At 72.7% G+C, this 57,671-nt stretch carries 45 protein-coding genes, 1 tRNA gene and 1 riboswitch (1 of these 47 running past the window's edge); of the genes, 15 read left to right on the top strand and 31 right to left on the bottom strand.

The genetic code is table 11. The features are described from left to right. The 12 genes from ACWCRA_RS25170 to ACWCRA_RS25115 form a co-directional block, all read right to left on the bottom strand. A protein-coding gene (locus ACWCRA_RS25170) for a DUF501 domain-containing protein (RefSeq protein WP_351554478.1) crosses the window boundary here: on the bottom strand, positions 1-287 show its 5' portion. The gene continues 244 nt to the left of window position 1, outside the view; the window shows 287 of its 531 coding nt (coding positions 1-287); it begins with the start codon at positions 285-287; its stop codon lies off the left edge, out of view. 104 nt (positions 288-391) lie between these two features. Then, entirely contained in the window at positions 392-862 is a 471-nt protein-coding gene (locus ACWCRA_RS25165) for an FtsB family cell division protein (RefSeq protein ID WP_351554481.1), read from the bottom strand. Positions 863-1,008: 146 nt separating this feature from the next. Next, complete coding sequence (gene eno, locus ACWCRA_RS25160) at positions 1,009-2,295, bottom strand: phosphopyruvate hydratase (protein ID WP_351554484.1); 1,287 nt, start codon at positions 2,293-2,295, stop codon at positions 1,009-1,011. 331 nt (positions 2,296-2,626) lie between these two features. Further along, entirely contained in the window at positions 2,627-3,370 is a 744-nt protein-coding gene (locus tag ACWCRA_RS25155) for a transglycosylase family protein (RefSeq protein WP_351554487.1), read from the bottom strand. A gap of 3 nt (positions 3,371-3,373) precedes the next feature. Beyond that, positions 3,374-3,548, bottom strand: a riboswitch (cyclic di-AMP (ydaO/yuaA leader). Between the two features lie 258 nt (positions 3,549-3,806). After that, entirely contained in the window at positions 3,807-4,838 is a 1,032-nt protein-coding gene (locus ACWCRA_RS25150) for a transglycosylase family protein (RefSeq protein ID WP_451068663.1), read from the bottom strand. A 162-nt stretch (positions 4,839-5,000) separates the two neighbouring features. After that, positions 5,001-6,272, bottom strand: coding sequence for a cytochrome P450 family protein (locus ACWCRA_RS25145; RefSeq protein WP_351554493.1), 1,272 nt, complete (start codon positions 6,270-6,272; stop codon positions 5,001-5,003). A gap of 142 nt (positions 6,273-6,414) precedes the next feature. Further along, positions 6,415-7,392, bottom strand: a complete 978-nt coding sequence (locus ACWCRA_RS25140; RefSeq protein WP_351554496.1) for a nucleoside triphosphate pyrophosphohydrolase — start codon at positions 7,390-7,392, stop codon at positions 6,415-6,417. 30 nt (positions 7,393-7,422) lie between these two features. Beyond that, the gene (locus ACWCRA_RS25135; RefSeq protein WP_351554499.1) at positions 7,423-8,073 is read right to left on the bottom strand and encodes a SurA N-terminal domain-containing protein; all 651 of its coding nucleotides are present in this window, start codon (positions 8,071-8,073) and stop codon (positions 7,423-7,425) included. A gap of 79 nt (positions 8,074-8,152) precedes the next feature. After that, on the bottom strand, positions 8,153-8,581 hold the full coding sequence (locus ACWCRA_RS25130; protein WP_351554502.1) for a GtrA family protein: 429 nt from the start codon (positions 8,579-8,581) through the stop codon (positions 8,153-8,155). An 88-nt stretch (positions 8,582-8,669) separates the two neighbouring features. After that, positions 8,670-10,178: a serine/threonine-protein kinase gene (locus tag ACWCRA_RS25125; protein WP_351554504.1), complete on the bottom strand. Its 1,509-nt coding sequence runs from the start codon at positions 10,176-10,178 to the stop codon at positions 8,670-8,672. Next, positions 10,175-10,864, bottom strand: a complete 690-nt coding sequence (locus ACWCRA_RS25120; protein WP_451068662.1) for a hypothetical protein — start codon at positions 10,862-10,864, stop codon at positions 10,175-10,177. The genes ACWCRA_RS25125 and ACWCRA_RS25120 overlap by 4 nt, the downstream gene beginning before the upstream one ends. A gap of 183 nt (positions 10,865-11,047) precedes the next feature. Continuing rightward, a complete protein-coding gene (locus ACWCRA_RS25115; protein ID WP_351554510.1) occupies positions 11,048-13,165 on the bottom strand; it encodes an N-6 DNA methylase in 2,118 nt (705 codons plus the stop codon). A gap of 196 nt (positions 13,166-13,361) precedes the next feature. On the opposite strand from ACWCRA_RS25115, the gene ACWCRA_RS25110 reads away from it, so the two are divergent. Together ACWCRA_RS25110 and ACWCRA_RS25105 are read left to right on the top strand one after the other, a co-directional pair. Beyond that, positions 13,362-14,306 (top strand): DUF4190 domain-containing protein, encoded by a 945-nt coding sequence (locus tag ACWCRA_RS25110; RefSeq protein WP_451068661.1) that lies wholly within the window; start codon positions 13,362-13,364, stop codon positions 14,304-14,306. Positions 14,307-14,346: 40 nt separating this feature from the next. Beyond that, positions 14,347-15,240, top strand: coding sequence for a hypothetical protein (locus ACWCRA_RS25105; RefSeq protein WP_451068660.1), 894 nt, complete (start codon positions 14,347-14,349; stop codon positions 15,238-15,240). A gap of 5 nt (positions 15,241-15,245) precedes the next feature. Here ACWCRA_RS25105 and ACWCRA_RS25100 read toward each other — a convergent pair whose 3' ends face one another. The 4 genes from ACWCRA_RS25100 to ACWCRA_RS25085 form a co-directional block, all read right to left on the bottom strand. Then, positions 15,246-16,013 (bottom strand): HNH endonuclease family protein, encoded by a 768-nt coding sequence (locus ACWCRA_RS25100; protein WP_451068659.1) that lies wholly within the window; start codon positions 16,011-16,013, stop codon positions 15,246-15,248. Positions 16,014-16,146: 133 nt separating this feature from the next. Beyond that, positions 16,147-19,677, bottom strand: coding sequence for a transcription-repair coupling factor (mfd, locus tag ACWCRA_RS25095; protein ID WP_351554521.1), 3,531 nt, complete (start codon positions 19,675-19,677; stop codon positions 16,147-16,149). 614 nt (positions 19,678-20,291) lie between these two features. Further along, positions 20,292-22,862 carry an ABC transporter permease gene (locus ACWCRA_RS25090; protein WP_451068658.1) on the bottom strand — a complete coding sequence of 857 codons (2,571 nt, stop codon included), beginning with the start codon at positions 22,860-22,862 and terminating at the stop codon, positions 20,292-20,294. Then, complete coding sequence (locus ACWCRA_RS25085; RefSeq protein ID WP_351554527.1) at positions 22,859-23,647, bottom strand: ABC transporter ATP-binding protein; 789 nt, start codon at positions 23,645-23,647, stop codon at positions 22,859-22,861. The genes ACWCRA_RS25090 and ACWCRA_RS25085 overlap by 4 nt, the downstream gene beginning before the upstream one ends. A 344-nt stretch (positions 23,648-23,991) precedes the next feature. Between ACWCRA_RS25085 and ACWCRA_RS25080 the strand changes: the two genes are divergently transcribed. Beyond that, positions 23,992-25,554, top strand: a complete 1,563-nt coding sequence (locus tag ACWCRA_RS25080; protein ID WP_451068657.1) for an MFS transporter — start codon at positions 23,992-23,994, stop codon at positions 25,552-25,554. A 132-nt stretch (positions 25,555-25,686) separates the two neighbouring features. Here ACWCRA_RS25080 and ACWCRA_RS25075 read toward each other — a convergent pair whose 3' ends face one another. The 3 genes from ACWCRA_RS25075 to ACWCRA_RS25065 form a co-directional block, all read right to left on the bottom strand. Next, a complete protein-coding gene (locus tag ACWCRA_RS25075) occupies positions 25,687-26,574 on the bottom strand; it encodes a cellulose-binding protein (protein WP_351554533.1) in 888 nt (295 codons plus the stop codon). Positions 26,575-26,766: 192 nt separating this feature from the next. Beyond that, positions 26,767-29,328, bottom strand: coding sequence for an SUKH-4 family immunity protein (locus ACWCRA_RS25070; RefSeq protein WP_451068656.1), 2,562 nt, complete (start codon positions 29,326-29,328; stop codon positions 26,767-26,769). A gap of 7 nt (positions 29,329-29,335) precedes the next feature. After that, the gene (locus ACWCRA_RS25065; protein WP_351557935.1) at positions 29,336-30,358 is read right to left on the bottom strand and encodes an HNH endonuclease; all 1,023 of its coding nucleotides are present in this window, start codon (positions 30,356-30,358) and stop codon (positions 29,336-29,338) included. Between the two features lie 240 nt (positions 30,359-30,598). Between ACWCRA_RS25065 and ACWCRA_RS25060 the strand changes: the two genes are divergently transcribed. Continuing rightward, on the top strand, positions 30,599-31,120 hold the full coding sequence (locus ACWCRA_RS25060; RefSeq protein ID WP_351557933.1) for a YwqJ-related putative deaminase: 522 nt from the start codon (positions 30,599-30,601) through the stop codon (positions 31,118-31,120). A 10-nt stretch (positions 31,121-31,130) separates the two neighbouring features. Beyond that, positions 31,131-31,631, top strand: a complete 501-nt coding sequence (locus ACWCRA_RS25055) for an SUKH-3 domain-containing protein (RefSeq protein ID WP_451068655.1) — start codon at positions 31,131-31,133, stop codon at positions 31,629-31,631. A 114-nt stretch (positions 31,632-31,745) separates the two neighbouring features. On the opposite strand, the gene ACWCRA_RS25050 is transcribed toward ACWCRA_RS25055, so the two are convergent. Beyond that, positions 31,746-33,056 carry a sensor histidine kinase gene (locus ACWCRA_RS25050; protein ID WP_351557929.1) on the bottom strand — a complete coding sequence of 437 codons (1,311 nt, stop codon included), beginning with the start codon at positions 33,054-33,056 and terminating at the stop codon, positions 31,746-31,748. Between the two features lie 179 nt (positions 33,057-33,235). On the opposite strand from ACWCRA_RS25050, the gene ACWCRA_RS25045 reads away from it, so the two are divergent. The 6 genes from ACWCRA_RS25045 to ACWCRA_RS25020 all read left to right on the top strand — a co-directional run bounded on the left by ACWCRA_RS25045 (position 33,236) and on the right by ACWCRA_RS25020 (position 38,124). Then, positions 33,236-33,307 (top strand) — tRNA-Gln (locus ACWCRA_RS25045). Positions 33,308-33,432: 125 nt separating this feature from the next. After that, complete coding sequence (glmU, locus tag ACWCRA_RS25040; RefSeq protein ID WP_351557927.1) at positions 33,433-34,881, top strand: bifunctional UDP-N-acetylglucosamine diphosphorylase/glucosamine-1-phosphate N-acetyltransferase GlmU; 1,449 nt, start codon at positions 33,433-33,435, stop codon at positions 34,879-34,881. 112 nt (positions 34,882-34,993) lie between these two features. Then, positions 34,994-35,971: a ribose-phosphate diphosphokinase gene (locus ACWCRA_RS25035; protein WP_351557926.1), complete on the top strand. Its 978-nt coding sequence runs from the start codon at positions 34,994-34,996 to the stop codon at positions 35,969-35,971. A 302-nt stretch (positions 35,972-36,273) separates the two neighbouring features. Further along, entirely contained in the window at positions 36,274-36,858 is a 585-nt protein-coding gene (locus tag ACWCRA_RS25030; RefSeq protein ID WP_351557924.1) for a 50S ribosomal protein L25/general stress protein Ctc, read from the top strand. A 139-nt stretch (positions 36,859-36,997) separates the two neighbouring features. Next, entirely contained in the window at positions 36,998-37,603 is a 606-nt protein-coding gene (pth, locus tag ACWCRA_RS25025; RefSeq protein WP_351557922.1) for an aminoacyl-tRNA hydrolase, read from the top strand. A gap of 65 nt (positions 37,604-37,668) precedes the next feature. Then, on the top strand, positions 37,669-38,124 hold the full coding sequence (locus ACWCRA_RS25020; protein ID WP_351557920.1) for a hypothetical protein: 456 nt from the start codon (positions 37,669-37,671) through the stop codon (positions 38,122-38,124). A 76-nt stretch (positions 38,125-38,200) separates the two neighbouring features. On the opposite strand, the gene ppc is transcribed toward ACWCRA_RS25020, so the two are convergent. Beyond that, the gene (ppc, locus tag ACWCRA_RS25015; protein ID WP_351557918.1) at positions 38,201-40,930 is read right to left on the bottom strand and encodes a phosphoenolpyruvate carboxylase; all 2,730 of its coding nucleotides are present in this window, start codon (positions 40,928-40,930) and stop codon (positions 38,201-38,203) included. 215 nt (positions 40,931-41,145) lie between these two features. On the opposite strand from ppc, the gene ACWCRA_RS25010 reads away from it, so the two are divergent. Beyond that, positions 41,146-42,126, top strand: coding sequence for an acyl-CoA desaturase (locus ACWCRA_RS25010; RefSeq protein WP_351557916.1), 981 nt, complete (start codon positions 41,146-41,148; stop codon positions 42,124-42,126). Further along, positions 42,126-42,803, top strand: a complete 678-nt coding sequence (locus ACWCRA_RS25005; protein ID WP_351557937.1) for a TetR/AcrR family transcriptional regulator — start codon at positions 42,126-42,128, stop codon at positions 42,801-42,803. The genes ACWCRA_RS25010 and ACWCRA_RS25005 overlap by 1 nt, the downstream gene beginning before the upstream one ends. Before the next feature lie 91 nt (positions 42,804-42,894). On the opposite strand, the gene ACWCRA_RS25000 is transcribed toward ACWCRA_RS25005, so the two are convergent. Next, the gene (locus tag ACWCRA_RS25000; protein ID WP_351557915.1) at positions 42,895-43,734 is read right to left on the bottom strand and encodes a trans-aconitate 2-methyltransferase; all 840 of its coding nucleotides are present in this window, start codon (positions 43,732-43,734) and stop codon (positions 42,895-42,897) included. Between the two features lie 190 nt (positions 43,735-43,924). On the opposite strand from ACWCRA_RS25000, the gene tamR reads away from it, so the two are divergent. Then, positions 43,925-44,422, top strand: coding sequence for a MarR family transcriptional regulator TamR (gene tamR, locus ACWCRA_RS24995; RefSeq protein WP_351557913.1), 498 nt, complete (start codon positions 43,925-43,927; stop codon positions 44,420-44,422). Here tamR and ACWCRA_RS24990 read toward each other — a convergent pair. The 8 genes from ACWCRA_RS24990 to ACWCRA_RS24955 form a co-directional block, all read right to left on the bottom strand. Next, a complete protein-coding gene (locus ACWCRA_RS24990; RefSeq protein WP_351557912.1) occupies positions 44,381-45,157 on the bottom strand; it encodes a response regulator transcription factor in 777 nt (258 codons plus the stop codon). The two genes, tamR and ACWCRA_RS24990, sit on opposite strands and share 42 nt — an antisense overlap. 304 nt (positions 45,158-45,461) lie before the next feature. Further along, positions 45,462-46,568, bottom strand: a complete 1,107-nt coding sequence (gene galK, locus ACWCRA_RS24985; RefSeq protein ID WP_351557910.1) for a galactokinase — start codon at positions 46,566-46,568, stop codon at positions 45,462-45,464. Beyond that, on the bottom strand, positions 46,565-47,548 hold the full coding sequence (gene galE / locus ACWCRA_RS24980) for a UDP-glucose 4-epimerase GalE (protein WP_351557908.1): 984 nt from the start codon (positions 47,546-47,548) through the stop codon (positions 46,565-46,567). Before galE ends, galK begins: the two co-directional genes overlap by 4 nt. Further along, positions 47,545-48,588 carry a galactose-1-phosphate uridylyltransferase gene (galT, locus tag ACWCRA_RS24975; RefSeq protein ID WP_351557906.1) on the bottom strand — a complete coding sequence of 348 codons (1,044 nt, stop codon included), beginning with the start codon at positions 48,586-48,588 and terminating at the stop codon, positions 47,545-47,547. Before galT ends, galE begins: the two co-directional genes overlap by 4 nt. 847 nt (positions 48,589-49,435) lie before the next feature. Next, entirely contained in the window at positions 49,436-50,110 is a 675-nt protein-coding gene (locus ACWCRA_RS24970) for a helix-turn-helix transcriptional regulator (protein WP_351557904.1), read from the bottom strand. Positions 50,111-50,331: 221 nt separating this feature from the next. Beyond that, positions 50,332-51,969 (bottom strand): outer membrane protein assembly factor BamB family protein, encoded by a 1,638-nt coding sequence (locus tag ACWCRA_RS24965; RefSeq protein WP_351557903.1) that lies wholly within the window; start codon positions 51,967-51,969, stop codon positions 50,332-50,334. A gap of 91 nt (positions 51,970-52,060) precedes the next feature. After that, positions 52,061-54,088, bottom strand: coding sequence for an outer membrane protein assembly factor BamB family protein (locus tag ACWCRA_RS24960; RefSeq protein WP_451068654.1), 2,028 nt, complete (start codon positions 54,086-54,088; stop codon positions 52,061-52,063). Positions 54,089-54,333: 245 nt separating this feature from the next. After that, positions 54,334-56,133 (bottom strand): ABC-F family ATP-binding cassette domain-containing protein, encoded by a 1,800-nt coding sequence (locus ACWCRA_RS24955; protein WP_351557899.1) that lies wholly within the window; start codon positions 56,131-56,133, stop codon positions 54,334-54,336. A 371-nt stretch (positions 56,134-56,504) separates the two neighbouring features. Between ACWCRA_RS24955 and ACWCRA_RS24950 the strand changes: the two genes are divergently transcribed. Then, a complete protein-coding gene (locus tag ACWCRA_RS24950; protein WP_451068653.1) occupies positions 56,505-56,720 on the top strand; it encodes a DUF4287 domain-containing protein in 216 nt (71 codons plus the stop codon). Positions 56,721-56,757: 37 nt separating this feature from the next. Here ACWCRA_RS24950 and ACWCRA_RS24945 read toward each other — a convergent pair whose 3' ends face one another. Further along, positions 56,758-57,396 (bottom strand): LysE family translocator, encoded by a 639-nt coding sequence (locus ACWCRA_RS24945; protein WP_451068652.1) that lies wholly within the window; start codon positions 57,394-57,396, stop codon positions 56,758-56,760. Between the last annotated feature and the right edge of the window lie 275 nt (positions 57,397-57,671).

Below are 57,671 nucleotides of genomic sequence, written 5' to 3'. Positions count from 1 at the left end.
AGCTCGGGGTCCGACGCCAGGCGCTCGGTCATCTCCTTCATCACACCGTTCGCCTCCAGCGTGCCGATCGCCGACGCGGCGCGCGGGCACGTCAGGTAGTACAGCGTGGGGAAGGGGGTGCCGTCGGGCAGCCGGGGCGCGGTCTCGACGACATCCGGCAGCCCGCACGGGCAGCGGTGCGCGATGGTGCGCAGCCCGCGCGGCGGGCGGCCGAGCTGTTCCTTGAAGGCCGCGATGTCGGCGTCGGTGGGCTCGGTCGGGTCGGTGTGGGGAGGAGGGGTTTCCATGCCTGCCTTGGCTCTGCGTTTCGCTGTCTCGGCCGGCGGTACGGCGGTGTGGGTGCCGTGCCGCCCGCGTGCTGCCGGTACGGACGGCGTACCGGCGGGGGGTCTCAGTTGCGGTCGGCGCTGTCCACGCCCTCCCAGACATGGGAGTACCAGGCGCGGTCGTCCGAACCGTCCCGGTCGCGCCGCTGCTGTGCGGCCTCCGGGTCGATCATCGTGTATCCGGTCTCGCCGGGCATCACATAGTGCAGATGCTCCCGGGCGAGGCGCCGGACGTACATCTCGTCCTGGAGCCGCGCCTTCTCGTCCCGGAGCCGCTCGACCTGGTCCGACGCCTCCGCCAGCCGCTCGCGCTGCTCCGCCATGTCCCCGCGCTGGGAGACGTACTGCCGCATCGGGTACGCGAGGGCTACCACCAGGGAGCAGACCACGAGCGCGAGGAACGCCGCCCGGCCGGTGAGCCGGGAGCGGCGGGCCTGGCGCCGGGTCTGGGAGCGGTAGACACGGGCGGCGGTCTGCTCGCCGAGCAGCCTCAGCCTGGTCGCGGTGGAGAACCGGTCCCGGTCCTTCCCGGCCATGTCGTTCCGCCTCCCCTGCTCCGGTGCGTTCCCTCGCGTACACGCGTACGTCCCCGGACACGGTACGGGACCGGGGCCGGGGACGTGCGGAGGACCGGCCGACCGACGGGGCGGGCCCGGGGGCCGGACCCGTCGGCCGGGTGGTGTCAGCCCTTGAAGCGGGGGAACGCGCTCCGGCCCGCGTACACCGCGGCGTCGTCGAGGATCTCCTCGATGCGCAGCAGCTGGTTGTACTTGGCGACGCGCTCGGAGCGCGCCGGGGCGCCGGTCTTGATCTGGCCGCAGTTGGTGGCGACGGCCAGGTCGGCGATGGTGACGTCCTCGGTCTCGCCGGAGCGGTGGGACATCATGCACTTGAAGCCGCTGCGCTGGGCCAGCTCCACGGCGTCCAGGGTCTCGGTCAGCGAGCCGATCTGGTTGACCTTGACCAGCAGCGCGTTGGCGGAGCCCTCGTCGATGCCGCGGGCGAGACGCTCGGGGTTGGTGACGAAGAGGTCGTCGCCGACGATCTGGACCTTGGTGCCCAGCTTGTCGGTGAGGACCTTCCAGCCGGCCCAGTCGTCCTCGAAGAGCGGGTCCTCGATGGAGACGAGCGGGTAGGCCGCCACCAGCTCCTCGTAGTACTCGGTCAGCTCGGCGGCCGAGAGGGACTTGCCCTCGAACTCGTAGACGCCGTCCTTGTAGAACTCGGAGGCGGCGACGTCGAGGGCGAGCGCGATGTCCCGGCCGGGGGCGTAGCCGGCTTCCTTGATGGCCTCAAGGATCAGGTCCAGCGCGGCGCGGTTGGAGTCGAGGTTCGGCGCGAAGCCGCCCTCGTCGCCGAGGCCGGTGGAGAGGCCCTTCTGCTTCAGGACCTTCTTGAGGGTGTGGTAGACCTCGGTGCCCCAGCGCAGCGCCTCGGAGAAGGACTCCGCGCCGATCGGGGCGATCATGAATTCCTGGATGTCCACATTGGAGTCGGCGTGCGAGCCGCCGTTCAGGATGTTCATCATCGGAACGGGCAGCAGGTGCGCGTTCGGGCCGCCGAGGTAGCGGAAGAGCGGCAGGTCGGACGCCTCGGAGGCGGCGTGCGCCACGGCGAGCGAGACGCCGAGGATGGCGTTGGCGCCGAGCGAGGACTTGTCCGGGGTGGCGTCCAGGTCGAACATGGCCTGGTCGATCAGGCGCTGCTCGGTGGCGTCGTAGCCGACCAGCTCGGGGCCGATCTGCTCGATGACGGCGAGGACGGCCTTCTCGACACCCTTGCCCTGGTAACGGTTCTGGTCGCCGTCGCGAAGCTCAAGGGCTTCGAAGGCACCGGTGGAGGCGCCGGACGGGACAGCAGCACGGCCGGTGCTGCCGTCGTCGAGGCCAACCTCGACCTCGACCGTGGGATTGCCTCGGGAGTCCAGGATTTCCCGGGCTACGACGACGTCGATGGACGGCACGAGCATCTCCTTCTGGGATGTGACGCGTGATGTGCAGGGTCTCATTGGCCTTGCGACAAGAGCCTAACCGGCGGCCGGGTGTCGTCCGTCGGATGCCCGCCCCCTGGGACGAACCTACCGATCGGTAACAGAACCGCCCGGCCGGATCGCGACAGACAAGGGGAGAGAAAAGAAAGAGGAGAGGAGAGAAAGAGGAGAGGAGAGGGGACAGAGGAAACCCCGGTCCGGCGCGATCGGGGGGAAGCGCGCCGGACCGGGGTGGTCCATCGGGGGCCGGCCCCCGGAGGGGGGTGCGGCCGGGGGGCCGGCTCCCGGAGCCGGGGGAGCCCGCCTCGGGTCAGCTCAGGTCGAGCTGCTGGCCCGGGTAGATGACATCGGCGTCACTGACGATGTCCTTGTTCAGCTCGTAGAGCTTCTCCCAGCCGCCGTCGACCTTCTCGGCGTCGGCGATGATGCTCAGGGTGTCGCCGGTCTTGACCTTGTACTCGCCGTCGCCCTTCTGGAAGCCCTGCGGCTTCGCGGCCGGCGCCGACTGCTGCTGCTGCGGGGCCGGGGCGGCCGACGGGCGCTCGGAGCGGGTCGTCGGGACCTCGGAGCGCTGCGGCTCCTGGGTCTGCTGCCGCGGCGCCGGGGTCGCGGCCTTGGGCTGCTCGGCCTTCGGCGCGGCCTTCTGGGTGGTGCCCGAGTCCGAGCCGCCACCGGTGTACGAGGCGTTGGAGAGGCCCACGCCACAGCTCGGCCAGGCACCCTTGCCCTGGCCCGCGAGGACCTTCTCGGCGGTCTGGATCTGCTGCGCCTTGCTGGCCTGGTCGGCGGTGGGGGCGAAGGCGGTACCGCCGTACGCGGCCCAGGTGGAGGCCGAGAACTGGAGGCCGCCGTAGTAACCGTTGCCGGTGTTGATGGACCAGTTGCCGCCGGACTCGCACTGGGCGACCTTGTCCCACTCGGCCGCGGTCGCGGCGGAGGCGGAGGAGGCGCCGATCAGCGGGGCCGCGACAGCGGCACCGGTCACACCGGCGAGCGTGACGATACGGGTGGCCTTGGAGGGGCGGCGGTGCTTGCCCTTGCCGGAAAACAGCATGGAGTTACTCCTCACCGACGCCTACGAGGTGAGCTGTCGGGTTCGGGCCAGATGAGTTGCCCGGCCGCGCGTCCTAGCGCGCGGCTTCACCCCTAGCCGGTACCGGCCGCTGTCCTCAGCGGCCGGGGCCCGGCACTTACCTTGGGTCCCCCGCTCCTGCCTTCGGCGCTCTCGCGTCGACTGTTCCCCCCGACCGGCGGCAGGATTCGGCGTGACGGTCGTTGGTGCCCGCGGTGGCGAGCGGTTCAGACCGTAGACACAGCTCTCCCCGATGTCCAAGAGAGAACATCGGGGAGAAATCGCCCATCCTGCCACTCCGGAAGGAGACGTTTTCGCAGGTCGGGCATGGAATGCGTGATTCCGGTTGGCCGGGTTGAGGAGTTGGGACGAAGAGACCCTTGTCTCATTTCCCCAGACCCGGACAAAGGAGCCCTAACTACCCGCGTTCCGCCGTGAGGTCGAGGCTCTGGCCGGGGTGGATCAGGTCCGGGTCGTCGCCGACGGCCTCGCGGTTCCCCTCGTACAGGGCGTTCCAGCCGCCCTCCAGCTTCCGCGCCTGGGCGATGGCCCAGAGGCTGTCGCCGGGGCGCACGGTGTAGGCGCCGTCCGGGGCGTCCGCCCCGGCGCCGTCGGCCGCCTCCCCGCCCTCACCGGCACCCGGGGCGGCGATCCCGTCCCGGGCGGAGCCGTCACCGCGCGAGATGTGGCCGGGATCGGCCTCCCGCCCCTTCGCCGTCTCCTCCGAAGCGGGTGAATCACCCGTTTTGGGCTCATGGTCGAGCTTGTCCGGCGGAGTGGCGCCGGGCCCGGTGGTTCCGGTCCCGGTCCCGGTGGATTCGCCCGTGCCGGGCCGGCCCGCCTCGGCCCGCTTCTCCTCGGCGGCCTCGCCCCGGTGCCTGCCCTTGCCCGCGGAACCGGAGCCGGCGTCCTGCTCCGCGCCCTTCTCCGCCTTCTTCTCCGGGGCGGCGCTCTTGGCGGGGCCGCCGGCCCCCGGACCCGTACCGGCGGATCTGTCGGCGCCGGAGCCCACGCCCTGGGTCTGTCCGGGCTCGGGGGTGCCGGACTTCCCGCCGGAGCGCCCGGACGGTTCGGACGCGCTCGCGGAGGGCTCGGGGGACGGCGAGGCCGTCGCGCCGTCCTTCTCCGCGCCGTCCTTGCCGCCGGGGATGAGCCCGGCCATCGCGGCACAGGCGGACCAAGCCTTGGCGCCCTCGGCCGCGAGCACCTTTTCGGCCACGGCTATCTGCTGGGAGCGGCTGGCGAGATCGGCGCGGGAGGCGTACTCCGTACCGCCGAAGGCCTCCCAGGTCCGCTGGGAGAACTGGAGTCCGCCGTAGTAGCCGTTGCCGGTGTCGGCGCTCCAGATGCCGCCGCTCTCGCACTCCGCGACCCGGTCCCACGTGGTGGTCTCGGCCGCGGTCGCGGAGCCCGCGCCGAGGAGCGGAATCGCGATGGCCGATCCCGTCACCCCTGCCGCGACAACGAGAGCCGGAGCCTGACGGGGTCGGCGATGTCGACCATTCCCGGAGAGCATGCGGTTGCCTTTCGCCTGACTGCTTGAGAGACGGGGGTGAACGTAGCGGCAGTCGAACACGCGTCACAAGTCGGTGCAGGGAAGATCACACAAAAGTCACAGTTCTGACGCTCCGTCAATCGACCCCGGGGTGAACCGCACCGGCAGGGTGCGCAATCCACGCATAATCAGCCCTCCGCGCCAGCGCAAATCGGCCGGATCGGCGGCGAGCCGAAGGTCCGGCAGCCTTCTGAGCAGGGTCGCGAGTGCGGTCTGGCCCTCCAGCCGGGCCAGTGGGGCCCCGAGGCAGTAGTGGATGCCGTGCCCGTACCCCAGATGCTGGTTGTCACGCCGGGAAAGGTCGAGTACGTCCGGTTCGGAGAATCGTTCCGGATCGCGGTCGGCCGCGGCCAGCACCACGAGCACCGGATCGCCCGTTCCGATCTCCTGGTCCCCGATCACCAGTGGCTCGGTGGCGAACCGCCAGGTGGCCATCTCCACCGGCCCGTCGTAGCGCAGCAGCTCCTCCACACCGGTCGCCAGCAGACCGGTCTCGCCCGCCGCCAGGGACGTCTGGAGCCGCTCGCGCTGCTCGGGGTGGGTCAGCAGGGCGTAGGCGCCGTTGCCGATCAGATTGACGGTGGTCTCGAACCCCGCGAAGAGCAGGATGAAGGCCATCGCGGCGGCCTCGTTCTCGGTGAGGTGCTCGCCGTGGTCGCTCGCCCGGATCAGACCGGAGATCAGATCGTCCCCGGGGTTCTCGCGCTTGCGGTGGATCAGCTCGACGAGATAGCCGCGGATCTTCTTCACCGAGCGGGCGACCCCGCCGCGCGGACCGCCGCCGTGACGGATCATCATGCCGGCCCAGTCGCGGAAGTCGTCCTGGTCCTCGCGGGGCACACCGAGCAGATCGCAGATGGCGTGGATGGGGAGCGGGAAGGCGAACTCGTGGATGAGATCCGCCTCGCCGCGCTCGATGAAGCCGTCGATGAAGCGGTCGGTCAGCTCCTGGACGCGGGGGGCGAACTCGGCGACCGTGCGCGGGGTGAACGCCTTGGAGACCAGCCGCCGCAGCCGGGTGTGGTCGGGCGGGTCGATATTGAGCAGATGGGTCATCAGCTCGGCCTTGCGCTCCCCGGGAATCCCCGTCTTCCCCCTGGCGTGCGCGGGCTCGTCGTGGTGCGCCGGGTTCTTCGACAGCCGCTGGTCGGCGAGGGCCTGGCGGGCGTCGGCGTACCGGGTCACCAGCCAGGCCTCGACCCCGCTGGGCAGCCGGGTGCGGTGGACCGGGGCGTGCTCGCGGAGGTGCGCGTAGGCGGGGTAGGGGTCGGTGGCGAACTCCCAGCTGAAGAGTTCGGGGACGGGGCCGGGGGCGGGGGTGCTGCTCACTCCCCGACGGTACCCGCGGGGCCGCCCCGGCGGCCCCCCGGGAGCCGGGGCGGTGGTCGGTCCGGCCCGGAGCGGGGCGGGCGGCCCGGAGCGGGAGGTCCGGCCCCGAGCGGGAGGCCCGGCCCGGAGCGGGGCGGGAGGCTCAGCCGGCCGCCCGGCCCTCCGCCGCCCGGATCGCGTCCCGGTAGACCCGGCCCGCCGCCCGCAGCGCCGCCTCCGGGTCCACCCCCTCCGCCTCCGCGCGCGCGGCGAGGGCGAGCAGCTCGTACCCGACGCCCGCGCCGGACGGCAGCGGCACGTCGAGACCGGCCGAGCGCACCCGGGAGGAGAGCTTCGCGGCGAGCGCCAGACCGGGCTGTCCGAGCGGTACGCCGTCGGTGACCGAGTCGCGCTGCTTCTCGACCGCCTTCGTCCGGAGCCAGAGGGCCTTCACCTCGTCCGGGGTCCCGGCGTGCTCGTCGCCGAAGACATGGGGGTGCCGGTGGATCAGCTTCTCCACGATCGTCCCCGCCACATCGTCGATCGAGAACGGCTCGTCCGCGTCGTCCTGGGCGATCCGGGCGTGGAAGACGACCTGGAGGAGGACGTCCCCCAGCTCCTCGCGCAGCTCGTCGCGGTCGCCGTCCTCGATCGCCTCCACCAGCTCGTACGCCTCCTCGATGCCGTACTTCGCCAGCTCGCGGTGGGTCCGGGTGGAGGACCAGGGGCACTCGGCGCGGATACGGTCCATGATCTGGACGAGATCGAGGAGACGGGCGCCGGGGAGGTCGTACGAGCCGGGGAGCAGCTCCAGGTCGGGCATCCGCTCACGGCCCGAGCCGGCGAGGCGGGCCAGGCCGTCGGTGAGCGCCCGGTCGCCCTCGCCGGAGGCGAGCACCACGACGGTGGCGCCGTCCCCGGCGCAGGCGTCCACCAGTTCCCGGGCGGTGGGCGACGCGGTCTCCACCGTGACACCCGCCTCGCGGAGGTAGGGGAGCTGCGGGTGGGCGGCGTCGGCGCAGAGCACCCGGCCCGCCGCGCGCAGCGTCCGCCAGGCCGGCCAGGACAGCAGTCCCGGCGCGACCCGGTGGCTGGCGGTGAGCAGGACGATGCGCCCGGTGGCGGGGTGGTCTGTGGTCACCCCACGAACCTACCTCGGTGGGGAGGGGCCCTACGCTCCCTCGGCGGGCGGTGCGGGCTGCCGGGAGAGCTGGCTGATCCAGGGCGCCTTGTAGTCGCCCAGCTCCAGCTTCTGGTCGCTCCAGCTCCCGAAGCGCGGGTTGACGTCGATGTCGAGCGCCTTGGCCGCGGCGGTGAAGACGGCGTTCAGCCGCTCCTGGCCGTCGGGGGCGGTGGTGGCGCCCAGGGACTGGGCGAGCTTGCCGACGAGGATGTCCCGGCGGACCACGTCGTCGACCTGGTCGGGGGCGACCCCGCGCTGCTGGAGATAGACGGCGGTCAGCTGCTGGTCCCCGCCGGCCTGCTGGGCGAGGGCGGCCCGCCCGTCCGCGACCTCCTTGCGGGTGGCGCTCACCCCCGCGTCGGCGGCGGCGCGCTCGACGACCCGGGCCACGATGAGGTCGTAGAGCTTGGCCCGGCTGAGCTGCCCGCTGTCCTTGATGAGCTGCGCGGACTGCGGCGAACTCCGCTGCGCGGTGCGTACGTCCTTCACCTTCGCCTGGACGGACGACACCTCGATCCGCTCCCCGCCGACCACGGCGGCGGCGCCGGGGTGGGCCTCGTTGCCGCAGGCCGTGAGGAGGGGTGCGGCGGCGAGCAGAGCGGCGGAGACGGTGATCGCGGTGCGACGGCGGCGGTGCAAAGGAGCCTCCCGGCGTGATTGTGCTGCGCTTCACAAGCCTGCGGAGATGATGTTAGGCAGGAGGGAGTGGTGTGGGCCACTACTTCGCGGCCACTGATTCGGCCGTTACCGGCTCCGCCGGGGCTCCCCGCCGCCGCTCCTCCGGCCTGAGCATGATCGTCCGGGAGAGGACGAAGGTGATCGGGATCGCGGCGGCCGAGGCGATCAGCGGGGCGTGGCGGTCGTCGAGGCGCAGGATGTCCACCAGCAGGTAGACGCCCGCCGTGGTGACGGTGAAGTTGGCGGCGTTGGTGAGCGGGAAGAGCAGGAACTTCCGCCAGGTCGGGCGGGTCCGGTAGGTGAAGTACGAGGTCAGGAAGAAGGACCCGACCATGCTCAGCAGAAAGGCGCCCACATGGGCCCACACATAGGGCAGCCGGGTGAGCAGCAGCAGGTACAGGCCGTAGTACGTGCCGGTGTTGACGGCTCCCACAAGGGCGAATCTCAGCAGCTGGCCCCGGACTGTCATGGTTGTGCCCCCGTGCGGATGGTGTGGACGGATCGTGCGTGCGGCGGTCCCCGGCAGCGTGCCACACACGGTGGCGCCGCCGGCCGGTTCACGGGCCGTGGAACCGCTGCTGGTGCTCCAGCCCCCGGCGCACCTCCACGGCGAGCGGATGGTACGGCCCGTAGCCGCGCTCGGCGTCGTACAGCAGCGCCCTGAAGTGCTGCCCGGCCGCCGTGTGGTCGCCGACGGCGAGGAGCAGATTCCCGATCCGCCGGCGGATGTCGAAGGCACGGGCCGGGTCGGTGCCGCCCTCGTGGTGCGGCAGGAGGGCGCGGTACTCGCCGAGCGCGGCGACGGCTTCGCCGAGCTGCTCCAGGCACTGGGCGGCGTCGTAGCGGAACTGGAGGGTCCCCGGGTCGGAGGGACCGGCCTCGGCGGCCCGGTCGTCGGCGAGTCTGCGCAGCTCGGGCAGGGCCCGGCGGTACTGCCCGTCGTCCATCAGCGTGGTCGCGTACTGCTTGCGCAGGATTCTGACGACCGGTGAGTGCTCGCCGTGCTCGGCGGCGGCGGCCGGGAGGATGGAGCCGAGGATGTCCACGGCCTGGGTGATGCCGCCCTCGCCGAGGAGACGCTTCACCTCGTCGACGGCGGCGGCCACATCGAGGCGCGGGGCCGTCGCGGGGGCGGGGGCGTCGGTCCTCGGGGGCGCGGCGCGCTCGGGCCAGGGGGCGAAGGGGCGGAGGAAGGGCCGGGTGGGGTCGAGCGGCCCGCTGGGGGCGCCCCGGCCGGGCAGCAGCGGTTCCAGTGCCGCGTACACCTCCTGGGCGTCACCCGGCCGGTGCTGGGGGTCCTTGGAGAGCAGCCGCAGCACCAGCGCCTCCAGCGCCTCGGGTATCTCGGGCCGCAGCCCGCGCACGGGGAACGGCGGCTCGTGGAGGTGGCGGTGGAGGACCCCGAGGGCGGTGGGCCCGGTGAAGGGCACATCGCCGCTGAGGAGTTCGTGGAGGAGCACGCCGAGGGCGTACAGATCGGTGTACGGGCCGACCGCGCCGCCCATGGCCTGCTCGGGGGCCATGTAGGCGGGGCTGCCGATCGGCGAGCCGGTGTGGGTGAGACGGGTGGTGTCGGTGTCGATGACGGAGGCGACCCCGAGGTCCAGCACGGTGACGGTGCCGTCCGGCTGGACCATCACATTGCGGGGCTTGAGGTCGCGGTGGACGATCGGCACGGCGTGCACGGCGGCGAGCACCCCGCAGAGCTGGGCGGCGACGGATACGGCCCACTGCCAGGGGTAGGGCTCGTGCTCGGCGAGGTGGTCGGCGAGGTCCGCCCCCTCGACGTACTGCATGACGAGATAGAGGTCGTCTCCGGCGGTGCCCGCGTCGTGGACGGTGACCAGGCCCGGGTGGGAGACCTGGGCGGTCACCCGGCACTCGCGGACGAAGCGGAGCCGGATCTCGTCGGCGGTGGTGGCGGCGGCCATCCGGTCGGGGCGCAGCAGCTTGACGGCGACCCGCCGGTCGAGCCGCCGGTCGTACGCCGTCCACACCTGGCCCATGCCGCCCTGCCCGATGACGGTGGACAGCTCGTAGCGGTCCGCGATGACGCGTCCGTTCACCGGCCCCGCTCCTTGCGGAGGTAGTCACTCAGCTCGTCCAGCTCGGCGCGGACCTGTGCGATGCGGGGCTTGTCGGCGGCGGGCGGCTGCTGGGCGACGCCGGGGCGCGGGGACTGCGGGGGCGGGGGCGGGGGCGGGGAGGTGTAGGGGGAGGCGCCGTGCGGGGGCGGCGCGTACGGAGGGTGCGCGGGCGGGGCGGGGCGGTGGGGGCCCTGCGGGACGGCGTGCGGATAGCCGTACCCCGCCGGCGGCTGTGCGGGCGGTCCGTGCGCCGGGGCGGTCATCCCGTAGGGCGGCGGCGGGGGTCCCCAGTGCGGGGCGGGCTGCTGGTAGTGGCGTATCTCGGCGACCAGATAGTGCACGGGCACCCCGAGCATGACCGCCATCAGCACGAGCAGGAAGACGACCTCGATGCCCGTGGCCGTGGCCTCGGCCCCCGACGCCGACTCGGCCGCGCTGAAATCGCCGATCATCACGAAGCAGACGACCACCACGACGAGACAGCCCCAGAAGAGCAGCCAGTCGGAGCGCTGCCGGCGCAGGATCGCGATCCGGAGCATCGGCGCCCAGGAGAGCAGGCCGAGGGTGCCGATCGACATGGCCACGAAGAGCACGCGCAGCGCGATGAGCGCGGCGAGCCCCGCTCGGCTGCCGGGTTGCTGCGGGACATGGCCTGGGCCGTGCATTCCTGCTCCTGAACGCCTGGGGACGAGGCTGCGTGGGGAACGAGCGTATACACCGACACCGTCGCGCTCTCCCGGGTTGTACGGGACCGGTGTTCGTGCGCCATGTCACACGGGCCCCTCGGGACCGGGCGGGGCTCGGGCCGGTACTCCGGGCGGGGCTCGGGCCGGTACTCGGGGCAGGGCTCAGTCGGGGCGTACGGTGCCGTCCGTCAGCCCGTCGTACAGACCGCGCACCAACTGCTCGCCGAGCCGGCCCGCGAGCCGCAGGGTGTCCTCGAAGGCGGCCAGCGCGCGGAAGCGCTCCCCGTAGCGGCGCTGGTCGGCCAGGGGCAGCCGGGGCAGCTGGAGCCGGCGCACATCGAGCCGGGTGGCGCTGGAGACATGGCTGCTGGCCTGCCGGGTGTTGGCGGTGCCGCGCAGGAAGCCGGCGAGGAACCAGACATCGAGCGCGGCGGGATCGGGGCGCAGCAGATGGAGGTTGCGCCCGAGGACGGCTCCGGCGGTGGCCTCGTCGACGACCCGGACGACGGAACCGCCGCCGAGGACGGGCACCACCGCGTCGCCGGCCTCGACGCGCACCGGTTCGCCGTCGGCCGGGTCGCCGGTGTCGGCGCGGGTTCCGGAGGGTTCGGTCCCGGTGAGGACATCGTGCTCCGTGAGGACGGCCTCCCGGCCGCCGGGGCCGCCGGGGGCGGGGCCCGGGTGGGTGGTGCCCGCGCGGATCAGCAGGGCTCCGGCGCGGGCCAGTTCGCCGACGGTGGTGGTGGGCCAGGGGGTGCCGGGTCCGGCGGGGAGCGCCGGGGAGGGGGTGAGTTCACCGGTCAGCCGGAGCGTCTCGCCGAGCCGGTCGCGCACCCGCCGCAGTTCGTCGGGGCCGACCCCGGTGTCGGCGGGCGGGACGTGCCGCGCGGGGGCGAGGTCGACATCGTCGTCGAGGAGTTCGATCACCGGTACGGAGCGGCTGATCCCGTCCCGTTCCGCGCGGCCGTCCCCGCCCGGCCGCCCGAAGGCGCCCCAGGCGTCGAGCGCGGCCTCCTGGAGGGCCCGCCAGTCGAGCCGGTCGCGTCCGCCGGCGGCTCCGGTGACCCCGGCGGTGTCCACGAGCAGCAGTTCGGGGGGCGGGGCGAGGCCCGGTTCGGGCCTGCGCAGCACCCAGAGGTGGAGGGGGATGCCGTAGGGCGGCGCGGCGCCCGCCGGGAGGGCGATCACGGCCCGCAGCGCGCCCCGGCGCAGCAGCCCGGCCCGGACGCGCCGGCCGGAGCGGCGGGAGGCGGCGGCGGGCGGCATCAGCAGGACGGCGGTGCCGCCGGGGCGGAGCCGGGCGAGCGCGTGCTGCACCCAGGCCAGCTCGGACTCGGTGCGGGCCGGGAAGCCGTACTCCCAGCGGGGGTCGTAGGCGAGTTCGTCGTGGCCCCAGTTGCGCTCGTTGAAGGGCGGGTGGCAGAGCACGGCGTCGGCGGAGGTGTCGGCGAAGGCGTCGGCGCGCAGGGTGTCGCCGGCGCGGGCGCGGACGGTCGCGTCGGAGTGCAGCGCGAGGCGGAGCGCGGTGAGCGCGGTGAGATCGGCGTCGGCGTCCTGGGCGCACAGGGCCGCGGGCCGGGGGACGGCGAGGAGCAGACCTCCGGCACCGGCGGCCGGGTCGAGGACGGTCGCGCCCTCCCCGGGCACGGCGATGGCGGCCATCAGGGCGGCGGGGCCCGCCGGGGTGAGGGTGTACTGCCGGAGGTTGGCGTCCAGGAAGCGGCCGAGCAGGAACTCGAAGGTCTCGCGGGCGCCGAGACCGGTGGCGAGTTCGACGGCGGAGCGCAGGGCGGCGACACCGGCCGGCGGGGGCCCGGACGCCCCGGGGCCGGCGGCGGGTCCCGGCACGGGGGAGAGCGCCGCGCCGAAGAGTTCCGTACCGGTGGCGCCGAAGCGGGCGGTGAGGAGCGCCTCCAGCGCGGTCGGCAGCAGCTCGGCCATCCGCCGGTCGGTCAGGCCGGTGAGTTCGCCCCAGACGGCCGGGCGCTCCCGTACGAGCAGCAGGACGCAGCCGGTGCGGACGAGCGCGCCCCCGGTGGTGGCCGGGTGGTCGGCGAGCTGCTGCCAGACCCGCTCGCGGAGCGGGACCTCGGCGAGCTTGCCCTGCTCGCGCAGCCACCGCTCGATCTCGGCGAGGGCGAAGGAGGGGCTGGTCTCGGTGCCTCCGACGGGCTTGGGGAAGTCGGGGTGGCGGCGCCGCCAGTTGCTGACCGCGGCCCGTCCGACACCGGCCAGCCGGGCGATTCCGGCCGCGGTGACCTCGCTTGCGTTCTCCGGCACCTGCGCCGCCTCTCTGCCCCTGTGCTGTGGCGCCGATCATAACCGCCCACAGAAGATTTCCCACTTCACAGCGTTGCCGGACTTGAATCACGAGAGTGATGTTGACTCGGTTCACAGCCTCTGGTCTTATTGGCCCGTCACCACGGGGGGCTCCCCATTGGCCCCAGTTCACAGCCATGTCCGGGAGGACGCGCTCATGTCCCACTCCACCCACCAGCCCCAGGACCCGCGGCCGGAGCCCCACGGCCAGTACCCGCAGCAGCAGGGGCAGTACCCGCAGCAGCACGGACACCCGTCGCACCGGCCGGTCCGGAACGGCCTCGGCACGGCCGCGCTGGTGCTGGGCGTCCTCGGTGTGATCACCGGTCCGATCCCGCTGATCTTCTGGCTGGGCGGCACCTTCGGTCTGCTCGCCCTGATCATGGGGCTGGTCGGCCGGGGCCGGGCCAAGCGCGGCGAGGCGACCAACAAGGGGGTGACCACCGTCGGCGCCGTGCTCGGTCTGCTGGCGATGGGGGCCTCGATCGTCGGCGCGGTCCTCACCTTCCAGGCCGTGGACGACGCGGTCGACGAGGTCAACAGATCCGCGTCGGCGAGCAAGGAGCCCGCGCCGGAGTCCGGGTCCGACGGCTCCGACACGTCCGACGGCTCCAACAGCTCCGACAGCTCCGACAACTCCGGCACGGACAAGGGCAAGAAGAAGGGCAAGGGCAAGGCGAAGGGGGCGAGCGGTGGCTCCGGCTCCGGGTCGGAGGCGCTGACGGCCGGGGAGACGGCCGCCTACCGCAATGGTGTGAAGGTCACGGTCTCCGCCCCCAAGCCCTTCTCGCCCAGCGAGTTCGCGGCCGGCCACACCGCGGGGAACAAGGCCCACCGGGTGACGGTGACCATCGAGAACACCGGCAGCGAGAAGTTCGAGCCCACTCTCGTGCTCACCGAGGCCCGCGCCGGGGAGGACGGGGTCGCGGCGGAGCAGGTCTTCGACGAGGGCATCGGTACCGGCTTCAGCGGCACGCTGCTGCCGGGGAAGAAGTCCACGGTCTCGCATGTCTTCTCCGCTCCGGCCAGTGCGAAGATCCTTAGCGTCGAGGTCACCCCCGGCCTCCTCCTCGACGCGTCGGTGTGGGAGCTGACGGTCTGACCCGGCGTACACACCCCGTACGAGCACCCCGGAGCCACCGATGCCCCTCCCCTCCCGCCCCACCGGCCGTCCTCTGGCCGTCGCCGCCGTCGCCCTCGCCACCGCCCTGAGCGCGGCGGGGTGCGGCGCCGGCCCGGCCGGGACCGCCGGGCCGGCGCCGGGCACCGGCGCGAAGGCCGCGGAGAAGTCCGGGGCGCGGGCCCCGGAGACGGCGGAGGAGAAGGCGCCCGCCGCGCAGAGGACTCCCGCTCCGGCGGGCGGCACCGAGGCGGAGTGGGTGGACCGCTTCCTGGCGAGCGTCGAGGGCACCCGGAAGGCCCACTCGGTGACGGTCGACGCGGCGATGCGCGGGGGCGGGGGCGGGGGCGGGCGGAAGGCCACCGTCCGGATGAGTTCCAACCGGGACAAGGAGTGCCGGACCACCTCCTCCTTCGGTGGCCCGGGCACCGTCGAGGTCCTCAGGACCCGCGACGGCTCCGTCTATCTGCGGCTCAACGAGGCGCGTCTGCGGGAGCTGGGCGAGGCCGACCCCGAGCGGCTGGCCTCGCACATCAGGACCTTCGCGGGCCGGTGGATGGCGGGGGACCCGGCATCCGCGGAGATCCAGCAGGGGCTGCGGCTCTGTGACTTCCGGGAGCTGGTCCTGGCGAGCGTGCCGACCCGGGACCAGACCGAGGGCATCGCGGCGAAGGCCGCGAGGACCACGGTGAACGGCCGCGCGGCACTGCGGATCACCACGGCGAAGGACGGGATCGGCATCAGCGTCGACTTCGCCGCCGAGGGGAGGCCCGTTCTGCTCCGCATGGAACAGAAGGGCGGCGATGGCCCGTTCGTCATGGTCTTCTCCGGCTACGGAGAGCCGGTCCGCGCCGCGAAGCCCCCGGCGGAGTCCATCGTCACCAGGGAAGCGGCGCGCCGCGCCCTCGGCCGCTGAATCCCCTACCGGCACTGCGCGAGCATCGCCCGCTTGTCGGCGGCCGTCACCGGCATGTCGTACGCGACGGCGACCTGGGAGATCCGCACCGCGTAGGAGCAGCGGACGCTCCGGTCCGGCGGCAGCCAGGACGCGGGGCCCGCGTCCCCCTTGGCGCTGTTGGACGGCCCGTCCACCGGAAGCAGATTCAGCGGGTCGTTGGCGATGCGCCGGCGCTTCTCGGCGGTCCACCGGGCCGCCCCCATCTGCCAGCTGTACGAGAGAGGAACGACATGGTCTATCTGAACAGCGGACGCATCGGCCTTCCGCCAGTCGACGGAGGTCCCGGTGTAGGGATCGTCCAGGGTGAGCGCGATGACCACGCAGTCGGAGCCGGAACGATACTTCAGCCGCTTGCCGTCGCGGGCGAGCAGATCGTTGCGGGTGTCGCAGCCGTTGCGCGCGAGCGGCACACCGTCGGCGGTGTCCATCCAGGCGTAGCCGAACTCGTCCCGTGCGTAACCCGTCCTCGGGCCCCGGCCCTTGGTCGCGACCCGGTCGATCAGCCGGCGCGCTGCGGCCCGGTCCTCGTCCGAGGTGAGCGGGGCGAGCCCCGGGCGGGTGCCGTCCGGGTTGGCGAGCGGGCTCGTGCCGGAGGAGGAGCCCGAAGAGGCGCGGGGAGAGGAGGGGCCGGAGGGGCCGGGGCTCTCGCAGCCCGTGAGCACGACCGCCGCGCTCAGGGCCGCCACGCATCCGACGACGACGAGGGGTCCTGGGACCCGGGGTTCGCTCACAGGCGCAGCCTACTGACCGCGCGCGCGCCCGGGGGCCGGGCCGGCCGCACAGCGCGCTGAACCGCCCGGGGAGGGCCCCGGGAGGGGGCCGGCCCCGGGAAGCGGACCGGGCCCCGGCGCGGAGGCGGGGGGGTCAGGACCCCAGGATCGTGGTGAGGAACTCCCCGGTCCATCCCAGCAGTTCCCGTCCCACCACCGGCTTCCCGCCGATCTTCCCGGTCGTGGGGCGCGGGACCAGCACCTGCTTCGCCCCCGGCTTGATGACGGTCCGGGGGTGGAGCCGCTTGAGCCGCAGCTCCTGCGACTCGCGCAGCTCGACCGGCGCGAAGCGGATGTTGCCGCCCTGGAGGACGATCTCCGCGACCCCGCAGGCCCGCGCCAGCATCCGCAGCCCCGCCACCAGCAGCAGATTCTCCACCGGCTCGGGCAGCTTGCCGTAGCGGTCGGTCAGCTCGTCGCGCACCGCCCTGATGTCCTCCTCCGTGGTGGCGGAGGCGATGGCGCGGTACGCCTGGAGGCGCAGCCGCTCACCGGGGGCGTAGTCGTGCGGGACGTGCGCGTCCACCGGCAGCTCGATCTTCACCTCCAGCGGGGGCTCCTCCTCCACCCCGCCCGCCAGGGAGGCGCGGTAGTCGGCGACGGCCTCCCCCACCATGCGTACGTACAGATCGAAGCCGACCCCGGCGATATGGCCGGACTGCTCGCCGCCGAGGAGGTTGCCGGCCCCCCGGATCTCCAGGTCCTTCATCGCCACATACATGCCGGCGCCCATCTCGGTGTGCTGGGCGATGGTCGCGAGCCGCTCGTGCGCGGTCTCGGTGAGGGGCTTCTCCGGCGGGTAGAGGAAGTAGGCGTAACCCCGGTCCCGGCCCCGGCCCACCCGGCCGCGCAGCTGGTGGAGCTGCGAGAGGCCGAAGTTGTCGCCGCGCTCGACGATCAGGGTGTTGGCGTTGGAGATGTCGATGCCCGACTCCACGATCGTCGTGGAGACCAGGACGTCGAACTTCTTCTCCCAGAAGTCCACCACAACCTGTTCGAGCGCCGACTCCGACATCTGGCCGTGCGCGATGGCGATCCGCGCCTCGGGGACGATGCCGCGCAGCCGGGCCGCCGTCCGGTCGATGGACTCGACCCGGTTGTGGATGTAGAAGACCTGGCCCTCGCGGAGGAGTTCCCGGCGGACGGCCGCGCCGATCTGCTTCTCCTCGTACGGTCCGACGAAGGTGAGGACCGGGTGGCGCTCCTCCGGCGGGGTGGTGATGGTCGACATCTCGCGGATACCGGTCACCGCCATCTCCAGCGTCCGGGGGATGGGGGTGGCGGACATGGTCAGGACGTCGACATTGGCGCGCAGCTTCTTCAGCTGCTCCTTGTGCTCGACGCCGAACCGCTGCTCCTCGTCGACGATGACCAGGCCGAGGTCCTTGAACTTGGTCTCGGAGGAGAAGAGGCGGTGGGTGCCGATGACGATGTCGACGGCGCCGTCCCGCAGGCCCTCCAGGGTGGCCTTGGAGTCGGTCTCGGACTGGAACCGGGAGAGCGCGCGCACCTTCACCGGGAACTGGGAGTACCGCTCGGAGAAAGTGCCGAAGTGCTGCTGGACCAGGAGGGTGGTGGGGACGAGGACCGCGACCTGCTTGCCGTCCTGGACGGCCTTGAAGGCGGCGCGGACCGCGATCTCGGTCTTGCCGTAGCCCACGTCGCCGCAGATCAGACGGTCCATGGGGACGGTCTTCTCCATGTCCTCCTTGACCTCGGCGATGGTGGAGAGCTGGTCGGGCGTCTCCGCGTACGGGAAGGCGTCCTCCAGCTCCCGCTGCCAGGGGGTGTCGGGGCCGAAGGCGTGGCCGGGGGCCGCCATCCGGGCGGAGTAGAGCTTGATCAGGTCGGCGGCGATCTCCTTGACGGCCTTCTTGGCGCGCGCCTTGGTCCTGGTCCAGTCGGCGCCGCCGAGCCGGTGCAGGGTGGGGGCCTCGCCGCCCACGTACTTGGTGATCTGCTCCAGCTGGTCGGTGGGGATGTAGAGCCGGTCGCCGGGCTGGCCGCGCTTGGCCGGGGCGTACTCCACGACGAGGTACTCACGGGTCGCGCCCTGGACCGTGCGCTGCACCATCTCGATGTAGCGACCCACGCCGTGCTGCTCGTGGACGATGTAGTCGCCGGTCTCCAGGGTGAGCGGGTCGATGGTCTTGCGGCGGCGGGTGGGCATCCGCCGGCCGTCCTTGCCGGCCGCCTTCTGGCCGGAGAGATCGGTCTCGGTGAGGACGGCGAGCCGCAGGCCCGGGGCGATGAAGCCGAAGTCGATGGAGCCGGTGGCGACCTGGACGACGGCGGGCTCGATCTCGCCCAGCCGGGGTTCGAGCCGGGCGGGCACACCCTCGCCGCCGAGGACCTCGACGGTGCGGGCGGCCGGGCCGTGGGCCTCGGTGACGAAGACGGTGCGCCAGCCGTCGGCCAGCCAGCCCTTGGTGTCGGCGAGCGCGCGGGCGGTGTCGCCCCGGTAGGACTCGGGGGCGTGCATACCGAGCTTGAGGGTGTCGTCCGACAGCTCCTCGTCGGCGGCGAAGGGGGAGATGGACCACCACATCATGCCGAGGTCGCGGGCGTGGTCGCGGACGTCGGCGATGCCCCGGAGGGAGGCCGCGCCGACATCGATCGGGGCCTCGCCGCCACCGGCGGTCGCCGCCCAGGAGGCGTGCAGGAACTCCTGGCTGGTGGCGACCAGGTCGGCGGCCCGGGTGCGGACCCGCTCGGGGTCGCAGACCACGGCCATCGAGCCCTCGGGGAGCACGTCGAGCAGCAGCTCCATCTCGTCGACCAGGACCGGGGCGAGGGACTCCATGCCCTCGACCGCGATGCCCTCGGCGATCTTGCCGAGGAGTTCGCCCAGCTCGGGGTGGGCCTCGGCGAGGGCGGCGGCGCGGCGGCGGACCTCGTCGGTGAGGAGCAGCTCACGGCAGGGCGGGGCCCACAGTCCGTGTTCGGCGACCTCCAGGGAGCGCTGGTCGGCGATCTTGAAGTAGCGGATCTCCTCGATGTCGTCGCCCCAGAACTCCACCCGGAGGGGGTGCTCCTCGGTGGCGGGGAAGACATCGAGGATGCCGCCGCGGACGGCGAACTCGCCGCGCTTCTCGACCAGCTCGACCCGGGAGTAGGCGGCGGCGGCGAGGGCGTCGACGACCTCGTTCAGATCGGCCTGCCGGCCGGTGCGCAGGGCCACGGGCTCCAGCTCGCCGAGCCCCTTGACCTGGGGCTGGAGCACCGAGCGGATCGGTGCGACGACCACCTGGACGGGGCCTGCGGCGGGGTCGTCCGGGGAGGGGTGCGCGAGGCGGCGCAGCACGGCGAGACGGCGGCCGACGGTGTCGGAGCGGGGGGAGAGGCGCTCGTGCGGGAGGGTCTCCCAGGAGGGGTACTCGACGATGCCCTCCTCGGGGAGGAGGGAGCGCAGCGCCGCCGCCAGGTCCTCGGCCTCGCGGCCGGTCGCGGTGACCGCGAGCACGGGGCGGGCGCTGTCGCGGGCGAGCGCGGCGACGGCGAAGGGGCGGGCGGCGGGGGGGCCGACCAGGTCGACGTGCATCCGGGTGCCGCTGCGGGCGGTGTGGACCGCTTCGGTGAGCGCGGGGTCATGGGAGACGGCGTCGAGCAGACCGTGCAGGCTCATGAAAGGGGTTCCCTCCCGGGAAGGCAGTGCTGGGCAACGCGGAGGGCCCGGCACGTCCACCGTGCCGGGCCCTCCACCCTACGCCCGCCCCCGTCCCCCCACTCCCCGAGCCAACCCACCCGGCCGGCACCGGCCGGCCCGTCCCGCGCTTGAGGACAGCCCCCGGGCCACAGGACCCCGCACCAACCCGGCCCGTCCGGGGGCACCTCCCAGACAGGAGACCCGCACAAACCCAGCCCGTCCGGCGATCGAGGACGGACCCCGGGCCACGGGACCCCGCACAAACCCAGCCCGTCCGGCGATTGAGGACGGACCCCGGGCCACGGGACCCCGCACGGTGCGGGCCACGGTCGGGGGCCAGCCCCCGAACCCCCGCGCCTCAAACGCCGGCGAGGCTGGATTTCGTGCCTCAGCTCGCCAGCGAGGCCGAGGTGGTGCGGCTCGACCACCGGAAGGGCCGGGAGGTGGTGCGGCTCGACCACCGGAAGGGCCGAGGTGATGCGGCTCAACCACCGGAAGACCTGGATTTCGGGCCTCGGCCCAACCCTCAGAGCGGCTGACCGTGGCGCGGGGCCCAGGGGCTCCCGGGGCGTGGCTCTCCGCAGCCGGAGGCGTCACTCCGTGGCGATGGCGTTCAGGACATTCATGCGGCCCGCCCGAAACGCCGGCACCAGCGCGGCGAAGAGCCCCACAAACGCCGCCCCCACGAACACCCCCCCAATCGTCCCCCAGGGAATCTCCAGAATCCCCATCCCCTCCAGCGCCAGCAGCTTCTGCGCCGCCACCCCCCACCCCATCCCCAGCCCGAGCCCCAGCACCGCCCCGAAGAGGGCGATCACCACCGACTCCAGCCGGATCATGCGCCGCAGCTGCCGCCGCGACAGACCGATCGCCCGCATCAGACCGATCTCCCTCGTCCGCTCCACCACCGACAGCGCCAGCGTGTTCACCACACCGAGGATCGCGACGATGATCGCGAGCGCCAGCAGGCCGTAGACGATGTTCAGAATCTGGTCGACCTGGCTCTTCAGCTCGTCCTTGTAGTCGGTCTGGTCGCGCACCTTGTACTGCGGGTAGTCCGCGAGCGACGCCTTGAGCGCGGCCTGGGCCTTCTTCGCCTGGCCCTTCTCCGCCGTGGCGAGCAGCATCTGGTTCTGCGGCATCCGGTCGGCCGGCAGATACCGCGCCACCGTCTCGATCGCGAGGTACTTGGCGCCCTGGTCCAGCGAGACATCGTCCGAGGTGATCGCCGCGACCCTCAGCTTCGCCGTGCGTCCCCCGTCGAAGGCGACGGTGAGGGTGTCACCGACCCGGACCCCGTGCTTCCCGGCGTACTCGTCGCCGACCGAGATCGCGTCCTTCGCGTACGCGTCGGACTGCTCGCCCTCGACCATCTCGCGGCGCAGATCCCTCGCGTACGTCGGATCGGTGGCGATGAGGGTCTCCGTCGCGGACTTCCCGTCGGGCCCGGTGACCTTCGCCTCGACCGGCTTGTACTCGGAGATGTGCGCGATGCCCTCGGCCTTCTCCATGGCCCGGTGGGCCTGCGGGACGACCGGCTGCCCGGTCCCGGTCTGGATGATGAAGTCGGCGCCGACGCTCCGGTCCAGCTCGTCGGTGGCCGAGGCGACCATCGAGGAGCCGACCACCGACAGACAGGCCACCAGGGCGAGCCCGATCATCAGGGCCGCGGCGGTCGCTCCGGTGCGGCGCGGGTTGCGCAGCGCGTTCCGCTCGGCCATCCGTCCGACGGGGCCGAAGAGCCGCAGCACCAGCGCGCCGATCACCTTGACCACCACACCCGCGAGCAGCGGGCCGATGACGATGAAGCCGAGCAGGGTGAGCAGCACACCGGCGCCGAGGAGCAGCGAGCCGTCGGCGGCCTTCTCCGCCTGGGCGGTGCCCAGCAGGGCGGCGCCGCCCGCACCGGTCAGCAGCAGCCCGAGCCCGGCCCGTATCCAGCCGGACTTCCCGTCGGCGGGGGTCCCGGCGTCGCGCAGGGCCGCCATCGGGGAGACCTTCCCGGCCCGGCGGGCCGGGACGTAGGCGGCGACGACGGTCACGATCACACCGAGCGCCAGTCCGATCGCGGGGACCGTCCACGCGACCGTCAGATCGTCGGTGGACAGCTTCATGCCCATGGAGCCCATCAGCTCCATCAGCCCCACGGCCAGCCCGACTCCGGCGGCGACTCCGGCGATGGAGCCGACGATGCCGAGGAAAAGCGCCTCCACCAGGACGGAACGGTTGACCTGGCTGCGGCTGGAGCCGATGGCCCGCATCAGACCGATCTCACGGGTGCGCTGGGCCACCAGCATCGAGAAGGTGTTGACGATGAGGAAGATGCCGACGAGGAAGGCGATCCCGGCGAAGCCGAGCATCGCGTACTTCATCACATTGAGGAACTCCCCGACCTCCTTCCGGCCCTCGTCGGTCGCCTCGGCGGCCGTGCTGACCTTGTACGAGGTGCCCAGCGCCGCGACGACGTTCTTCTTGACCCGCTCGTCGCTGACCCCGTCCGCCGCGGTGACGGAGAGATAGCTGTAGCGGCCCTCCGCGCCGAGCAGCTGGCGCTGCGCGGTGGCGGACTCCAGGTAGACCAGGGCCGCGCCGGGGTTGCTGACCTTGAAGGAGGCGATGCCCGAGATGGTGGTCCTCAGGTCTCCGGTGACGGCGATGACCCGGAGTTCGTCGCCGACCGCGAGCCCGTGCTTCTTCGCGGTGTCGGCGTCGACCATGGACTCGTCGGGCGCCCGGGGCGCCCGGCCCGAGGTGACCTCCATCGACCGGAGGTCGTTCCTGGTCCAGTCGCCGGCGATGGTCGGGGCTCCGCCGCCGGCGCCCACGTCCTTGTTGTCGCCGTTGACGACCGTGACGCTCATGCTGTTGACGGCGCCCTCGGCGAACTCGACCCCCTCGGTGGCCTTGACCTTCGCCAGGGCGGAGGCGGGCAGGGACTCCGGCCTGCCGGTCTGCGACCCCTCGTCGTCCCCGTCCTCCAGGGGCTTGACGCTGACATCGCTGGCGGTGACGGCGAAGAGCTTGTCGAAGGTGGTGTTCATGGTGTCGGTGAAGACGAGGGTCCCCGACACGAAGGCCACGGACAGCAGCACCGCCACCGCCGAGAGGGCCATTCTTCCCTTGTGCGCGAAGAAGTTGCGCAGGGACGTCTTGAATACGGTCACGAGGTACGCCCCCGGGCGTCGAAGTCCTTCATGCGGTCGAGAACGGCCTCGGCGGTCGGGCGGAACATCTCGTCCACGATCCGGCCGTCGGCGAGGTAGAGCACCCGGTCCGCGTAGGAGGCGGCGACCGGGTCGTGGGTGACCATGACGATGGTCTGGCCCAGTTCGTCCACCGAGCGGCGGAGGAAGCCGAGGACCTCGGCGCCGGCCCGGGAGTCCAGGTTCCCGGTGGGCTCGTCACCGAAGATGATCTCGGGCTGGGCGGCGAGCGCGCGGGCGACGGCCACGCGCTGCTGCTGGCCGCCGGAGAGCTGGGTGGGGCGGTGCTTGAGCCGCTCGGAGAGGCCCACCGTCGACACCACCCGGTTCAGCCAGGCCGCGTCGGGCCTGCGGCCGGCTATGTCCATGGGGAGGGTGATGTTCTCCAGGGCGTTGAGCGTCGGCAGCAGGTTGAACGCCTGGAAGATGAAGCCGACCCGGTCCCTGCGGAGCTGGGTGAGCTTCTTGTCCTTGAGGCCGGTGATCTCGGTGTCGTCCAGATAGATCTGGCCGGAGGTGACGGTGTCGAGGCCGGCCAGGCAGTGCATCAGGGTGGACTTGCCGGAGCCGGACGGGCCCATGATGGCGGTGAACCGGCCCCGGCTGATGTCGACATCGACATGGTCGAGCGCGACCACCCGGGTCTCCCCCGCGCCGTACGCCTTGACGACCTGACGTCCGCGTGCGGCGACGGCCGTACGCCCTCCGGTGTCCCCGTGCTGGGGGGTGGTCACAGCCGTTGTCACTGTATGTCTCCTATGTCGAGGGTTTCCGGGTGTCGCCGCGTACGCATCGAGTCTGTCGATGGAGGGGGGCGGGCGCACTGGTGCTCAGCGCACTCCTGGCCCTGGGGTTTCCCCCACCCCGCCCCCCTGTTTGCCGCGGCGTCCGTCCCCCGTGCCGCGTAGGAACAACGTAAGGAATCCGACCCCCGCGGCACGTCGTCCCTCCGGACGAACGGGCCCCGGCCCTTCGTAGGGAGTAGCCCCTAGGGGGCGTCCGCCCCCGGTGGGAGCGGGAATCCGCCCTGTGCGCCCTGCCGTTGGGCCGAGAGCGGGTGAGAAGGTGTCCCGGGGAAACCAGTTGCAGGATGAAAGGGTTCGCCGTGGGGGAGAACGCCAGACTGTCCGCTCCGGGGTCGGCGGCGCCGGAGACCGGTACGGAGGACGGGAGGCGCGGGGCGGTGGTGGCCGCGCTGATGACCGGGACCGCGCTGGCCGCGCTCGACGGGACGATCGTGTCCACCGCCGTCCCGCAGATCGTGGGCGACCTCGGCGGGTTCTCCGTCTTCTCCTGGCTCTTCTCCGGCTATCTGCTGGCCGTGACCGTGACCCTGCCGGTGTACGGGAAGTTCTCCGACACCCTCGGCCGCAAACCGGTCCTGATCGCCGGGATCGTTCTCTTCCTCATCGGCTCGCTGCTGTCCGCGCTCGCCTGGAACATGGCGTCGCTGATCGCCTTCCGGATCGTCCAGGGGCTGGGCGGCGGGGCGCTCCAGGGCACGGTGCAGACCATCGCCGCGGATCTGTACCCGCTCAAGGAGCGCCCGAGAATACAGGCCAGGCTCTCCACGGTGTGGGCGGTGTCGGCGGTGGCGGGGCCCGCGGTCGGCGGGCTGCTGGCGACCTGGGCCGACTGGCGGTGGATCTTTCTGATCAACCTTCCGGTGGGGGCGGTGGCGCTCTGGCTGATCGTCCGTCATCTGCGGGAGCCGGTACGGACGGGGGCGGCGCCGTCCGGGGGCGCGGCGCTCCGGTCCCGTATCGACTGGGCCGGCGCGCTGGCCGTCTTCGGGGCGGGGGCGGCCCTGCTCACGGGGCTGGTGCAGGGCGGTGTGGCCTGGCCCTGGTTCTCGGCGCCCTCGCTGGCGCTCTTCGGCGCCGGGGCGGTGCTGGTCGCGGTCACCGTCGTGGTGGAGCGGCGGGCCGCCGAGCCGATACTGCCCGGGTGGGTGTGGCGGCGGCGCACCATCGCCGCGGCGAATCTGGCGCTCGGCGCGCTGGGGCTGCTGATGATCGCGCCGATGGTGTTCCTGCCGACGTACGCGCAGTCCGTGCTGGGGCTCGGTCCGACAGCGGCGGGGTTCGTGCTCTCGGTGATGACCATCAGCTGGCCGATCAGCGCGGCGCTGTCCAGCCGGCTCTACAACCGCATCGGCTTCCGCGACACCGCCGCGATCGGGATGGGGCTCGCGGCGCTGACGCTGGCGGTGTTCCCGCTGCTGCCCTACCCGGGGTCCGCCTGGCAGCCCGCGCTGCTCATGCTGGTGCTGGGGGCGGCGCTGGGGCTGTTCCAGCTGCCGCTGATCGTGGGGGTGCAGGCGGGGGTGGGGTGGTCGGAGCGGGGGACGGCGACGGGGTCGATCCTCTTCTACCGCCAGATCGGGCAGAGCGTGGGGGCGGCGCTGTTCGGGGCGGTGGCGAACGCGGTGCTGGCGGGGAGGCTGGGCGGGGCGGGGGATCTGGACGCGGTGGGGAGGGGGCTGGAGGGGGAAGGGGTGCGGAGGGCGGTGGACGCGGCGGTGGATCATGTGTATGCCGGGGCGGCCGGGGCGGCGGTGCTGGCCCTCCTGGTCCTCCTCCTCTGGGCCCCCCGCCACTTCCCGCTCCTGGAGGACCCACCCCACCCCAAGGCCGCCCCACCCGGCACCTGAGAACGCCCCCCGGGCCACGGGCAACCCCTCACCACCCCAGCCCGTCCGGCGATTGAGGACGGACCCCGGGCCACAGGGAACCCGCAACCAGCGGGGCGGGCGGGCCCCTTGTGCCCGCCTCCCCGGAGGGGGCTACCCGTCGGCGGGGGCGCGGCCCGTGAGCGTCGCCAGGCTGTTGCGGATATGCGCCATGTGCGCGTTCATCTCATCGCGCACCTCCTCCGTCTCCCGCAACACCCTCTCCGTCTCCCGCCCCACCCTCTCCTCCCGCACCCTCGCCCGCCCCAACAACTCCCCCGCCCGCGCCTCCGCGTCCTCCTGCCCGTGGCGCGCCTGCTCCTCCGTCTCGGCGAGAGCCCGCTCCGCGTCCGCGAGGGCCGCCTCCGCGAAGGCGGTCAGCTCGGCGTGGCGGGCGTCCAGCTCCGCCTGCCGGGCCTCCAGCTCGCGCCCCTCCGCCGCCCACCGCTCCGCCTGCTCCGACTCCAGCCCGGCGAGCAGATCCTCCGCCCGCCGCCGGGTCTCCTGCCAGCCGGCGAGCACCTCCGCGCGCACCTGCTTCGCCTCGGCCCGCGCCTGGCCGATAATCTCCGCCGCCTCGGCCCCGGCCGCCCCCAGAACCTCCCCGGCGTACTCCTCCGCGGCCGAGCGCGCCCCGTCCGCCGCCGCGGCGGCCTCCTCCGCCGTGCGCAGCCCGTCGGCCCTCGCCTCGTCCAGCGCGGCCCGGGCGTCCGCGCGCCCCGTCGCCCGTACCGCCCCGGCCTCCTCCTCGGTGAGCGCCAGCAGCTCCCTGGCCCCGTCGCCCAGCGCCTCGTACCCCTGAGGGCTCAGACCGGCGACGACCTCGCGCAACCGGGCGGCCTCGGCCTCCATCCCCTTGGCGAGCACGGTCAGCCGGGCCGCCCGCTCCCAGGCGTCGTCGCGGTCCTGGGAGAGAGCGGAGACATGCGCGTCCGCCGTCTCCATGCGGTAGCCGCGGCGCACAACGGCGAAGCCATGAGGCGATACCGATGCTGCACTCATCCTTCGAGCCCCTTCCAGATCCCCAACGACGCATTACGCGATTGTGCTCATATCCTTCCGGATACAAGACAAACGCTCATAACGCGACACTGTGTCATCAGGCGAAAGAGGACGGAACCGGAACCGCCGAGGGGCGCCCGGCCCACGCGCGGTGGTCCGGACGCCCCTCGGCGCGCGCGGTGACGGCACGGGCTACAGCAGCCCGTCCCACATCTGCTCCAGCAGCACCGACCACCAGTTGTCGGGCGCCGCCGGCGCTGCCGGGTCCAGCGCCGCGAGCTGCGCCTGGAAGTCGACCGTCCAGCGCCCCGCCTGCTCCGGATTGAGGCCGTAGCGGAACCGCCACATCCGGCCGAGGAGCGCCATACAGCGGACGAACTCCGGGAGCCCGCTGTTCACGAACTGCGGCGCCGTGGGCTGCCCGCCCGGGCCCGCCGCCTCCACCGGCACCGCGACGATGTGCGCGGTGCCGTACTGGACACAGATCGCCCGGCCGAAGTCGTTCCCCACGACCAGGTACGAGCCCGCGTCCACGGCGGCCTGCACCTGGCGCTGGGCCGCCAGCTCCGCCAGGGTCGGTACGACCGGGTGGGCCGGCTGTGCCCAGAAGAAGGGGTTGAAGTCGGCCGGCAGCCCCGCCCACACCAGGGTCGCCGCCACGGTCTCCGGCACCCCCTGGCGCGAGACGGCCCGCTGGTCGAACCGGCAGACCGCCTGCGGCCCGAACGCCGAGACCAGCTCCTGCGCCACCGCCTGCGGCGGAACCGGTGGGGCCTGCTGCACCTGCGGCAGCGGCGCCCGCACCGGCGCCGGCCGCGCCGGGCCGTCCGCCACCTGGTGCAGCTCGCCCTGGTGGGTGAGGAGTTGGCGCATGCCCTGCTGCCGGCTCACATGGTCCGTGCCGTAGGGGGCGATGCTGGTGATACGGGCCTGGGGCCAGGTCTCGGCGATCATGCGGGCGCAGTAGCCGCCGGGGAGCAGACAGGACTCCAGCTCGGTGTGGAGCTCCAGCACCTGCTGCGGCGGCACGTTCAGGGCCCGCAGCTCGTGCAGCATCTGCCACTCGGGGTGCGGGGTGCCGGGCGCGGAACGCCGGATGAGCCGGGCCTCCGAGCCGTCGGGGGCGCGGTAGCGCAGCACGGCCTGGTAGCCGGGCCCGACGGTCGGCACTCCGGTGGAGTGGTACGCGGGGGGTACGGCCCCGGGGAGGGGTCCGGGCGGCTGCGGCACTCCCGGTCCCTGCGGGCCCAGCCTGCCGGGATCGGACAGCACCGTCGCGGCCTGGTGAACCCCCCCGGGACCACCGGGAGCGGCGGGAGCGGCGGGGGGTGCCGCCGGGGGCGGCGGGCCGGGGACCTGGGGGCTGAGCTGGGTCGGCAGGTACCCGGCGGCCGGGGTTCCGGGGGTTCCGGGGGTTCCGGGGGCCGGGGGCGGCGGTCCCGGCGGCGGCGGGGTCGACGGACCGCCGCCGCGCGGGGTGCGCCGCGGCGCGGGTCCGGCGCCTCTGCCGGTGGCGGCGTCCGCGAGGTCGGCCGCTCCCCCGGAACCGGTCCCGGGGGCCGTCCCGGGGACGGTCGCCTTCAGGGTCGGGCGGACGGCGGTGGGCGGGAGGCTGCTGCCGCCGTCCATCAGCGCGGTGGGCGCGTCCGCGTCCGGGCTGTCGCCGTCACCGGCGCCGTCGCCGTCACTGGCGCTGCCGCCCCGGCCGGAGACCGGTGAGGTGTAGACGGTGTCGGGGAGCGGGACGGAGGCGTCGTCCGCGCTCTCGGCGCTGGTGTCGGTCCAGGGTGTGCCCCCGCCCGACGATCCGGACCCGTTCCCGTTCCCGGTTCCGGTTCCGGTTCCGGCTCCGGTTCCGGCTCCGCCGGGAACCCCGGGGGCCGGGGTCGCACCGGAGGCGCCCGGGAGGCCCGGCCCGGCGGAGACCCCGGGCGGGGAAGGAGGCGCACCGGGGGCCGGCGGGGTCGCGGGCGCACCGGATATGCCCGGCCCGGTGGAGGGTCCGGGCGGCGGAGGCGTGCCGGGAGCGGCGGGCGCACCGGGCGGCGCGGGCGGCAGCCCCGCGCCCGGCGGGCCGCCGATCGACGGCGGGCCCGGGGGCGGCGGCGGGGCCGCCCCACCGGGCGCGCCCGGAGCGGGGAGTCCGGCGCCGAGGGAGCCGGGGGCTCCCGCGCCGGGCGAGCCGCCGGGCGGGGTCGGGGACGCCTCCGCGGCGAGCGGCCCCCCGCCCGCCTGGGAGGCGTTGGGCAGGGCGGCCGGATCGCGCGGGGCCGGCGGGGCGACCGGCCAGTCGTCGTCCGGCCTGTCCGGCCTGTCCGGAGCAGCGGAAACAGCGGAACCAGCGGGCGCGGCAGGAGTGGCGGCGGGCGTCTCCGGCTCCCCCAGCCGGTCGGCCGCCTCCTGGAGCCACTCCGGCGGGGTGAGCAGGAAGGAGGTCTGGTTCAGATCGATCCGCCGCTGCGCCGGGCCCGGGGCGGACTCGGCCGGGACGGCGGGCGCGCCGTACTCCTCCTCGTACCGCCTGATCACCTCGCCCACCGGCAGCCCGGGCCACAGGGTGGCCTCCCCGCTGTCGCGGGCGATCACCAGCCGCAGCTGTCCGCCGTCCGAGCGCACCCCGCCCTCGCGGTCCTCCGCCCAGAGGACGAAGCCGAGGCCGAACTCCCGCACCCGCACCTCCCGGTGCTGGTAGGGCGGCACATCGCCGTTGACCCACTCTTCCGCGCGCTCCTGCGCCTGTGCGAACGTCACCATCGGAGCGTCACTCCCCGTCCGGGAGGGGCACGGCGCGCGCGAAGCCGCCGTCCACCATCAGATTGGCCACGGTCTCCAGCTCGGGCGGGTTGCCGGCGAGGCGCCCGAGGAAACCGTCGAAGTCGTCGCCGCACGGCAGCAGCAGCCGGTCCACGCGCTGCTGGACGTTCCAGCCGTCGCGGTCGCGCCCGTCGTCGTAGGGGCAGAACCAGACCGAACCGATCGACGCGCCCCTGACCTTCACCGCCAGGATGCCGCCCTGGACGAACCCGACGCCCAGGTAGTCCTTGGTCAGATGGTCGCGCAGGCACTTGTTCGCGTACACGAGGTCGTTGACGGCGGCCTCGTCGCGGACCGTCAGAAACGGCTGGTCCACCAGGAGCCCCAGCTCCGCGTCGAGCGCGGCGCCGACGGGGGCGCAGCCGCCCGCTGCCTTGAGGAACGAGCGGTAGGCGCCGGGCAGCCGGTAGCCGAGGTCCTCCTCCACGCCGAGCAGTTGCTGCTCGGTGACGGAGAGGGCGCCCCGGGGCAGCCCGAAGTGCGCGGGCCGGGTCTCCTGGAGCGGGCGGGTGCCGCGCTTCTCCTGGTCGACGGTGGAGGTCGCGATGCCGCCGTGGTGCCGCAGCAGCGCCTTGACCTCGACCGGGATCAGTTCGAGCCGCCGGGTGCCGCGCGCGTGGTGCCAGGTCCAGCCGTGCGGGGTGGCGACGGCGGGGATGGTGTCCCAGAGGGTGTGGCGGGAGGCGTGCAGGGCGGCGTTGGCCGATACGTAGTCGGTGAGCCGCAGTTCGTCGACGCCGAATCCGGCCGGGGGCTCGGCGATCTCGGCGGCGGCGCGGGCGTACGGCGAGAAGTCCGGGTAGCCGTCGGCGTCCACGCGGACGCCCCGGGGGTGGCGGGCCGCCCGTACCGGATCGGGGAAGTGCACGGTCTGGCCGGCGTAGGCCGCGTTCGGCGGCGTGACGGGTGCCCCGGCGCCCGAGGTCCGGGGGCCGGGGGGTGCCCCGAGCCCTTGCCCACCTGTCGTCATGGCGATCCGCCCCCTGCTGGCTTCCGGCTGTCCGGGACAGCCTAAGCGGTGGGGGTGCGGGGAGCGCCGGTGCTCCGGGCGGGGCCGCGCGCGCCCGAACGCATGGTCACGAATGGTCACGGCGGAGTGACCGAACACCGGCGGACTCACACGATTCAGCTACCCAGCTTCCACACTCTGCGCCGCATTTGGCACGCTGTTCCTTCACTTCGGGGGAGTGTGGGGAGGGACAAAAGCACCATGCACACTGCGCAATCAGGTACTCCGGCCACGGCGGGTGATCCTCGTCTCAGCTGGAGCAGCGCCGAGGAGACCGGCCCGCCCGCGCTCAGCCAGCGCCGGGACGGGATTCTGCCCGCTGTCGCGGCGGCGCTCTCCGTGCGCGGGGAGACGCTCAAGTCGACCGCCGGGAAGGGTGACCGGGCCCCGGTGCTCCACCCTCTCGTCCAGGACTTCCTGTCCACGCTCACCAGCGGCCAGCGGGAACGCTTCACCGGGCGCTGCCCGGAGGCGATCCTGCTGTCGCGCCATCTGACGGCGGCCGAGGGCAACCGCTCCAAGCGGGCCCGGCGCAGACCGCTGACGTACGGGGAGGCCAAGCGCGCGCTGAAGCAGGCGAAGCTGACGGCGCGCAGAATCCGCGAGGACGGAGATCCGCTGCACGGTACGTACGCGCCGCCGTGCCGCTCCTGTACGGCGATGCTCAACCACTTCGGGGTACGGGCAGTGAACCCGGCCGCGACCGACTCCACGAACGGCTGATCCCGCACCGATGCCCGAGAATCTGAGTACGACCCGTTTCCCCGTCGCTGTCGACGCGGCACTGCGCGAGGCGGGGTGGGTGCCGGGCCGCTGGGACATCAAGCTGGCCGAGCACTGGGCGGACACCCTGCGCGGGTACGAGTCCCCGGCGGGGCACCGGCACGCCGTCTTCCCGGCGGCGGTGGAGGTGTGGGCGGAATTCGGCGATCTGCGGATCGCGGGGCTGGGGCCGGGGCGGCAGTGCGCGCCGCCGGTGGTGCGGATGCAGCCGCTGGCGGGGCTGCACATGGCGCGGACGCTGGGGGATCTGGGGAGGGCGGTGGGGGCGGAGATGGCTCCGCTGGGAGTGGAGGGGGAAGGGGAAGAGGGAGGGGGTGGGGTGCTGGCGGTGGACGCGGAGGGGCGGGTGTACTGCGTGGATCACGCGGGGGACTGGTATCTGGGCCCGGACATCGACCGCGCCCTCACCACCTTGATCACCGGCCTCCAGCCTCCTCGCCTCACCGGCTAGGGGGTTTCCCTCCCGGACCGGACCGGACCGGACTGGATCGGACCGGACCGGACCGGTGAGCGGGGTCCGGCGCCAGGGCCCGCGGGCCCGGCGGGATCCGAAGGAAAAGAGACGCTAGGGCGCCGGGAGGACGGCGGAGACGCGGAAACCACCGGATTCGGTGGGCCCCGAGACGAACACCCCGCCCAGCGCCAGCACCCTCTCCCGCATCCCCACCAACCCGTTCCCCCCGCTGGGCAGCCCCGCGCCCACCCCGCTCCCCGCCGCCCCCGGCGCCCCGTTCTCCACCTGCATCGCGAACTCCGCATCGCGGTGCGCCAGCCGCACCATCACCTTCGCGCCGGCGGCGTGCTTGTGGACATTGGTCAGGGCCTCCTGCACCACCCGGTAGGCGGTCTGCTCCACCTCGGGGGCGTACTCCCGCACCCCTCCGTGCACCGCCAGCTCCACCACCATCCCCGCCTGGCGGGACTGCCCGACGAGATCGCCGACATCGGCGATGCAGGGCCCGTCATCGGCCGCCGCGGCGGCGGCAGCGGCGGCGGCGGCCCCCACGGCGGCGAGCGGCACCGGCGCGGCGGCGCGCTGTTCCCCGTCGCCCGTGCGCAGCACCCCGAGCATCTCGCGCAGCTCGGTCAGGGCCTGCCGGCCCATGTCCCCGACCAGCGCGGCGTTCTTCACCGCCTTCTGCGGGTCCTTGAGCGCGACCGCCTGGAGCGCCGCCGCGTGGACGACCATCAGGCTGACCCGGTGCGCGACGACATCGTGCATCTCGCGGGCGATCCGGGTCCGCTCCTCGGTGCGCGCCCACTGCGCCCGCTGCTCGGCGCGGTCGGCGAGCAGCGACAGCTCCTGCTCCAGGCTGTCGGCGCGCTCCCGCAGGCTCTCCATGAGCCGGCGCCGGGCGCCGATGTAGAGACCGAAGAGGACCGGCGGCATGGTCACACCGACCGCGACGAAGGTCGACATCAGCGGTACGTACCAGGCGCCGGGGTCGGCGAGCCCGGAGGCGGCGACGTCCTGGCGGACCCGCACGAAACTCACGATCAGCGTCGCGATCAGCGACATCCCGGAGAGGGTGGCGATGATCCGGCGCGGCACCTCGGACGCGGCGAGCGTGTACAGCCCGACGATCCCCATGAGGTAGCCCATCTCGGCGGGCGTGGCCGCCACCCCCACGAGGACGACCGCGATCGGCCAGCGCCTCCGTACCACCAGCACGGCGCCGACCAGCAGCCCGAAGAGCGCGCCGAGCGGCAGCGGCAGCGCGGTTCTCTCCGCGAACACCGCTCCCTCGACCGCGCACTCGACGGCGGAGAACAGCCCGAGCCCCACGTCCAGTGCGACACTGCGCCGCCGTCCCCACCACAGCACGCCACGGGTGGTCGTGCCCGTGCCGTCCTGGTGTGCCCCCGTTGTGGTCATGTCCTTCAGCCTACGGGCGCGCGCGGGTGGTTTTCCCGGTGGTTTCCGGCGGCCGGGGGCGGCACGTCCCCGGCAACGTGCGGACAAGTACCGTCGCGGGAGAGGCGGGTGTTACGGCATAGTGTGGGTTGCTGGTCGGAGAGCCCGGTCACCGTGATCGGTGTCACCCGGCTCCGCTGTCCCCCGTGGTGTAATTGGCAGCACAGTGGCTTTTGGTGCCATTTGTCCGGGTTCGAGTCCTGGCGGGGGAGCCTCCCACCCCTCACTCGGTGGCCCGTACAGCCGACCCCGCCGGTCCGGCCCCGCCCTTCATTTCCCCCGGTAAACGCCCCGGTATCCTTCGGATGTCCACCACCCGAAGCCGAAGGGCATTCCCGTGAGCGCCAACCGCCCGGCAGCCGTCGTCGTTCTCGCAGCGGGTGAAGGCACCCGTATGAAGTCGAAGACCCCCAAGGTTCTGCATGACATCTGCGGGCGCTCGCTCGTCGGACATGTCGTCTGCGCCGCCCGCGAGCTGGACCCCCGGCACCTCGTCGTGGTCGTCGGCCACGCCAGCGAGCGGGTCGAGGGGCATCTCGCCGCCGCGTACCCCGGCACCCGCACCGCCTTCCAGGCGGAGCAGAAGGGCACCGGGCACGCCGTCCGCACCGGCCTCGACCAGCTCGACGCCGACCTCGACGGCACGGTCGTCGTGGTCTGCGGGGACACCCCGCTGCTCTCCGGCGAGACCCTCACCGCCCTCGCCGCCGCGCACGCCGCCGACGGCAACGCCGTCACCGTGCTGACCGCCGAGGTCCCCGACTCCACCGGCTACGGCCGGATCGTCCGCGACACCGCCAACGGCGCCGTCACCGCGATCGTCGAGCACAAGGACGCCACCCCGGCGCAGCTCGCCATCCGGGAGATCAACTCCGGGGTCTTCGCCTTCGACGGGCAGCTCCTCGTGGACGCGCTCGGCAAGGTGCGGACCGACAACAGCCAGGGCGAGGAGTACCTCACCGACGTCCTGGGCATACTGCGGGAGGCCGGCCACCGCGTCGGCGCTTCCGTCGCGGGCGACCACCGTGAGATCCTCGGCATCAACAACCGCGTACAGCTCGCGGAGGCCCGCACCCTGCTCAATGAGCGGCTGCTGAAGCAGGCCATGCTGGCCGGAGTCACCGTGATCGACCCGTCCTCGGTCCTCATCGATGTCACCGTCACCTTCGAGCCCGACGCCATCGTCCACCCCGGCACCCAGCTCCTGGGCGCCACCCACCTCGGCGAGGGCGCCGAGGTCGGCCCCAACACCCGTCTGAAGGACACCACCGTGGGCAACGGCGCCCGCGTGGACAACGCCGTCGCGGAGTCCGCCGAGGTCGGCGCCGGCGCGACGGTCGGTCCGTACGCCTATCTGCGCCCCGGCACCCGGCTGGGCACCAGGGCCAAGGCCGGGACCTATGTCGAGATGAAGAACGCCACGATCGGAGAGGGCACCAAGGTCCCCCACCTGTCGTATGTCGGCGACGCGACGATCGGCGACCACACGAACATCGGCGCCGCCAGCGTGTTCGTGAACTACGACGGGGAAGCCAAGCACCACACGACGATCGGCTCCCACTGCAAGACCGGCTCGGACAACATGTTTGTGGCACCGGTCACGGTCGGGGACGGCGCCTACACCGCCGCCGGCTCCGTCATCACCAAGGACGTACCGGCCGGTTCACTGGCCGTCGCCCGGGGCCAGCAGCGGAATATCGAGGGCTGGGTGGCCCGTAAGCGACCCGGCAGCGCCGCCGCACAGGCCGCCGCAGCCGCGGCGGAACCCGCCACCGACCAGAACTGACCGAAACCAGGTATCCCGAACTGGGCGTACCGTGATACGTGCACATAAATTCGGCTGGCTCGCGCTCCCCACACCCCCGCGGCCAGAGAACACCCTCTGAGGAGACAGTGCTGTGACCGGGATCAAGACGACCGGCGAGAAGAAACTCATGCTCTTCTCCGGCCGCGCCCACCCCGAGCTGGCCGAGGAAGTCGCACATCAACTGGGTGTCACCCTGGTGCCGACCAAGGCCTTCGACTTCGCGAACGGCGAGATCTACGTCCGTTTCCAGGAGTCCGCCCGCGGCGCCGACTGCTTCCTGATGCAGAGCCACACGGCTCCCATCAATAAGTGGATCATGGAACAGCTGATCATGATCGATGCGCTGAAGCGGGCCTCGGCCCGGAGCATCACCGTGATCGTGCCGTTCTACGGGTACGCCCGCCAGGACAAGAAGCACCGCGGCCGTGAGCCGATCTCCGCCCGTCTGGTGGCCGATCTGATGAAGACGGCCGGCGCGGACCGGATTCTCACCGTCGATCTCCACACCGACCAGATCCAGGGCTTCTTCGACGGCCCGGTGGACCATCTCTTCGCGCTGCCGGTCCTCGCGGACTACGTCGCCGCCAAGGTGGACCCCACCAAGCTCACCGTCGTCTCCCCGGACGCCGGCCGGGTGCGCGTGGCCGACCGCTGGTGCGACCGCCTCGGCGCGCCGCTGGCCATCGTGCACAAGCGCCGTGACAAGGACGTCGCCAACCAGGTGACCGTCCACGAGGTCGTCGGCAATGTCGAGGGCCGGGTCTGTGTGCTGGTCGACGACATGATCGACACCGGTGGCACCATCTGCGCCGCCGCCGACGCCCTCTTCGCCAACGGCGCCGAGGACGTCATCGTGACGGCCACCCACGGAGTCCTCTCCGGCCCGGCCGCCGACCGGCTGAAGAACTCCAAGGTCAGCGAGTTCGTGCTGACGAACACCCTGCCGACCCCGGGCGAGCTGGAGCTGGACAAGATCACGGTGCTCTCGATGGCGCCGACGATCGCCCGCGCCGTGCGCGAGGTCTTCGAGGACGGCTCGGTGACCAGCCTCTTCGAGGAGCAGTTCTGATCGGGGCCTGATCCGGGTCTGACCCCGGTCGTCGACCGACCACGGGACAGAGGGCCGTGACCTCCGGGTCACGGCCCTCTGTCCTGCCCCGCGCCGGGGGCGCTCCCGCCGGCCCGGCGCCGGGCCCCGCTTGATCGATTGGGTGGAGCGGGAGGGGCCCCGGTAGACTGTCCGAGTTGCTCGGCGAGGGAGGCCGCACATTCGGTGCGGCGGTCCGTTATCGACGCGCTCTTCGCAGCAGGCGTAGCAGGCCATTCGTGGCCGGGTGACCATCAGATCCGTCTGCCACACGAGGAGTGCACATGTCTGAGGTGAAGCTCGCCGCCGAGCTCCGTACCGAGTTCGGCAAGGGCGCGTCCCGCCGCGTCCGCCGCGACAACAAGGTTCCCGGTGTGCTCTACGGCCACGGCACCGACCCGGTCCACATCACCCTGCCGGGCCACGAGCTGCTGCTCGCCCTCCGCACCTCCAATGTGCTGCTCGCCCTCTCGATCGACGGCCGCAACGAGCTGGCCATCCCGAAGGCCGTGCAGCGCGACCCGCTGAAGGGCTCCCTGGAGCACGTCGACCTGCTGCTGGTCAAGCGCGGCGAGAAGGTCACGGTCGAGATCCCCGTCCACACCGAGGGCGACCTGGCCCCGGGCAGCTTCCTGGTGGAGCACGTCCTCAACACCCTGCCCGTCGAGGCCGAGGCCACCCACATCCCCGAGGCCGTCACGGTCTCGATCCAGGGCCTGGAGGCCGGTGCCTCCATCCTCGCCAAGGACATCCCGCTGCCCTCCGGTTCGACGCTGGCCGTCGACGAGGACACCGTGGTGATCCAGGTCCTGGCCGCGCAGGCCGAGGAGCCCGCCGCCGAGACCGAGTCCGAGTCCGCCGAGGCCTGATCCCCGACGCTCGGGACCGCTCCCGGCCCCCGGTCGCCCCGGGACCCGGGAGCCGCTCTCCCCGGCCGCCGCCCGCACCCCACGGTGCGGGCGGCGGCCGGGTTTCCGGCTGTTCTGATGTCTGGACGGAGACCATCGGATGACGACGACCGACGCCGACCCCAACGCCCCCTGGCTGATCGTGGGTCTCGGCAACCCCGGCCCCGGATACGCCGGCAACCGGCACAATGTGGGCTTCATGGTCGCCGACCTGCTCGCGGAGCGGGCCCGCGCGGGCTTCAAGCGGGCCCCGAAGGCCCAGGCCCAGGTCGTCGAGACCCGGATCGGCCCGCCCGGCCCCGGCAGCCGCCGGGTGGTGCTGGTCAAGCCGCTGTCGTTCATGAACCTCTCCGGTGGCCCCGTCACCGCGCTGCGGGACTTCTACAAGGTCCCGACCGCGCACATCGTGGCCGTCCACGACGAGCTGGACATCGACTACGGCACCCTGCGGCTGAAGCTCGGCGGCGGGGACAACGGCCACAACGGGCTGAAGTCGATGACCAAGTCCCTGGGCCCCGACTACCACCGGGTCCGGTTCGGGATCGGCCGCCCGCCGGGCCGGATGCAGGTCGCGGACTTCGTCCTCAAGGACTTCTCCGCCACCGAGCGCAAGGAGCTGGACTACGGCGTGGACCGCGCGGCCGACGCGGTGGAGTCGCTGGTCCTCGACGGTCTGGAGCGCGCCCAGGGGACGTACAACTCCTGACAAGCGGCGCCAAGTCGCCTCGGTGAGTTGACCGGGCGCGGCCGGATGCCCAAGGATCGCGCCCCATGAGTCGCATGCTCCTCTACAGCCGCCGCACGGCGATGGGTCTGGTCGCTCTGCTGCTGCTGACCGCGGGCTGCTGGTCGTCGTGGGGCACGGCGCAGCACGTGATGCTCGCCAAGGGCCGGGAACACGGCACGATCACCGTCACCGGCTGCGACGGCGAGACCTGCACCGGGCGTTTCGACCCCGAGGGCACGGCCGGCACCCGCAACGGGATGACGATGGAGAAGTCGCTCGCCGTCAAGGAGGGCGCGACGCTCTCCGTGGTGGTCAAGCCCGGCACCAGCGAGGTGGTGCGCCGGGGCACCGGCGGGGTCTTCCAGGCCTGGCTGCCGCTCGGCGGCGCGATGGTCCTGGCGGCGCTGATCATAGGCGGCGGGATGCGGCTCCCCCGGTTCGCCTGGGTGACGGCGGGCGTCGGCGGCGCGGTGCTGGTGGGCGCCTTCCTCACGCTCTGACTCCGGCCGCGCGGACCCGCGCGAAGGGGCCGCCCGGCGCTCGATCGCGCCGGGCGGCCCCTTCCCCGTGACCGGGTCAGCCGGTGTTGCGCAGCCCCGCCGCGACACCGTTCACCGTGAGCAGCAGCGCCCGCGCCAGCAGCGGATCGGGGCTCTCGCCCGCCGCCGCCGCCCCGCGCTGACGGGCCAGCAGCGAGACCTGGAGGTAGGAGATCGGGTCCAGATAGGCGTCCCGGATCGCGAAGGTCTGCTGGAGCACCGGGTTGGAGTCCAGCAGCCGCTCCCCGCCGGTGATCCGCAGGACCTCGGCGACGGTGAGCGCGTGCTCCGCCTCGATCCCGGCGAAGACGTGCTTCAGCTCCTCGGGGACCAGGGTGTCCACATAGTGCCGGGCGATCCGCAGATCGGTCTTCGCCAGCGTCATCTCCACATTGGCGATGAAGTTGCGGAAGAAGTGCCAGTGCTCGTGCATCTCGTCGAGGACCGTGTCGAGCCCGGCCTCCCGCAGCGCCTTGAGCCCCGAGCCGACCCCGTACCACCCCGGCACGATCTGCCGGGACTGCGTCCAGCCGAAGACCCACGGAATGGCCCGCAGACCGTCCAGACCCGCGCCGCTGTCGGGGCGGCGCGAGGGGCGCGAGCCGAGGTGGAGATCGGCGAGCTGGTCGACGGGGGTGGAGGCGAAGAAGTACGCGGGCAGGTCCGGGTCGTCCACCAGACCCCGGTACGCCGCGTGGGCGGCGTCCGAGACGGTGTCCATCGCCGCGTCCCAGCGGGCGAGCGCCTCCGACGACTGGCGGGGCGCGGTGTGCAGGGCCGAGGCCTGGAGCGTGGCCGCGACCGTCAGCTCCAGGTTCTCCCTGGCCAGCGACGGGATCAGATACTTGTCGGAGATGACCTCGCCCTGCTCGGTCACCTTGATCTCGCCCTCCAGCGTGCCCCAGGGCTGCGCCAGGATCGCGTCGTGCGAGGGGCCGCCGCCGCGGCCGACGGTGCCGCCCCGGCCGTGGAAGAGCCGCAGCCGCACGCCGTGGCGGTGGGCCACGTCGCGCAGCCGGCGCTGGGCCCGGTGGATCTCCCACTGGGAGGTGGTGATGCCGCCGAACTTGGACGAGTCGGAGTAGCCGAGCATGACCTCCTGGACATCGCCCCGGAGCGAGACGAGCCGGCGGTACGAGGGGTCGGCGAGCATGCCCTCCAGGATCACATCGGCCGCGCGCAGTTCGTCCGTGGTCTCCAGGAGCGGGACGATGCCGATCTTCGCCCAGCCCGAGTGGAGGTCGATCAGACCGGCCTCGCGCGCCAGCACGGCCGCGGCGAAGACATCGTCCGCGCCCTGGCACATCGAGATGATGTACGACTCGATGACCTCGGGCCCGAAGCGCTCGAACGCCTCCTTGACCGTCTGGAAGACCCCGAGGGTCTTCTGTCCCGCCGCGTCCAGCGGCGCGGGCGACGGCGCGAGCGGCCGGCGCGAGCGCAGCTCCTTGGCGAGCAGCTTCTGCCGGTAGTCGCGCGGCATGTCCGCGTACCGCCAGGACTCCTCGCCGAGCCGGTCGAAGAGCTGGCCGAGGGCGTGGTGGTGGGCGTCCGCGTGCTCGCGCACATCCATGGTGGCGAGCTGGAGGCCGAAGGCCGCGAGGGTACGGATGGTCCGGTCCATGCGGCCGTCGGCGAGCAGCCCGCCCCGGTGCTCGCGCAGCGAGGTCTGGATCAGGGTGAGATCGGTGAGCAGCTCGGCGGTGCCGAGGTAGTCGCGGCCCGGCTCGTGCGGGGTGTTCCTGGCGAGGCGCTCGCGGGTGTTGACCAGCTTCTGCTGGATGCAGGTGGCCTTGAGCCGGTAGGGCTCCTCGGCGTTGAGCCGCTTGTAGCGGGGGCTGATCTCGGGGAGCCGCTCCAGATCGGTCTGGAGGGAGGTGAGGAGTTCCTCGGTGGCCCCGGTGTAGCGGATGGAGTTGGAGAGCTGTCCGCGCAGGGAGTCGATGATCTCCAGCGCGTCGGTGATGCCGTGCTCGTGCTGGAGGATCAGCACCTCGCGGGTGACCGCTGGGGTGACGTTGGGGTTGCCGTCGCGGTCGCCGCCGATCCAGGTGCCGAAGGTGAGCGGGCGGGTCCCGGCGGGCAGTTCGACGCCGACGCGCTCCAGCTCTGCGGCGAGGTCCTCCAGGACGTCGCCGACGGCGCCGGCGTGCAGCTCGTCGAGGTAGTAGATCGCGTTCCGGGCCTCGTCGGCGGGCTCGGGGCGGACCACCCGGAGTTCGTCGGTCTGCCAGATGAGGTCGATGTTCTCGGCGAGCCGCAGATCGCAGCGGCGCCGGTCGGCGGGGCTGGACGGGGCGTCGAGGAGGGCGGCGATCCGGCGGAGCTTGTTGAGGACCGAGCGCCGGGCGGCCTCGGTGGGGTGCGCGGTGAAGACGGGCCGGACGTTGAGGTTCCTGACGGTCTGGCGCAGATGCTCGGGGTCGGCGTCCTTGAGCCGGTCCGCCGTGCGGGCCAGCAGGCTGCCCTCGGCGGCGCGGCGCTCGCGCATCTCGTGGCCGCGGTGCACCTGCTCGGTGACGTTGGCGAGGTGGAAGTAGGTGGAGAAGGCGCGCACCAGCTTGGCGGCGGTCTCCAGATCGGTGTCGCCGAGCAGCTGGGCTGCGGCCTCACCGTCGCTGCGGGTCAGAGCTCGGACACGCTCGACGAGGTCGAGCAGTTCGGGGCCCTCCTGGCGGACGATGGTCTCGCCCAGGAGATCGCCCAGTCGGCGGATGTCGGCCCGGAGTTCGGCGCTGGCCGTCGGGGTCTGGTCGGCACTGCTCACAGGTGCGGCTCCTTGCAGTGTTTGAGCACGTCTGGAGGGGTACTGGAGGCTGCGGACCGCGCTGTCCGACGAGACCCAGGATAGGTGTCCCCCGTTCCGAGGTTATCCACAGGGCCTTGCCGTGGGGCCGCGCGCTGACATACTTACGTCGCCGTAGGTTACGCATGCGTAGCCTCTCGTGATCATCTCTCCCTCACCCCCCAGGGGACCTCACTATGACAACAAGCCCCGACCTGATGGACGGCGCCCCGGAGTCGGCCCCGGCCGGACTCCCCTCGGCGACACTCGGCGGGGACAGCAAGCGTTCGGTCGAGCAGATCGCGCTGCTGCTGTTCATCACGGTGCCCTTCCTCGCCCTGGCCGCGGCGGTTCCGCTGGCCTGGGGCCGGGGGGTCAGCTGGCTGGACCTCGGCCTGCTCGTGGCGATGTACTTCATCGGCTGCCACGGCATCACCATCGGCTTCCACCGGTACTTCACCCATGGTTCCTTCAAGGCGAAGCGCCCGCTGCGGATCGCGCTGGCCGTCGCGGGGTCGCTGGCGGTGGAGGGCCCCCTGGTGCGCTGGGTGGCCGATCACCGCAAGCACCACAAGTTCTCGGACGCGGAGGGCGACCCCCACTCGCCCTGGCGGTTCGGCGAGTCGCTGCCCGCGCTGATGAAGGGGCTCTGGTGGGCCCATATCGGCTGGCTGTTCGACGAGGAGCAGACCCCTCAGCACAAGTACGCCCCGGATCTGATCAAGGACCCGGCGCTGCGCCGGATCTCCCGCGACTTCGTGTGGTGGACGCTGGTGTCGCTGCTGATCCCGCCGCTGGTGGGCGGTCTGGTGACGATGTCGTGGTGGGGCGCGTTCACCGCGTTCTTCTGGGGCTCCCTGGTGCGGGTGGCCCTGCTGCACCATGTGACCTGGTCGATCAATTCCATCTGCCACGCGGTCGGCAGGCGCCCGTTCAAGTCGCGCGACCGCTCGGGCAATGTGTGGTGGCTCGCGGTGCTCTCGTGCGGTGAGTCCTGGCACAACCTCCACCACGCGGACCCGACGAGCGCGCGGCACGGTGTGCTGCGCGGCCAGGTGGACTCCAGCGCGCGGCTGATCCGCTGGTTCGAGCGGCTGGGCTGGGCGTACGACGTCCGCTGGCCCAGCGCTTCCCGGATCGATGCCCGCCGCACCGGTCCCGCCGCCGACACGGCATGATGGAGGACGTGGCGACCGACGGCAGCAGTGGTACGGAGAAGAACCGGTCCAGCCGGCGGACGCGCCGGGTGCGGATGACCGGCGCGGAGCGCCGCGAGCAGTTGCTGGACATCGGCCGGACCCTCTTCGCGGACAAGGGCTTCGAGGGCACGTCGGTGGAGGAGATCGCGGCGAAGGCCGGAGTCTCCAAGCCGGTGGTGTACGAGCACTTCGGCGGCAAGGAGGGGCTGTACGCGGTGGTGGTCGACCGCGAGATGCGCCAGTTGCTGGACATGGTGACGGGCGCGCTCACGGCGGGCCATCCGCGTGAGCTGCTGGAGCAGGCGGCCTTCGCCCTCCTGGACTACATCGAGCGGTACACGGACGGCTTCCGCATTCTGGTGCGGGACTCCCCCGTGGCCCAGTCCACGGGCACGTTCGCCTCGCTGATCAGCGATATCGCCACGCAGGTCGAGGACATCCTCGGGATGGAGTTCAAGAACCGGGGCTTCGACCAGAAGCTGGCGCCGCTGTACGCGCAGGCGCTGGTGGGGATGGTGGCGCTGACCGGCCAGTGGTGGCTGGACGCCCGCCGCCCGAAGAAGGCGGAGGTCGCGGCGCATCTGGTGAATCTGGCGTGGCACGGGCTGGACGGTCTGGAGCCGAGGCCCCGGCTGATAGGCCACCGCAAGAACTGAACCCGGCCCGGACGGCCCGGGTCCCGGGCGGACCCGGACCCGGACCCGGGCTCCGGTGGGCCGTCAGCCGGCCGTCGTCAGCCGGCGGTCGTCAGCCGGCCGTCGTCGTGCGGACGACGGCGAAGATCCGCCGGAAGGGGTAGACGGTGCCGTGCGGGCCGGCCGGATAGGCGGCCCGCAGCAGCGCGCCGTACTCCTCCAGGAACGCCGACAGGGCCGCCGGATCGCCGTCCAGGGCGGTGAGCACCGGCCGCAGGCTGGTCCCCTTGACCCAGTCCAGGACGGGGTCGTCGCCGGTGAGCAGCTGGAGATAGGTGGTCTCCCAGACATCCACCACGCGTCCCGGGCCGGTGAGCCGGCGCAGATACTCGGCCGGGTCCAGGGTGTGGGAGCGCCCCTGGTCGCCGCCGAGCCGGTCGCGCCAGCGCGGGGACGCGCAGACCTCGGTGAGCAGGGTGTGGCTGGGGGCGGCGAAGTTCCCCGGGACCTGGAAGGCGAAGGTGCCGCCGGGGGCGAGAGCGCCGATCCAGCGGTCGAAGGAGTCGGCGTGGCCGGGCACCCAGTGGAAGAGGGCGTTCGAGACGATCAGGCCGTACGGCTCGTCCGGGGTCCAGTGGGCGGCGTCCGCCGTCCGGAAGCCGAGGCTGCCGCCGCCCGGGGTGGGGCCCGCGTGCTCCTTCCCGGCGCGGGCGAGCATCTCCGGGGAGTTGTCGAAGCCGGTGATCACGGCCGTGGGCCAGCGCTCCGCGAGCAGCGCGGTGACATTGCCCGCGCCGCAGCCGAGGTCGGCGATCCGGGGGCCGCCGCCGTCCTCCCCGCGCGGCGGCGCGGGGACGCGGGCGAGGAGGTCGAGGAACGGGCGGGTGCGGTGGCCCGCGTGGCGCAGATACTGCCGGGGGTCCCAGACGGGTGAGTTCTCTGCGGAGAGCATGGGTGACGAGCCCCTTGCGGAGGGGACCCCGGAGTCTCCCGGCATCTCTGCGGGAACCCCGGCGGGCCCGGGCGGATACGGCACAGAAGCGGCGGAACCAGGTGTCCCGGCCCCTCTCCGGCCATCCTGGGGCAGGTCATATCTTGACGTCAAGAGACTTCATGTCGACAGACCCTCTACACTGATCGCCATGGAGGACGAGGTCGATCGACTGGTCGCAGCTTGGCGCCGCGAGCGCCCTGACCTCGACGTGGAACCGCTGGAGGTGCTCAGCCGCGTCTCCAGACTCGCCCGGCATCTGGACCGGGCCCGGCGGCTCGCCTTCTCCGAGCATCAGCTCGAACCCTGGGAGTTCGATGTGCTGACCTCGCTGCGCCGCGCCGGGGACCCGTATCAGCTCTCACCGGGACAACTGCTCACCCAGACGCTGGTCACCTCGGGCACCATGACCAACCGGATCGACCGGCTCGCCAAGAAGGGCCTGGTGGAGCGGCTGCCCGACCCCAGCGACCGGCGCGGGGTGCTGGTGCGGCTGACCGCCGAGGGCCGCGACCGCGCGGACCAGGCGCTGGCCGGTCTGCTGGAGCAGGAGCGGGCGATCCTCTCCGAGCTGTCCCGGGCCCAGCGGGCCGAGCTGGCCGCCCTGCTACGCCAGCTGACCGCCCCGTTCGACAACATTCCCGGTTAGCTCGGCCGGGCCGACACCCGCCCGTCTCGCGAGCGCCACCGCCGCGAGCGTGGAGTGCACCCCGAGCTTGCCCAGCACATTCTGCATATGGGTGCGGACGGTGTGCGGGGAGAGGAAGAGGCGCTCGGCGACCGCCTTGCGCCCCAGTCCCGCCACCATGCACCGGAGCACCTCCCGCTCGCGCGGGGTCAGCGACTCCACCAGCCGCTCGCTCTCCGTACGGTGCTTGCGCGCGGCGGTCAGCTCCCGCAGTACGCCGGTGAGCAGCGCGGGCGGCAGATGGGTCTCCTCCCGCAGCACCCCCCGGATCACGGCGAGCAGCCGCTGGAGCGAGCAGTCCTTGGCGACCCAGCCGGAGGCCCCCGCCTGGAGGGCGAGCGCGGCCCGGCGCGGATCGTCCTTCTCGGCGAGGACGACGGTATGGACCCCGGGGTGCCCGGAGCGCACCCCGGCGACCAGGGAGATCCCGTCGACGAGGCCGTCGTCGCCGTCGTCGGAGACGGCCCGGGCTATGGGCGCCCGGCCCCCCTGCCCCAGGCCGGTGCCGAGATCGGCGTCGACGAGCATGACGTCGAAGGCGCGGCTGTCGGCCGCGCCCCGCTCCAGACATCGGAGCGCGGCGGGACCACTGCCCGCCGCCGCGACGTCGACGTCGGGCTCGGCCGCGAGAGCGGCTGCGAGCGACTCGGCGAAGATTCGGTGGTCATCCACCACCAGGACCCGGATACGGACCACAGACACCCCCTGGCTCGGAGGGCGGACGGCGCGGGCACGCCGCCCGGGAGAGGGACACCTCACCGCCCGGCCGCCGCCGTGCTGTGACTGGTACCCCGCCCCGGGCGTCGTACCCGACGGTTCTCGCCCCCTGATCAACACCGGCCCCCACCGGCGCTGAGCATCAGAGTACGGGCGGGGGCCGGGAGGGGAAGGCTATTTGCAGAACTGATTGGCCGTGGTGTTCAGGGTGTGCCTGATGTTTCGTAATGGGACACAATTCGACCGGGATTCGCGGACCGCGTGCAGGTCGCACGGGTCCCGGTCATACGATCCGGCGCGCTCCCGGCGCCGCCACCGCACCGAAGATTTTCGGCCTGGGAAAACTCGCCTCCGCAAACGCCGACGCCACGGACTCGGCCACCGCGTCGCTCTCCGGGGCCTCGACGAGCACGATCGCCGACCCCCCGAAGCCACCGCCGGTCAGCCGGGCGCCGAGTGCCCCGGCGGTCAGCGCGGACTCCACCGCGAGGTCCAGCTCCGGGCAGGAGACCCGGAAGTCGTCGCGCAGGGAGGCATGGCCCTCGGTGAGGACCGGGCCGACCGCCCGGGCCTCCCCCGTCTCCAGCGCCGTCCGCACCCGCTCCACCCGCTCGTTCTCCGTGACCACATGCCGCACCAGCGCCCGCAGCCCCGGGTCCGCGAGCCGGCCCAGCGCCTCGGCGAGACCCGGATACGGAATGTCCCGCAGGGCCCGCACCCCCAGCTCCCGGGCCGCCGTCTCACAGCCCGCGCGGCGCCTGCCGTACTCCCCCGCGCTGTGCGCGTGCCTCACCCCGGTGTCGACCAGCAGCAGGGCGAGACCGTGCGCCGCGAGATCCAGCGGGATGTGCCGGTGGGAGAGGTTCCGGGTGTCCAGATACAGCGCATGCCCCTCGGTGCAGCACGCGGACGCCGTCTGGTCCATGATCCCGGTGGGCGCGCCCGCGTAGGCGTTCTCCGCGCGGCGGCAGAGCAGCGCCAGCTCCTGCCGCTCCAGGCCGAGACCGTACAGCTCGTCGAGGGCCAGCGCGGTCACCACCTCCAGCGCGGCCGAGGAGGAGAGCCCGGCGCCCGCCGGGAGCGTCGACTCGTAGCGCAGATCCGCGCCGCCGACGCGGTGGCCCGCCTCGCGCAGCGCCCAGAGGACCCCGGCCGGGTAGTCGGTCCAGCCGCGCGGGCCGTGCCCCGGCGCGAGTTCGCCGACCCGCAGCAGCACCGGACCGCCGGCGGCGTCCGCCGACACGAGCCGCAGCACCCCGTCGTCGCGCCGCTCCGCCGTCGCCACCACCGTCAGCGGCAGCGCGAAGGGCATCACCAGGCCGTCGTTGTAGTCGGTGTGCTCCCCGATCAGATTGACCCGGCCGGGCGCCGCCCACACGCCCCCGCTCATACGGACCGCGCCACGGAGCGCGCGGCGGACCGCTCCCGGGCGAACTCCCAGGCGTCCGTGACGATCCCGGTGAGCCCCGGGCGGGCGGGCCGCCAGCCGAGCCGCTCCCGGGCGACGGCGGACGAGGCCACCAGCACCGCCGGATCGCCGGGCCGGCGGGGGGCGAGCGACTGCGGCACGGGGTGCCCGGTGATGTGCCGGACCGCCTCGATGACCTCCCGCACCGAGAAGCCGTCGCCGTTGCCGAGATTGCAGATCAGATGCTCGCCCTCGGCCGCCGCCGCCAGGGCCAGCAGATGGGCCTCGGCGAGGTCGGCGACATGGATGTAGTCGCGGACGCAGGTGCCGTCGGGCGTGGGGTAGTCGTCCCCGTACACCGAGATCGACGCGCGGCGGCCGAGCGCGACCTCCAGGAGCAGCGGGATGAGATGGGTCTCGGGGTCGTGGCGCTCGCCCTGGCCGCCGTAGGCCCCCGCGACGTTGAAGTACCGCAGGGAGACCGCCGCGAGGCCGTGGGCCGCCGCCTCGCCGGTGATCATATGGTCGACGGCGAGCTTGGACGCGCCATAGGGACTGGTGGGGGCGGCCGGGTCGGACTCGGTGACGGGGGTACGGGCCGGTTCGCCGTAGGCGGCGGCCGTGGAGGAGAAGACCAGCCGGCGGACCCCGGCGGTCCGCATGGCCGCGAGCAGCGCCATCGTGCCGCCCGCGTTGTTGTCCCAGTATTTCTCCGGCTTCGCCACGGACTCGCCGACCTGGGAGTACGCGGCGAAGTGGAGCACCGCGTCATATCCGGGTTCGAGCCATTGCGCGGCGTCGCGGATATCGCCCTCGATGAACTCAGCGCCCGGCGGCACGGAATCCCGGAATCCCGTGGAGAGATTGTCCAGGACCACCACCCGGTGGCCGGCCTCCAGCAGATGGCGCGCCACCACCCCGCCGATGTATCCGGCGCCGCCCGTCACCAGGTACTTGTTCATTCGCTCGCTGCCTCTCGCAGTCGTCGGGCCGCGGCCTCCGGCGGCACATCGTTGATGAACACGCTCATACCGGACTCGGAACCGGCGAGAAACTTGAGCTTGCCGGGAGTACGGCGAATGGTGAAAAGCTCAAGATGGAGCGCGAAATCGTCGCGGCCCGCCGCCCGGAAGGGGGCCTGGTGCCAGGCGGAGACATACGGGGTGGGCGGCTCGGCCTCCCCGAAGACACGGTCGAACCGCTTCAGCAGCTCCAGATAGACCCGGGGGAACTCGGCCCGCGCGGCGGCGTCGAGGCCGCGCAGATCGGGCACCCGCCGGCGGGGGTGGAGATGGATCTCGTAGGGCCAGTGGGCGGCGTACGGGACGAAGGCCACCCAGTGGCCGGTGGCGAGCACCACCCGCTCGCCGCCGGCCAGCTCGGCCGCGACGACCTCGTCGAAGAGGTTGCCGCCGGTGCGCTCGCGGTGGGCGGCGGCCGAGCGCAGCATCAGCGCGGTGCGCGGGGTGACGAAGGGGTACGCGTAGATCTGCCCGTGCGGATGGCCGAGGGTGACGCCGATCTCGGCGCCCCGGTTCTCGAAGCAGAACACCTGCTCGACCTGGGGCAGCCCGGCGAGTTCGGCGGTGCGGTCGGTCCAGGCGGCGAGGACCAGTTGGGCCTGCTCCTCGCCGAGGTCGGCGAAGGAGGCGTGGTGGTCGGAGGTGAAGCAGACGACCTCGCAGCGGCCGGAGTCCCCGGCGAGGGAGGGGAAGCGGTTCTCGAAGACGACCACGTCGTAGTCGTCGGCCGGGATCTCGCTGAGGCGCCCGTCACGCGACGGACAGAGCGGGCACTCACCGGCCGGCGGCTGGTAGGTGCGGTTCTGCCGGTGGGCGGCGATGGCGACGGTGTCCCCGAGGAGGGGGTCGCGGCGCAGCTCGGGGGTGGGGGGGAGGGGGTCGAGGGGGCGCAGGTCGACGGCGTCGCGGACGGTGTCGTCGCGGGAGTCGTAGTAGAGGAGTTCGCGGCCGTCGGCGAGCCGGGTGGATGTCTTCTTCATGGTGATGCTCCCTCGACCGCATCAAACATAAGCGCACACACCAAAACACAAGCCAACAGGGAGCGTCAATGGGAGGGGGTGGGGCGCGGTGGATGGCATTCCGTTGCATATGTACCGGAAATTTCTCGCGAAGCCTGCGAGAACCGCCAGGGCGGGAGGATTCGCCCTCCGGGGGGGTGGGGGGGGTGGGGTTGGGGGCCGGGCCCCGGATGGTGCGGGGTCCCGTGGCGCGGGGTCCGTCCTCAAGCGCCGGACGGGCTGAATCTCGCGGGATGCGGGGTCCCCCTGGCACAGGGTCGTCCGTCCTCAAGCGCCGGACGGGCTGAGTTTGCCCAGGTCGCTCGTGGCGCGGGGGTTGTCCTCAAACTCCCCCAGAGCTGCCACTGGGAGGTGCCCGCAGACGGGCTGAGATGCATCAGCCCCCCGACGGCTGACCCGCACCACCCCAGCCTCTCCAGCGAGCTGATGCACGAAAACCAGCCCCTCCGGCTGATTGAGGCAGCACACCCCAGCCCCTCCGGCGATTGAGGAGCGGGGGTTCGGGGGCTGGCCCCCGACCGTGGCCCGCAGGATGCGGGAACCTGTGGACCAGGGTCCGTCCTCAAACGCCGGACGGGCTGAGATCGCCCGGGTCACCCGTGGCGCGGGAGCCGTCCTCAAGCGCCGGACGGGCTGGGGTTTCCCGGGCGGGCTGAGAATGCTCGGGCCGCCCGTCAGGCGCGGGGGCCGGGCTCAGGCTTCCCGGACAGGGCGGGACCGCCCGGGTCAACCGTGCGCGGGGGTTGACCTCAGGCCCCGCCGGAAACCCGGGCACAACCAGCCCCGCCGGCGATTGAGGCGCGAGGGGCTAGTGGGGGGAGAGGGCCGCGCGGTCCAGGAGGCCGGTGCGGGCCGCCAGGGCGGCGGCCTCCAGACGGGACCCCACCCCCAGCTTCATCAGCACCCGCTGCACATGCGTCCGCGCCGTACTCGGCGCAATCCCCATCCCCGCCGCGATCAACCGCGTATCCTCCCCCTCCGCCACCCTCACCAGCACCTCCACCTCCCGAGGCGTCAGCAGCTGCAACAGCCTCTGCCCCTCGTCATCCGGCTGCGCCACCGGATTGAGCAGCTCCGCGAACGCCCCCTGAAGGAGGGCGGGGGCCACCACCGCCTCGCCCGCCCGCGCCTTCATCATCGCCCGCTCCACCCCCTCGATGCGCTCGTCATGGCGCACATACCCGGACGCGCCGGCCGCGAAGGCCGCGGCGATCCCCCGGGGGCTCGGCACCGGTCCCAGCACCACCACGGCCACCTGGGGCCGCTCCCGCTTGATCTTCACCACCGGGTCGAAGGTCCCCGGCTCCGCCGGAGTCGCCGTGCCGAGCAGACACACCTCGGGCGCCCTGCTGACCACCAGATCGGCCGCACCGGCCGCCGGTGCCGCCGCGGCGAGCACCCGGTGCCCCCGCAGCTTCAGCGCCGAGGCGAGCGCCTCGGCGAGAAGTCGGTGGTCATCGACCACCATGAGCCGCACGCCCATCGAGCAACCCCCATCCCCCCGCCGCTGATGCAACCCGGCCTTGCCCCGGCAAGCTACACGCTTGTTCGAACGAGCGCGTCAGAAACTTGACAGAAGTCCCTCAGAATGCCCAATTGTTGGTTGGACAGGGCTCCTTATGACCACGTCATGACCAACACATGACCTTGGCCCGGCATTTCGAGACCTCCGAAATGCCGGGCCAAGGCGGGTAACGACGTAATTCACCCGGTTCTGAAGCCCACCACCAGATGCTGATCGCTGACCGTGGTCCTGCTCATCAGCGAACCGCTCAGAAAGAGCCGCCCGTTCTCGAAATCGATCTCGTCGCTGTCCAGTGTGAAGCCGATCTCCTGATCGCGCGACGAACGCTCATCCGAATTCTTCATCAGCACGGTCTGCTCGAAGGTGGCCCCGTCGATGCTCACGACCTGCCCGCCGCTGTCGGGAGCCGGTGTCCTGTACGCGATCAGGTTCCCGCCGTCCATCCGCACCGGCATCAGCAGATGCCGGGCGCCCGCGTCCGCGCGGTCGCTGGTCGGCTTCCCGGTGGCCAGATCGAAGGAGACGATCTCATTGGTGTCGGCGAATCCCGAGGAACTCTCCCGCGCGGCCGTCGGGAGATACACCCGGCCATTGCCGACGGCCATTTTCTTGCAGCTCTCCACCTCGGTCGCCCGGCACCGGGCCTCATAGGCGTCACCGGTGGCCGGAATCCTGGCCCGCAGCGCTCCCTTGCCGTCCAGCGAGAACAGGTCCGAGAATCCGGACACCCCCGCGGTGTCGCCCACATCGGCGGCCACCACCAGCGGGCTGCTGGACACCACGTTCGCGTACTCCACCGTCTCCGGCATCCGGTACGAGAACAGGGGCGCGCCGTCCTTGGGGTTCAGCGCCTGGATGACGGTCCTCGAACTGCCCACCGGACCGCACCGGCGGACCGCGACCAGGGCGGGACCGCCGCCGTACCCCCGGTCGTAGCACTCGCCGGCGTCGGCTCCGGGCTTCCAGAGGACCTTGCCGCTGCCGAGGTCGAAGGCGGCGCCGCCCTCCAGACCGCCGGCGGCGACCGTGGTGCCGCTCTGTGTGATCTCGGCGAACTTCACCTTCGCGTCCCCGCTCCTGGCACCGGTGACGGAGGCGCGCCACAACAGCTTCCCGCTGCCGAGGTCGACGACGCCGACCTCGGTGCAGGGCTGGAAGAAACGGGGCGCGGTGCGCTTGGCGGCCTCGAAGACGATCGCGGCCTTCCCGTCCTCGGACTGGTGCGCGGAGGAGGCACAGACCTGGCCCGGGAGCTTGAGCGTCCACGCGGTGGCGCCGCTGTCGGCGTCGAAGCCGACGACGGAGTTGATGCCGGGCTTGACGAACGTCTTCCCGGAGATCCAGGAGCCCTTGATGAAGGTGATGTCCTCGACCTTGGGCTCGGGGTGGGCGAAGGCGGTCCGGGAGGCGGTGTCCGCGGGCACCTTCTCGGTGCCGGGACCGTCGGGCGCGCCGCCTCCCTTCTTCCCCTCCTGCTCCCCCTTCCGCTCCTTGCCGCCGCTCGCGCTGCTGCCGGTGCCGTCCCGGGTGCCGCCGTCCCCCCGCGAGGCGGCGAACCAGACACCGGAGCCGACGATCAGCACCACGGCGACGGCCGCCGCGATGATGATCCGTGCCTGGATGCCGAGCTTCTTCCCCGGCCCGGGGACCGGGGTCGGATGGCCGTAGCCGTACGGCATCTGCGGGGGCGGTCCGTACCCCTGCGGCGGCGGGGGGACGGGGGCGCCGAACCCGCCGGGGGGCGGGTCCTGGGGCGGCCCGAAGCCGCCGCCCTGCGGGGGCTGGTGGGGCGGCGGGGGCGGGGGCGGCTGCGTCATGGTGTCGCGCACCTCTGCGGGGACTCGGCCCGGGGAACCGGGCGAAGGGACGGGGACGGGGACGGGACCGGGGCCGGAGGCCGGGCTGCGCTCACCTGGTGAACGCCATCATCGTCTTCGTCTCCTTCTCCTCCGCGTCGTTGCGGGCGCTGACCCGGCCGCTGGCGATGAAGAACCGCCCGCCGTCGTAGACCATGCGCGAGGAGTAGAAGGTGCTCTCCGCCTGGGCGGTGGCGTCCTGGAACTTCAGCAGGGTCCTCGGCGCACCGCCGGAGGGCGCGATGGTGGCGAGCACTCCGCCCTTGTCCCAGGTCGGCTCGCGGTAGGCGAGGACGTCGCCGCCCTCCATGCGCAGCGGCATGATGGTGCTGTCACCGCCGGACGGGGTGCGCCACTTGGCCCTGCCGCTGCCGAGGTCGAAGGCGACGACCTCGTTGGCGCCGCCGGGCTTGGCGGACTGGGTGGCCATGTAGAAGGTGTTCCGGTCGGCGGCCACCCCGATGCAGCCCTCCAGGTTCTCCCCCATCACGACGAACGAGCCGCCGCAGCGGGGCTGGAACCTGTCCTTGCCGCCCTGGATGCGGGAGCGCTCGGTGCCGTCCGCGTTGAGCGCGATGACACCCCACTTCTTCTCCCGGGACTGCTTCATCGAGACGACGATCGGATCGGCCGAGAAGACCTTCTCGACCTCCCAGCCCTCCGGCGCGCTGTAGGTCCACTTGGCCCTGCCGGTGGTGGGGTCGATCTCCTGGAGCTGCTGCCTGGGCTTGTTCCAGTCCTTGGTGGGGCAGCCGGCGGCGGCGAGCAGCCGGGGGCCGCCGGCGAAGGCGAAGGGCTTGCAGCCGGTGGCCGGGCCCTTGAAGAGCTCCTTGCCGTCGGCCATCGAGATGCCGTAGGAGTTGCCGAGGCCGGCCGCGCCCAGGGTGTCGCCGCTGATGGTGAGCGTGAAGTCGGTGAGGGAGTTGAAGCCGGAGCCGGTGCGCAGGGTCTTCTTCCACCCCGCCTTGCCGGTCTTGAGGTCGATCATCCGGAGATCGAGGCACTCGGCCTTCTCCGTGTGGCCGTCCTTGACCCCGACGACGATCTTTCCGTCGTCGCTGGGCCGGAGGGTGGCCGAGCAGACCTCGGTGGAGACCGGGATGGTCCACTTCTTGCTGCCGTCCTCGGCGGAGTAGCCGACGATCTGCTTGTACATGGCCCGGACGACGGTGCCGTCCACGACCCAGGGGCCGAAGGCGTCGACGCCGTTGCGCGGGAGATCCACGTCGTTGGTGGTGACGAAGGATATCTTCGCCTCGCCGTCCTTGCGCCCGGCGTTCAGCTCGCCGTCCGCGCCGCCGGGGCGGGTGTCCTCGCCGGTGTCCGTGCCGCTGTCCGTCCCGCCGGTGGCGCCGCCGGCGTCCGGGGAGCCGGCCGGGTCACGGTCGCCGTTCTTGGCGACGTCCTTCTTCTTGCCGGAGGCGCCGTCGCCGCTGAGCGCGAGATAGGTCCCGCCGCCGACGACGAGCAGACCGGCGACGGCGACGGCGATGACCACGCCCCGCTTCCCCCGGAAGAAGCCGCCGCCCCCGCCGCCGCCGGGCGGGACCGGCGGACCGGGGTACTGATGGGCGGACTGGGCCCGGACCTGGTCCTGCCCCGGGTAGCCGCCGTACACCTGCTGCTGCCCGTACGGGCCCGGGGCCTGCTGCCCGTACGGCTGGGGCGGCTGGGGCTGCCCGTACGGCCCCGGCTGCTGCTGTCCGTACGGCGGCTGCGGCGCCTGCTGCCCGTACGGCTGGGGTGCCTGCGGCTGCCCGTACGGCCCCGGCTGCGACTGTCCGTACGGAGGCTGCGGCGCCTGCTGCCCGTACGGGCCGGGCTGCCCGTACGGGCCGGGCTGCCCGTAGGGTCCCGGCTGCTGCGGGAATCCGTATCCCGGCGCCCCGGCGGGCCCCGGGGCGCCCGGCGGCGGGCCCTGCGGGGGCGGGGGCGGCGCCGGGGGTATCCCCTGCCCGGACGCGTCCCGCGGCGGATACGGCTGCCGGGGATCGGACGGCGGGCCCGGCGGGGAATCCGGCTGTTGGTCCCGGGGAGCCCCGAAGCCTCCCGGCGGTTGCTGGCTGGGCGGCTGAGACATCAGCGCGTCCCCTTTCCTACGGGCCGCTGTCCGAACCGGCCTCCCCCGCGTGTCCGGTGGGCGCGTCGGCGTCTCTGCCGTGACCCGGACTGGAGCGTTTTCGGACAGCGATCCCGCGTGCTGCACGACACTGAGCGGGGCTTCTTTGTATCACTCGGATCAGTTACGGCCATGGGCCGGTCCATCCCTGTGCCCAAGGGGGAACCGGCCCGTCATGCCTCCGTGACAAGACCTCCGGGGAGTGCCTAGGACTCCTCGGCCAGCTCCAGCCAGCGCATCTCCAGCTCCTCGCGCTCCGCGACCAGCCCGCGCAGCTCGGTGTCCAGCTCCGCGACCTTCTCGAAGTCCGTGGCGTTCTCGGCGATCCGGTCGTGGAGCCTGGTCTCGTTCCCCGCGAGCTTGTCGAGCCGGCGCTCGATGCGGGACAGCTCCTTCTGGGCGGCGCGGGCCTCCCCGGCGGACTTGGCCCGGTCGGCCGGCCTGGCCGGGGCGGCGGGGGTCGCGGCGTCGATCATCGCGCGGCGGCGTTCCAGGTACTCGTCGATGCCGCGCGGGAGCATCCGGAGCGTGGCGTCGCCGAGGAGGGCGAAGGTGCGGTCCGTGGTGCGCTCGATGAAGAACCGGTCGTGGGAGATCACGACCATGGAGCCGGGCCAGCCGTCGAGGAGGTCCTCCAGCTGGGTCAGGGTCTCGATGTCCAGGTCGTTGGTGGGCTCGTCGAGGAAGAGGACATTGGGCTCGTCCATCAGCAGGCGCAGGATCTGGAGCCGGCGGCGCTCACCGCCGGAGAGGTCGGAGAGCGGAGTCCACTGCTTCTCCTTGCCGAAGCCGAACTGCTCGCAGAGCTGGCCCGCGGTCATCTCCCGGCCCTTGCCGAGGTCGACCCGGTCGCGGACCTGCTGGACGGCCTCCAGCACGCGGAGGCTGCCGGACAGCTCCGTCACGTCCTGGGAGAGATAGGCCAGCCGGACCGTCTTGCCGACGGTGATCCGGCCGGCCGCGGGCTGAGTCTCACCGGCGGTGCGGGCCGCGTCGGCGAGGGCGCGGAGCAGCGAGGTCTTGCCCGCGCCGTTGACGCCCACCAGGCCGATGCGGTCGCCGGGGCCGAGCTGCCAGGTCAGATGCTTCAGCAGCACCTTGGGGCCGGCCTGGACCGTCACGTCCTCGGTGTCGAAGACGGTCTTGCCGAGGCGGGCGTTGGCGAACTTCATCAGCTCGCTGGTGTCGCGCGGCGGCGGCACATCGGCGATCAGCTCATTGGCCGCCTCGATGCGGTAGCGCGGCTTGGAGGTGCGCGCGGGGGCGCCGCGGCGCAGCCAGGCCAGCTCCTTGCGCATCAGGTTCTGCCGCTTGGACTCCTCGGTGGCGGCGATGCGCTCCCGCTCGGCGCGGGCGAAGACATAGTCGCTGTAGCCGCCCTCGTACTCGTAGACAGCGCCGCGCTGGACGTCCCACATGCGGGTGCAGACCTGGTCCAGGAACCAGCGGTCGTGGGTGACGCAGACGAGCGCGGAGCGGCGGGCCCGCAGATGCTCGGCGAGCCAGGCGATGCCCTCGACGTCCAGGTGGTTGGTGGGCTCGTCCAGAACGATCAGGTCCTGCTCGGAGATGAGCAGCTTGGCGAGGGCGATCCGGCGGCGCTCACCGCCGGAGAGCGGCGCGATCACGGTGTCCAGGCCCTGGGGGAAGCCGGGGAGGTCCAGACCGCCGAAGAGGCCGGTGAGGACATCCCTGATCTTCGCGTTCCCCGCCCACTCGTGGTCGGCGAGATCGCCGATCACCTCATGGCGCACGGTGGCCGCGGGGTCGAGGGAGTCGTGCTGGGTGAGCACTCCGAGCCGGAGCCCGCCGCTCTGGGTGACCCGGCCGGTGTCGGGGTCCTCCAGCTTCGCCAGCAGCCGGATCAGGGTGGTCTTCCCGTCGCCGTTGCGCCCCACGACGCCGATGCGGTCCCCTTCGGAGACGCCGAGGGACACACCGTCGAGCAGCGCACGGGTCCCGTACACCTTGGTGACTGCCTCGACATTGACCAGATTGACGGCCATTTTTCTCCTGCTCCGGGGGTTCGCGGTCCGATGCCCAGAGTACGGCGGTGGCGCGACCCGCAGATCCGCCTGTGGACAACGGCCGCGCGACCGGGCACGGAACGGAATCATCCGCGCACCCGGGGTGATGGCGGCGGCGGGGCCGGCGCCCGGCGCGCTCCACGAGCGGCCAGCCGCCGAGGGCCGTCGCCACGGCGGCGGGGGCGGTGACCGGCACCGCTGTCAGGGTCGCCGAGCGGCCCTCCAGCAGACCGCCGGGACCGGCCGCCGACGGGCCCAGCAGACCCAGCGGACAGAGGGTGGCCCCGAGCGCCGCGAGGGCGGAGCGGGACCCCCGGCCGTTGTCATACCCCTCGGTTACGTTGGTGACCATGAGCACCGACAGCGCCCAGGGCCCCGCGAGCTACTTCCCCGCCATCGAGAAGAAGTACGGCCGCCCCATAGCCGAGTGGCAGGAGCTGATCTCCTCCTCGCCCCTGAGCAGGCACATGGAGCTGGTCACCTGGCTGAAGACCGAGCACGGCATGGGCCATGGCCACGCCAACGCCCTGGTCGCGCACACCCTCAGGGAGAACACGGGGAGGTGAGCCCGGTGCTGTTCCGGCCCGATCCGGGAGAAACTCCCTACTCCCCGTGGCCGGTCGCGGCGATGGTGACGCCGAGGCCGATCATGGTGACTCCGCCGACCCCTCCCACCAGGGAGAGCCGGCGCGGGGAGCGGGCGAACCAGGTGCGGGCGGTGGCAGCGGCGAGACCCCAGACGCTGTCGCAGGCCACCGCGATGGCGTTGAAGACCAGGCCGAGCACCAGCATCTGGACCACCACGTTGCCCGCGCCGCGGTCGACGAACTGCGGGAGCACGGCGGCGAAGAACACTATGGTCTTGGGGTTGGCGACACCGACCGCGAAGCCCTCCCAGAGGGTGCGCATCCCGCCGCGCGGGGGGTTGTCGCCGTTGAAGGAGTCGTGCAGCGCGCCGCGTTGGCGGTACGCCTTGACCCCCAGGTAGACCAGATACGCGGCGCCCACCAGCTTCAGCATCGTGAAGACGAGCACCGAGCGCTCCACGATCGCGCCGACGCCGAGTGCCACCGCCACGACCAGCACATAGGCGCCGAGGGTGTTCCCCACGACCGTGGTGAGGGCCGCCCGGCGGCCCTGCGCCAGCGCCCGGCCCACCACGAAGAGAACGCTGGGGCCGGGGATCACGATCAGCAGGAACGACATGGCCGAGAAGGCGAGTAACCGGTCAGTGGACACCATGAAGCCCATCGTAACCACGGGGACCTGCCGCACCGGTTATCACTCAGGGACGCCCGGGCACGGCCCGAGCGCGCCCCGGACCGCGCGGACCCGCGCCCCGACCGCGACGGCAGCCCCGATAACCCCGGCAGCCCCGGCAGCCCCGGCAGCCGCCCGGTCCAGGTCGTCTCTTTCGGATCTTGCCGGGCTCGCGAGCCCCGGCACCGCGCCTCGCCGCGTTGTCGTCGGTCGCCGACGCTCCGCGTGGGCTCCCTCCTCCGCCTCGCGATCCACGG

The organism is Streptomyces sp. NPDC001889 (assembly GCF_053594535.1).
This window is presented reverse-complemented; position numbering and strand designations above follow the sequence as displayed.

Excerpts from the sequence above, each read along its gene's own strand:
- ACWCRA_RS24950 (WP_451068653.1), top strand. The coding sequence starts at position 56,505 with ATGAGCACCGACAGCGCCCAGGGCCCCGCGAGCTACTTCCCCGCCATC.
- ACWCRA_RS25120 (WP_451068662.1), bottom strand. The coding sequence starts at position 10,864 with ATGCACGGCCCAGGCCATGTCCCGCAGCAACCCGGCAGCCGAGCGGGG.
- ACWCRA_RS25005 (WP_351557937.1), top strand. The coding sequence starts at position 42,126 with ATGGAGGACGTGGCGACCGACGGCAGCAGTGGTACGGAGAAGAACCGG.
- ACWCRA_RS24970 (WP_351557904.1), bottom strand. The coding sequence starts at position 50,110 with ATGGGCGTGCGGCTCATGGTGGTCGATGACCACCGACTTCTCGCCGAG.
- ACWCRA_RS25075 (WP_351554533.1), bottom strand. The coding sequence starts at position 26,574 with ATGAGTGCAGCATCGGTATCGCCTCATGGCTTCGCCGTTGTGCGCCGC.
- tamR (WP_351557913.1), top strand. The coding sequence starts at position 43,925 with ATGGAGGACGAGGTCGATCGACTGGTCGCAGCTTGGCGCCGCGAGCGC.
- pth (WP_351557922.1), top strand. The coding sequence starts at position 36,998 with ATGACGACGACCGACGCCGACCCCAACGCCCCCTGGCTGATCGTGGGT.
- ACWCRA_RS25020 (WP_351557920.1), top strand. The coding sequence starts at position 37,669 with ATGAGTCGCATGCTCCTCTACAGCCGCCGCACGGCGATGGGTCTGGTC.
- ACWCRA_RS25105 (WP_451068660.1), top strand. The coding sequence starts at position 14,347 with ATGCCCCTCCCCTCCCGCCCCACCGGCCGTCCTCTGGCCGTCGCCGCC.
- eno (WP_351554484.1), bottom strand. The coding sequence starts at position 2,295 with ATGCTCGTGCCGTCCATCGACGTCGTCGTAGCCCGGGAAATCCTGGAC.
- galE (WP_351557908.1), bottom strand. The coding sequence starts at position 47,548 with ATGAACAAGTACCTGGTGACGGGCGGCGCCGGATACATCGGCGGGGTG.
- ACWCRA_RS24965 (WP_351557903.1), bottom strand. The coding sequence starts at position 51,969 with ATGACGCAGCCGCCCCCGCCCCCGCCGCCCCACCAGCCCCCGCAGGGC.
- ACWCRA_RS25165 (WP_351554481.1), bottom strand. The coding sequence starts at position 862 with ATGGCCGGGAAGGACCGGGACCGGTTCTCCACCGCGACCAGGCTGAGG.
- ACWCRA_RS24955 (WP_351557899.1), bottom strand. The coding sequence starts at position 56,133 with ATGGCCGTCAATCTGGTCAATGTCGAGGCAGTCACCAAGGTGTACGGG.
- ACWCRA_RS25055 (WP_451068655.1), top strand. The coding sequence starts at position 31,131 with ATGCCCGAGAATCTGAGTACGACCCGTTTCCCCGTCGCTGTCGACGCG.
- ACWCRA_RS25155 (WP_351554487.1), bottom strand. The coding sequence starts at position 3,370 with ATGCTGTTTTCCGGCAAGGGCAAGCACCGCCGCCCCTCCAAGGCCACC.
- ACWCRA_RS25030 (WP_351557924.1), top strand. The coding sequence starts at position 36,274 with ATGTCTGAGGTGAAGCTCGCCGCCGAGCTCCGTACCGAGTTCGGCAAG.
- ACWCRA_RS25110 (WP_451068661.1), top strand. The coding sequence starts at position 13,362 with ATGTCCCACTCCACCCACCAGCCCCAGGACCCGCGGCCGGAGCCCCAC.
- ACWCRA_RS25065 (WP_351557935.1), bottom strand. The coding sequence starts at position 30,358 with ATGACGACAGGTGGGCAAGGGCTCGGGGCACCCCCCGGCCCCCGGACC.
- ACWCRA_RS25070 (WP_451068656.1), bottom strand. The coding sequence starts at position 29,328 with ATGGTGACGTTCGCACAGGCGCAGGAGCGCGCGGAAGAGTGGGTCAAC.
- ACWCRA_RS25000 (WP_351557915.1), bottom strand. The coding sequence starts at position 43,734 with ATGCTCTCCGCAGAGAACTCACCCGTCTGGGACCCCCGGCAGTATCTG.
- mfd (WP_351554521.1), bottom strand. The coding sequence starts at position 19,677 with ATGAGCCTGCACGGTCTGCTCGACGCCGTCTCCCATGACCCCGCGCTC.
- ACWCRA_RS25060 (WP_351557933.1), top strand. The coding sequence starts at position 30,599 with ATGCACACTGCGCAATCAGGTACTCCGGCCACGGCGGGTGATCCTCGT.
- ACWCRA_RS25080 (WP_451068657.1), top strand. The coding sequence starts at position 23,992 with ATGAAAGGGTTCGCCGTGGGGGAGAACGCCAGACTGTCCGCTCCGGGG.
- ACWCRA_RS25130 (WP_351554502.1), bottom strand. The coding sequence starts at position 8,581 with ATGACAGTCCGGGGCCAGCTGCTGAGATTCGCCCTTGTGGGAGCCGTC.
- ACWCRA_RS24960 (WP_451068654.1), bottom strand. The coding sequence starts at position 54,088 with ATGTCTCAGCCGCCCAGCCAGCAACCGCCGGGAGGCTTCGGGGCTCCC.
- ACWCRA_RS25010 (WP_351557916.1), top strand. The coding sequence starts at position 41,146 with ATGACAACAAGCCCCGACCTGATGGACGGCGCCCCGGAGTCGGCCCCG.
- ACWCRA_RS24945 (WP_451068652.1), bottom strand. The coding sequence starts at position 57,396 with ATGGTGTCCACTGACCGGTTACTCGCCTTCTCGGCCATGTCGTTCCTG.
- galT (WP_351557906.1), bottom strand. The coding sequence starts at position 48,588 with ATGAAGAAGACATCCACCCGGCTCGCCGACGGCCGCGAACTCCTCTAC.
- ACWCRA_RS25050 (WP_351557929.1), bottom strand. The coding sequence starts at position 33,056 with ATGACCACAACGGGGGCACACCAGGACGGCACGGGCACGACCACCCGT.
- galK (WP_351557910.1), bottom strand. The coding sequence starts at position 46,568 with ATGAGCGGGGGCGTGTGGGCGGCGCCCGGCCGGGTCAATCTGATCGGG.